Source organism: Subsaximicrobium wynnwilliamsii (genome assembly GCF_007997225.1).
GTDB lineage: Bacteria > Bacteroidota > Bacteroidia > Flavobacteriales > Flavobacteriaceae > Psychroserpens > Psychroserpens wynnwilliamsii.
Genome location: NZ_VORM01000026.1, coordinates 1 through 57,671 on the forward strand (window position 1 = coordinate 1; position 57,671 = coordinate 57,671).

A 57,671-nucleotide genomic window follows, 5' to 3' on the forward strand; every position below is an offset into this window, starting at 1 on the left:
TAAAAATACGAAAACTCTTTTAGGAATTACCGCATTGCGAACTCTAAGGCTCCTCAGAAAGGATTGTTCCCAATAAATTTCAACTCAGCGAGAAGATGTTGGTGGAAAACACCAACATCGGCAGCTCGACCATGAACAAAACCAGCACGCAGGTTTACGGTTTCAAAACATACTGTTTAGAGAATAAATAAGCTTTTTTTAATTCGAAATTCCGGTTCCAGCAAAGCCATTGTTGGTGTTTTCCACCAACAATCACAGCAGAGTGAGACGAATGCTCACATAAAAAACTAAATCCAATTTCAACCGCAATGCCATCTTTGATGTTTCCCACCAACAGCACCGACCGAGTGAAGCCAAGGATGAATTGAATCGAAATCATGAATTCAGCGAAGCCATTGTTGGTGTTTTCCACCAACAATCCCAGCAGAGTAAGACCAGGGTTAACTTAAATCGAAATTATCTATTTATTTGAAGGAAGTTAAATGACAGGTTTCACTGAACCACTATAATTCAAACAGATTTTTGCAAACCATTTTATCCTTTGCATGATCCATAATCCCAGTGAACGAGAAGATGTTGGTGGAAAACACCAACATCGGCAGCTCGACCATAAACGAAACCAGCACGCAGGTTTACGGTTTCAAAACATACTGTTTAGAGAATAAATAAGCTTTTTTTAATTCGAAATTCCGGTTCCAGCGAAGCCATTGTTGGTGTTTTCCACCAACAATCCCAACCGAGTGATCCCACCGCAAATAAAAAAACTAAAAATAGACTATTTTACAGATTTCCTTACCTCTTTGACGGAAGTTGAAATGCCAGATTGAACCACAATCCCGGTTAACGAGAAGATGTTGGTGGAAAACACCAACATCGGCAGCTCAACCACGAACGAAACCAGCACGCAGGTTTATGGTTTCAAAACAAACCATTTCTAGAATAAACAAGCTCGTTTTAGCGAGAATCTGATTCCGGCAAAGCAATTGTTGGTGTTTTCCACCAACAATCACAACCGAGTGAGACCAAGGATGACTTAAATCGAAATTATCTATTTATTTGAAGGAAGTTAAATGACAGGTTTCACTGAACCACTATAATTCAAACAGATTTTTGCAAACCATTTTATCCTTTGCATGATCCACAATCCCAGTGAACGAGAAGATGTTGGTGGAAAACACCAACATCGGCAACTCGACCATAAACAAAACCAGCACGCAGGTTTACGGCTTTGAGACATACTGTTTAGAGAATAACAGGTTTTTTTCAATTCGAAATTCCATATCCAGCGAAGCCATTGTTGGTGTTTTCCACCAACAATCACAGCAGAGTGAGACCAAGGATGACTTAAATCAAAATTATCTATTTATTTGAAGGAAGTTATATGACAGGTTTCACTGAAACACTATAATTCGAACAGATTTTTGGAAACCATTTTATCCTTTGCATGATCCACAATCCCGGTTAACGAGAAGATGTTGGTGGAAAACACCAACATCGGCAGCTCAACCACGAACAAATCAGCACGCAGGTTTACGGTTTTAAAACATACTGTTTAGAGAATAAATAAGCTTTTTTTAATTCGAAATTCCGGTTCCAGCAAAGCCATTGTTGGTGTTTTCCACCAACAATCACAGCAGAGTGAGGCGATTGCCCGTAAAAAGCAACCTTCACCCCTTAACCATCCCATACACCTTCTTAGCGCCCATCATCAAAACCAAAGCCACAGCACCAACTGCCAAGCCCACAATGAAATCACGGATGAAAGAGGGGATGCTCTCCAAAAAGTGATGCATAAACTCCAAGTTGTGCACAAAAATTCCTCCGGACACCAAGAGCAAAGCGATGGTACCAATCACGCTAAGGCTTTTGACTATTTTGGGCAATGCCATAACCAAGAAGTTACCAATACTATAGAAAAATCCTTTTTTGTCTTGATTGAGTTTCATGAGCTTGTAGCCCAAATCGTCCATACGCACAATGAGCGCCACAATGCCATAGACCCCAACGGTGGCGATGATGGCCACTATGGAAACCACAATGATTTGAAACAACAATTCCCTACCTACCACCGTGCCAAGCGCAATGATCACGATTTCAACCGAAAGGATGAAATCGGTAAGAATGGCCGATTTGATCTTGTCTTCCTCAATGGCAAGAATTTCTTCTTTAGGCAGTTCCGCTTGTTCCAACCTTGAGGTCTCTTCGCCTTTGGGATGGTGTGGCACAAAATACTCATAAATTTTTTCCGCACCTTCATAAGCGAGATAGACCCCGCCTAATATGAGAATAACGGTCACGCCTGTTGGTAAAAAGGCACTCAGCAAAAACGCAATGGGGAGGATGATAAGCTTGTTCAAAAACGAGCCTTTGGTTATGGCCCATAAAACCGGTATCTCGCGTGAGGATACAAAGCCCGACGCTTTTTCAGCATTTACGGCCAAGTCATCGCCCAGAATACCCGCGGTTTTCTTGGTAGTGATCTTGCTCATGGCCGCCACATCGTCCATAAGAGCACCAATATCATCAAAAAGCGCAAAAAATCCTGAAGCCATGTTGTTGTTTATTGTTAAGTTGTGAATCTGTTATTTTGAACTTTGAACCTGCCTGCCGTTAGGTAAGTAGGTCTTGAACTTTGAATTTTGAACCTTGAATTTTAAACCTTGAATCCTGAACCTTGAATTTCAAAACCCTTCATTCCGCAGTAAGCGATTTAAATAGCATGGAGGTTAAGAAATAGCCCAAGATCACAATGGGAATTGCAATAAATTGAAACAGTACCACCATGACTAAAGTGAACATGATAAAACCATAACGCACCACATTCCGTTTGAAACTATAGTCTTTAAATTTCAGGGCGAATAATTTAATGTCGGCGTTGAGCAAATAGCAGCTCAGTAAGGTCAGTATGATCAGAAACCACGGATTGATGATAATTTCGGTAATGAGATTGCTATTCTGAAACTCCAAAATGAGTGGCAAAGACAAGATAAGCAGGGCATTTGCCGGTGTTGGTAGGCCTTTGAAATAGGTCTGTTGGTCTTCATCAATATTGAACTTGGCCAAACGGTAGGCGGAAGCGAGTGTGATAAAGAGTCCGCTGAGTGCTAAAACTGGCATGTGCACACTGCTAAATTCAAAGTCGCTGCTCCACTCCTTGGCAGTTGATAGTTCTTCGGTATCCAAGCTAATGGCTAGCAATTTGAACATCACAATGCCGGGCACCAAACCGCTGGTCACCATATCGGCGAGTGAATCCAATTGAATCCCCAAATCGCTCTGCACGTTCAACTTTCTGGCTAACAATCCGTCGAAGAAATCAAAGAAAATACCTAGAAAAACGAAGATGGCTGCCGCCACAAAATTGTTGTAAACTGCAAATAACACTGCAATACTTCCGCTGAAGAGATTGAGCAAGGTCACAAAATTGGGTATGAATTTTTTCACAGACGTATGTTTAGTGGGTGTAAAAATAGCAAACTATTTGTGACTAACAGCTTACATGTGCAATAATGGCCTTCCTTTACAGTTAAATAGATGAAAATTATTGTGCATCTTTGTAAAAAATTTTAGCTATTGAAATATTACGCTATCATTGTATTATCCATGATCTCGTTGCTAAGTACCGCTCAAACCACCCGTAAATACTCCAATGAGTTTTTAAACATTGGTGTGGATGCAGCGGCTTTGGGCATGAGCAATGCAGTGTCCTCCCATACTTCCGATGTGAATGCGGGCTATTGGAATCCTGCCGGCCTGGTCAATTTGGAAGACAACCAATTGGCACTTTTTCACTCCAGTTACTTCGCCAATATTGCCAATTACAACTACATCGCCTTTGCAAAACCTTTAGACGATAAAAGTGCGGTGGGCTTCTCCTTGATTCGTTTTGGGGTGGATGACATTCTGGATACCACACAATTGATTGACGACCAAGGGAACATCAATTACGACAGGGTAAGCCTCTTTTCAACTGCCGATTATGCACTTACTTTTTCTTACGCCAGACGCTTGCCGCTGGACGGTTTCAGCTATGGTGTGAATGCCAAGGTGGTGCGACGCATTATTGGCGACTTCGCCTCGTCTTGGGGCTTTGGTCTGGATGCTGGCATTCAGTTTCAGTCTAAAAACGACTGGAAATTTGGCATCATGGCCCGTGACATTACCACCACCTTCAATGCCTGGAGCTTTGATGATGAAAAATTAGCCGACATCCAAAACGCGGTGGAAGGCCAAAATCAAACGGTGCCAGAAAGTACCGAGCTCACGCTTCCGAAATTACAAATCGGACTCTCAAAAAAATTCGTCTTCCATTACGATTACTCCTTACTAACCTCCTTTGACCTCAACGTGCGGTTTGCCGAAACCAATGACATCATTTCCACCTCCGTGGCCAGTATCAATCCGGCCCTGGGCTTTGAATTTGGCTATACCGATTTGGTGTTTCTAAGAGCCGGCGCAGGGAATTTTCAGAACGAACTCCAATTGGACAATACAGAGAGTCTAAGCTTTCAGCCTAGTCTGGGCTTAGGTTTCAAATATAGAGGCATTCAAATTGACTATGCCTTTACCGATATTGGCGACCAAAGTGCCGCCTTATATTCCAATGTATTCTCATTAAAACTTGACTTTAGCATCTTTAGATAGTGAACAAATTTCTACTCGCCCTCATATCCGGATTACTACTTGCCCTAGCTTGGCCAACCTACGGGTTTCCGCTCTTGCTCTTTTTTGCCTTCGTGCCCTTATTGTTGGCCGAACAGCAATGGCGACACAGTGACAGCAAACGCAAAGGCTTAAAAATATTTGCAGCCTCCTACCTCACATTTTTCATCTGGAACCTCGTGACCACAAGTTGGCTAAGGCATGCCGATTTGTTTGGCGCCAGTTTTGCGGTTTTGGTAAATTCAGCATTGATGGCGGCACTCATCCTGCTCTACCACTATTACTCGCGACGCCAATCGCTAAACCGATCGCTCTTGTTTTTGGTTGCCCTTTGGATAAGCTTTGAGAAAATGCACCTCGCTTGGGAATTTTCATGGCCCTGGCTCAATCTGGGCAATGGGTTTTCAGAGTACATCTCTTGGATCCAATGGTACGAATACACCGGCACTTTTGGCGGAACGCTTTGGGTGTGGCTGGTAAATGTACTCGTCTTCAAAGGCGTATTGGCCTATAGGAAAGCAGGCTCAAAAACGCTTTTAAAATCGGTTTTGCTGAAGACGGCCGCATTCATCATCGTACCTATAGCCATTTCATTGGTCATCTATTACAACTATGAGGAAGAAGGCGAAACCGTAAACATCATCGCGCTACAACCGAATATTGATCCCTATTCGGAAAAATACAAGGTCTCCAACCTCAAGTTTGCCGAACTGTTCAAAGACTTATCCGACTCCAAAATCAGCGATTCCACCGATTTTGTCATTGCGCCCGAAACCTATTTTGCACAGAGCATCCGTTTGCCTCAATTTGACAAATCCCTATTAAAAAATAAGTTACAGCAGTATGTTTCCGCGCACCCGCAAATCAATTTGCTTACCGGCATTTCCTTTATAGACGATTTTCACGACCCCGAGCGTGTGGGCCCGCAAACCAATCAGTACGGTGCCAACACTTGGTACAATGATTATAATTCCGCGATATTCATCAATACTTCAGACAGCGTTGCGCAGTACAACAAGTCCAAGTTGGTGGTAGGGGTTGAGAATTTCCCCTACCAAAGCATTCTGAAACCCTTAATTGGCGATGCCATGATTGATTTGGGTGGCACCGTTTCCATGAAAACCACCCAGGATTACCGAGGGGTATTCACATCCTCCAACGGAAAATTCAAGGCAGCACCCATCATTTGTTACGAATCGGTTTATGGCGAATTTGTAACCGGCTACGTAAGAAACGGCGCCAATTTCCTGACCATCATCACCAACGATGCCTGGTGGGGCGAGACCCAAGGTCACAAACAACATTTAAGCCTCGCCCGTTTGCGCGCCATAGAAACCCGTCGTGCCATCGCCAGAAGCGCCAATACCGGAATCAGTGCCATCATCAACGCCAAAGGCCAAATCACAAAACAATTGGCCTACGGACAAAAAGGCGCCCTCTCCGGCAGTCTCATCGTCAACGAAAAAGAAACCTTCTACGTCCTCGCCGGCGACTACATCGCACGCATCGCCATATTCGTGATGATCTTCGTATTGCTGATTGGTTTTTTCCGAAAAGAAAGAGTTTGACGCTACGCGGAAGACGAGAACGAAGATGAAGATGAAGATGAAGATGAAGACGAAAGAGAGGAGACCGGAGACGGGAGACGGAAGATGAAGATGAAGATGAAGATGAAAGAAAGGAGACCGGAGACGGGAGACGGAAGATGAAGATGAAGATGAAGACGAAAGAAAGGAGACCGGAGACGGGAGACGGAGGATGAAGATGAAGACGAAGATGAAGATGAAGATGAAGACGAAGATGAAAGAAAGGAGACCGGAGACGGGAGACGGAGGATGAAGATGAAGATGAAGATGAAAGAAAGGAGACCGGAGACGGGAGACGGAAGACGGAAAACTGCGACTGCGACTGAAGACGAAAGAAAGGAGACCGGAGACGGAAGACCGAAGACGGAAAACTGCGACTGCAAATTGCGACTGAAAACTGAAGACTGCGACTGAAGACGAAAGAAAATAGACCGAAGACTGCAGACTGTAAACTGCAAACTACCCACTACCTACTACCTACTACCTACTCCCCACTACCAACTACCCACTAACAACTAACTACTGTCCCCGATAATAAATAATCGTACTAAACGTCTTGACCACAATATTGAGATCCAGAAACAGACTCCGGTGCTTGATGTAATAGAGGTCGTACTGCAGTTTGGTCAAACTATCATCCACCGAAGCCCCGTAGCGCGTGTTCACTTGTGCCCAGCCTGTGAGTCCGGGTTTTACGATATGTCGGGTTTCGTAGAAGGGGACGACCCCAGCCAATTCCCTCACAAAAAACGGACGCTCGGGTCTGGGACCTATAATACTCATCTCCGCTTTGAGCACGTTCATGAACTGCGGAACCTCATCCAATCTGGAGCGTCTCAAAAACTTACCGAAACGCGTGATGCGCACATCATCTTTCTGTGCCCATTTGGCGCCTGATACTTCCGCATCAGTGACCATAGTGCGCAGTTTATAAATTTTAAAAACCTTCCCATTTTTGCCCACCCGGTCTTGGATATAAAACACAGGCCCTCTATTGCCCATAAGATTGCCAATGAGCACGATCGGCAAAAGACAAAGTCCGAACACTAAACCAATTACCGAAAAAATAAGATCGAACAAGCGGTGGAAAAAAAGATACAAGGTATTTTGATTGCTTCGGCTAAACGGAAAAAACTTATAGAAATCCTTCCCAATAAACTGAATGGGCACCCGGCGGGTCAATTCCTCATAGACCTGGGTATATTCCCTAATGATAAAACCGCGATCCAACAAGTGGATCAAATCACGGTAAATGCTGGTGGTAATGATTTCAGAATTATAGGTGGCAATTAAAATCTCCGATACCTTTTCGCCCTTGATAACCTCCAAAAGGGCATGCCCCTCAAACTCGATGAGCCCGGTAGTATTCACCGAAGCCTCTGTTTTCGTTTCACAATTGATAAAGCCAACGATCTTGTAATTGGGATCCATTTGTCTTAAGGGCTGCACAATATTCTCAATGTTGGAGATTTCGCCTACAAGCAGCACTTTTTTATAAAACCGTGGGGAGGATACAAAATTGATATAGGCAAAGCGCCACACAAACAGGCTAAACACCATGCACAGAAAAAAGAACAGGATCTGAAACCGGTTCATGGGCAAGAACGGTGTCAATACCGGCGTAAGCATATAAAACAGCACCGTAACCGATACCGTCAAAACAATATTTCGAAACACCGTATCCAGCTCACTTGATTTCTGAAGATTATAAATTTCAAAAACCGTCCCAAAAGCCAAAATATAAACCGCCAGCACCGCAAGCGCCAACCAATTATCGGGCCTGATCTGCAGGTAGTCAAAGCTAGAACTCAGCTCCAAGCAATAGAGCCCGAAAAATACCACAAAGAGATCCATAAGCCGCAAAAGGATCTTGCGTTCAGACACTTCAAAATGAATATTTTTCTTTTTACCCATAGTCCCAATTAGGGTCTAAATATATAAAGTTATACATCACCGTCTCACAAAAACAGCTTTAAATCGTCATAATCCCAAATCTTACTTGCAATTGGTAAATTCTTAAACTATTGAGCCTATTTTTCGCGGTCTACATCGATTGCAAAAGATGAAATAGTGTTTTAGCTTTTGGTTTTTAGCTTTTAGCTTCTAGTCTCTAGTCTCTAGACTCTAGCGTCTTAATTCTTCGTTCTAGCTTCTAGTCTCTAGCGTCTTGATTCTTCGTTCTAGCTTCTAGTCTCTAGCGTCTTGATTCTTTGTACTTAATACGCCCTTCTAACTTCTTCATTCCATACCATCATGCCACTAATCCCAAATCCCAAATTCCTAATCCCCAATGCGTCACAATCAAGTCTAGCTTCTAGCTGTCTAGATTCTAGCATCTTAATTCTCAATTCCTAATCCCCAATCAAAAATCGTAAATCGTAAATCAAAAATCCCCAAGTCCTAAGTCTTACGTCCCTTCCAGTCTTATGTCTTATTCAACCTAATCCCAAATTCGTCACAATCAAGTCTAGCCTCTAGCTGTCTAGATTCTAGTCTCTAGCGTCTTGATTCTTTGTACTTAATACGCCCTTCTAACTTCTTCATTCCATACCATCATTCCACTAATCCCAAATCCCTAATTCCTAATCCCCAATACGTCACAATCAAGTCTAGCTTCTAGCTGTCTAGCCTCTAGACTCTAGCTATCTAGATTCTAGCGTCTAGCGTCTAATTCGTGCCGAATAAGCCTTGCCCCAACCCGCCGCGGCGGGTGGCTTATTCTAAAATTAGTTTCTATTTGAGAATTATTACTCCCTCAGGCAGAACGAACAAAAATCCGGATTGCCTTACGAATTTTTTAATTATTTTGACTAAAAGCCGGCAAGCTGGTTCGTGTCAGAGTCAAGTCTAGCCTCTAGACTCTAGACTCTAGCTTCTTAATTCTTTGTACTTAATACTTTGTTCCATACCATCATTCCACTAATCCCAAATCCCTAATTCCTAATACCTAATTCGTCACAATCAAATCTAGCCTCTAGCTGTCTAGATTCTAGCATCTTAAATCTTAATTCCTAATCCCCAATCAAAAATCGTAAATCGTAAATCAAAAATCCCCAAGTCCTAAGTCTTACGTCCCTTCCAGTCTTATGTCTTATTCAACCTAATCCCCAATGCGTTACAATCAAATATAGCCTCTAGCTGTCTAGTTTCTAGCATCTTGGTACTTTGTACTACTATACACTTAATTTCTCCAAACCAAAAAACCTCTTACCGAGTTTGATAATTTAGTATCTTTGATAAAAGTCAATCGAAATGAATTTAGAAACTCGAAAAATAGAATTTGTCCAGGAATTTTTAAAACTTCAAAGCGAAGACGCGATTGCCCGACTCGAAAAACTATTAGAACAACAAAAAATGACCCCCGACCAAAAACGACTTGCCCCTATGACCCAAGCGGAATTGAATAACCGAATCGACCAATCAGAATCAGACTTCCTCAATAATCGCTATAAAAGCAGTGCCGAACTCTTAGCCAAATACGAATAATGGCATTCAAAATCATTTGGTCTGAATTTGCCGAAATTCAATTGGACGAAATCTATGAATACTACGAAAAGAAAGCAAGTTCAAAAATTGCTGCGAAACTCGTTAAAGGAATTATCAGCGCACCTGGAAAATTGATAACATCACCTTACATCGGACAAGCAGAAGACTTACTCAAAGAAAGAAAAATCCAATATCGTTATTTGGTTTTCAAAAACTACAAACTGATTTACGCTGTTGACAAAGAAAACGGATTTATAAAAATTGCCGATGTCTTCGACACACGACAAAATCCGCCAAAAATGAAACCCACAAAATAAACCCCATTCGAAATTTCCATCCGCGCAAATCTGCGAAATCCGCGGGAAAAATAATAGCCGCTTCCAAACATCGATTATAAATCTCAAGTGAAATAAAATATGCAGGCAACATAAGCGTACAAAAGCCAAAATAAAACCCAACCACCACCCCAATTAGTTACAATCAAGTCTAGCTTCTAGTCTCTAGCTTCTTGGTTCTTAATTCTTTGTTCCATACCATCATTCCACTAATCCCAAATCCCTAATTCCTAATCCCCAATACGTCACAATCAAGTCTAGCCTCTAGGTTCTAGCGTCTTGGTTCTAGCGTCTTGGTTCCATACCATCATTCCACTAATCCCAAATCCCTAATTCCTAATCCCCAATGCGTCACAATCAAGTCTAACCTCTAACTGTCTATATTCTAGCATCTTAATTCTCAATTCCTAATCCCCAATCGTAAATCGTAAATCAAAAATCCCCAAGTTCTAAGTCTTACGTCCCTTCCAGTCTTATGTCTTATTCAACCTTATCCCCAATCAGTCACAATCAAGTCTAGCATCTTGGTACTTTGTACTGCTTTACACTTAATTTCTCCAAACCAAAAAACCTCTTACCGAGTTTGATAATTTAGTATCTTTGATAAAAGTCAATCGAAATGAATTTAGAAACTCGAAAAATAGAATTTGTCCAGGAATTTTTAAAACTTCAAAGCGAAGACGCGATTGCCCGACTCGAAAAACTATTAGAACAACAAAAAATGACCCCCGACCAAAAACGAGTTGCCCCTATGACCCAAGCGGAATTGAATAAACGAATCGACCAATCAGAATCAGACTTCCTCAATAATCGCTATAAAAGCAGTGCCGAACTCTTAGCCAAATACGAATAATGGCATTCAAAATCATTTGGTCTGAATTTGCCGAAATTCAATTGGACGAAATCTATGAATACTACGAAAAGAAAGCAAGTTCAAAAATTGCTGCGAAACTCGTTAAAGGAATTATCAGCGCACCTGGAAAATTGATAACATCACCTTACATCGAACAAGCAGAAGACTTACTCAAAGAAAGAAAAATCCAATATCGTTATTTGGTTTTCAAAAACTACAAACGGATTTACGCTGTTGACAAAGAAAACGGATTTATAAAAATTGCCGATGTCTTCGACACACGACAAAATCCGCCAAAAATGAAACGCACAAAATAAACCCCATTCGAAATTTCCATCCGCGCAAATCTGCGAAATCCGCGGGAAAAATAATAACCGCTTCCAAACAAGGATTATAAATCTCAAGTGAAATAAAATATGCAGGCAACATAAGGGTACAAAAGCCAAAATAAAACCCAACCACCACCCCAATTAGTTACAATCAAGTCTAGCTTCTAGCTGTCTAGATTCTAGCATCTTAATTCCTAATCCCCAATCAAAAATCCCCAAGTCCTAAGTCTTACGTCCCTTCCAGTCTTATGTCTTATTCAACCTAATCCCCAATACGTCACAATCAAGTCTAGCTTCTAGGTTCTAGCTTCTAACTCATGCCGAATAAGCCTTGCCCCGGTCCGCCGCGGCGGATGGCTTATTCTAAAATTAGTTTCTATTTGAGAATTATTACTCCCTCAGGCAGAACGAACAAAAATCCGGATTGCCTCGCGAGTTTCTTCATTCTTATAAAAAGCAGGCAAGCTGGTTCGTGTCACAATCAAGTCTAGCTTCTAGCTGTCTAGATTCTAGCATCTTAATTCTCAATTCCTAATCCCCAATCAAAAATCGTAAATCGTAAATCAAAAATCCCCAAGTCCTAAGTCCTAAGTCCCTTCCAGTCTTAAGTCCCTTCAAACATACGTCCCTTCCAGTCTTATGTCTTATTCAACCTAATCCCCAATGCGTCACAATCAAGTCTAGCCTCTAGCTGTCTAGATTCTAGCATCTTAATTCCTAATCCCCAATCAAAAATCCCCAAGTCCTAAGTCTTACGTCCCTTCCAGTCTTATGTCTTATTCAACCTAATCCCCAATGCGTCACAATCAAGTCTAGCCTCTAGCTGTCTAGATTCTAGCATCTTAATTCCTAATCCCCAATCAAAAATCCCCAAGTCCTAAGTCTTACGTCCCTTCCAGTCTTATGTCTTATTCAACCTAATCCCAAATTCGTCACAATCAAATCTAGCCTCTAGCTGTCTAGATTCTAGCATCTTAATTCCCAATCCCCAATCAAAAATCGTAAATCGTAAATCGTAAATCAAAAATCCCCAAGTCCTAAGTCTTACGTCCCTTCCAGTCTTATGTCTTATTCAACCTAAGTCCCTTCAATCACCGACATCCACCGCCCCCTAACCTCAAACCAATCAAACTGCCCAGCAAACGCCCTAGCATTTGCACTAAGCAACTCCAAGCGGCCTTCATCCTCAAACAAGCCCACAATCGCATTGACCATCCCGGCAACATCGCCATTGTCAACCAAAATCCCGTTTTCCCCATCGGCAATCAAATAAGGCATGCCGCCCACATTGGTCGAGACCACCGGAAATCCCAGAGCCATGGCCTCAATAACGCTCACTGGCATATTATCCACGGTACTGGTATTGATGAAAATGTTGTAAGCTTTTGATTTTTCGATCCATTCGGGCTTGGTTAATTTACCGGTAAATGCAACTTCAACCTGCAACTGCGTTGCCAAGTCCTTTGTGTTTTGAAAAGCCCCATCTTTGTCTGGCCCTATCATGCATAGGGAAGCCTCATAGCCTTTCGCTCGCAGACCTGCTAAAACCTGCACCGCCATGTTAGGGTTGTAGAGTGCCGCAAAAGAGCGCACCCATAACAATTTGGGCTGGGCATACTCCTTTTTAATCACAGGGTATTGATCAAGGGCAATGCTATTGGGGATGTAAGAGATGTTGGTATAGCCCTGCGCTTCAAAAGCCGACTTCAAATACAGCGAGGGCGCCACATTCACTTTGGCATTCGCAAAGAGCATTCTAGAGAGTCTTGGGCTGTTTTCAAGCCGAGCTGGCAGATTGCCACCGTGCAAAATGGGCAGGTACCCCAAGCCAAACAGCCGCGCCAATTGGGAGGTTACCAGCGCATAGTAAAAGTTTTGTGTGCTATAGGTATCAATGAGGATAAGATCCACGTGCTTGCGCTTAGAAATCAAAGTCCAAACCATATCCCAAAGCCGCAGCACTTTATTGGATTTGGAAGACGCATAAATCAGCCCAAAGCCTTCCTGTTCCAACAAAGGCCCCAAAGTACCCATGACCGAAACATTGGCATTAGCGCGGTTTAAATTGTTTCCTAGGTAGAGGAGGTTTTTCATGGGTTACATTTAAAAGGGCGAGTGCATAGATAAAAGCAGGCGCTGCAATACGCATCGCCGAGTGGTTAATGGTCGCAAACCAAAACGCCAAAAAGGAATAAAAAAAGATATTGTTACGGTTTCTACTCCTAAAATCCAGCGGTTTGAAAATTAGAATTATCAAGATAAGAACCCCAAAAATACCATGTTCTGAGAGCAAACGGCTAATTTCATTGTGTGAGGCAGTGATTTTACCAGTATCCTCCAAGCGCTCCTGTTTCATGCCATTGGCGCCAACGCCTAAAAAGGGGTGCTCTTTAAAGCCGGCAAATTCATCAACAAAAAGATCTACGCGACCCGTGGAAACATCCTTTTTTTCCCTACCCAATGCATCCTCATTTGAATAGCGATTCCCCACCAAGCCACTGGATTGGTTCAAACTAATGACCCAAGTCAATAATGACACAAAAAGCAAAAGTAAAACAGAAACTATAATTTGTTGTTTCTGTTGGTACTTCGACCTCCCAAAATAAATGACTAGAAAAGCGCCAATAACAAGAACGGCTGCTAAAACACCACCGCGACTCAAGGTCACCAAAGCTCTAAAGGACACTGCCGCCAAGAGCACAAGATTAAACAGCTTTAAAAATAAACTGGGCGATTTCATAAAAAAACGCACGGTCAGGGCGAACATGCCCAATCCTAATAATGTGGATACTTGATTTGGACCAAAGCCACCTGAGGTGGCATAGTTAGAGCCTGTGCTCGTCAGCACCTCTTTCACACTCGGATTGTATAAAAATAAATGGGTGGCCATGGTAATGATGGGATAGCTCATACAAGCCACAATTTGGAGCAAGACCTGCATACTTACTTTTTTTCCGTAACAATACAATGCGGACACTCCCAAGCACACGGGGCCACTCAACACAAAGGCGATACTGGTTCTAAAATTTAGATCGTAACCCAAGGTTGTTGAGGCGACGAGAATAGAAGGCACCAACAAGATCAAATAAATAAAATAAGGATAGCCTTTGCCAGAAAGGCCATCAAAGAACATCCCCATCAGCATCAATAAAATCACAAAGTACTTAGAGAATTCATAAAACAAGCCGCCACCGGTCATTCGAAATAGGGATTCTGCCGCTACAAAATAAGATGCACCAAATAAAACCCAGATGAGCTTTTCATGTTTTCCAGTAACGATGATCTTGAGCACAAAAAAAGCACAGACCAAGGAAAAATACACCGTTGAGAACTGCGGAATCAAATTGATAAACACCCCCATGAGGATGTGCAGCACAACCAAGGCCACATAAGTATCATTGGTAAAACGGTAACGCTTGCGGCGTTTAGCTTGCATAAGTGGAAGAATATTGGTTTGGCAAATTACAGCTTTTTTTAGAGGCTGTCATAAAACGTCATCAGTTTATCCCGAACCGCCAGTGCTGAAAATTCCTTTAAAACATAACCCTTAACTAACTTGGCTATTTGCTGTCGCTTATCGGCGTCCGCAATCAAAACCATCAGTTGCTTCGCCAGAGGCTCGGGACTATTGGCTGGCACTAAAAATTCGTGAAGGGTTTTGGGCAGGACGCTGCTACAATCGCCCACATTGGTGGCCACAATTGGCAAACCGCCCAAGCCATATTCCAAAAGCGCCAAGGGCAAGCCTTCTGAAGCAGAGGCCAATACCCCAATATCAGCTTGATGGATAATCGCGCTGCTGTCTGGACAACTGCCGTAGAAAAACACCTGTTCTTGCAGCTGCAATTGGCTTACAAGTTCGTAAACCGAGTGCGCATAGGCATCCTCAAAATCCTGCCCCACACAATGCAAGCTCCAATCGGGATGGTGGCTATTCACTATTTCAAACGCTTTTAAAAGCGTAGGATGGTCTTTTTGAGGCCTCAAATTAGCCAGGCACAAGATCCGTTTTCCGGGCGTTCCTTTTAATTCAGTCTGTAGAACTTGTGCCGCATCTGCTGTTGCAAAATTGGACAAATAACTGACCCGTTCACATTTCAAATGGTTTTTTGCCCAAGTTTCCAGCACGCTGTTCACGCTCAAAATCAGTGAAAAATACTGCGAGCAAAGTCGAAGCATTTTATATTGGCGGGCTTCCAAATAGTCGCTATTGCCATAATGGTCATGCCAAACGATTTTCAAACCAGGCCTTAACAATTTCATGAGCGTGGCCATAAAAAAAGAAGTGGAATGCGCATGAATGATGCTAATCTGCTCCTGTTTGATATAGCGCTTCAATTTCATGATGGCAGCGCTATCAATCTTAGCGGTTTTATTCAAAAACAGATAAGAAACCTCAGGTTTCAAAGAAGCCTTCAATAAGCCTTCCTGACGCGTGGCACATAAATAAGAGCGCTCAATGCTTTCAGAAAGTGTATTGGCGATACTAACCGCCATCCGTTCCGCCCCACCAGCTTCCAAACTATCTATCAATTGCAATACGCGCATTGGTGCTATTGTTTATGGTTTATTGTTATTTTTTATTGCACATCTAAAGGGCTCGCCTTGCGAGCGAGACTAAGCCTATCGGTTATCTGTTGGCGGTTGTCCGTTCTCAGTCTTCAGTCTTCGGTCACCCTTCACCCGTCAAATTAATAAATCAAATATCCTCAATCAACAAGTCCCCTTCGGGGATTTAGGGGATCAAAACCTCCGCAATATCCGCCTCCAACCGATCAAACGTGTACTGCTGAGACCAGTCCAGAGCCGCTTCAGCCATCGCATCCAAATCAGCCTGTTCTAAAGCCTTAACAATGGCTTCCACCGCAGCATCCAAATCGGGCGCAATCAAAATACCACGAGTGCCATCCCCCAACATCCAGCCGACACAGGAAACAGGGGTGGCTATGGGAATACAGCCAAAAAACATGCCTTCCGCCACTGCCTTGGGCCAGCCTTCACTTTTGGATGGCAAAATATTAAAATGGGCTTCCATTAAAGCCGCTTTCACAACAGATTTATCCTGATTTCCATATAAATTAACAATGGCCTCGAGCTTATGTGATTTAAGGTAAGCTTGCAATTCTGGCATCAAAGGGCCATCGCCATAGAGATGTAGCTTTACAGGAATCCCTTTTTGATCTAAGGCCTCCATGATTTGAATCGTCAACAAGGGCCGTTTCCCCACCACCAAGGCACCGGCAAATACAAAGTGCAAGGTGTCACTATAATTCTTGGGACTAAACGCTACCTTTTCAGATTCGTGATAGGTGGCTGAAATAAAAGGGTGGATGTTGCTGGTTTCGTGCGGCCATTCGCCATAAACCAACACCTGCATGTTTCGGGTTAAGAAAGTATTTCTTAAAATAGCTTGCTGCAAACGGTAGGACCAAGGTTGCTTGCTGTTGGGGTCCCAATTGCCTGCATATTTGGTGGACTTTTTTTTATATGGAAAAAAAATCTGTGCAAAACAAGCGACCAAACTCACATTGGCAGGACATCTTAAATGAATGTGGTCTGCCTGACGCATGACCTGAATGCATTTGAAAAAAATATAAGGGACTTTAAATGAGGTTTTAAAAACATCTAAAAGACCTAAAATATTAAAATTTGGAACTGGAACAAATGTGATCTTTTTATTCTTATACGGAGTATCAATAGCATCCACCTCGTTGTTTGGCTTCTTGATACCAACCACAATTAGCTCGTCCACATACCGCCCCCACAAATTCATTTCATTTACATAAGGGCCGTAACCGTAAAAATGACCATCCTCAAAGCTGTGTTGCACTAAAGTAAATATTGCTAATCTCATAAAATAAATTTAATCTCTAATCTCGGTTTCTAACTATTAGTAAATATTCGAACATTTATTATCATAATTAAAATATCATCTTGATTTTAAACTGTTGCTCGCTTATTGACATCTCCAAAGCCTCTAATAAAGTCTTGTTTAATTTAAATACTAAAAACATTTTGAATTAAATTAAACGATATACTAGTTTTAATAATAGCTTCTAAGTTATTCACTTTGATAAAATATTTTTAGAATATTCAACTCTCGGTTTGATGTAAAAAATCAACCATCTTTTAGTATCTATAGATACATATTTTTCAAAACCTGCTTTTTCAATACCCTTAATTGATCCAGCATTGGATTGATTGACGATCACGAAAACTTCTTTTGCTCCTAAATTCAAGGAATTCTTTGCAATACAATTTATAACATATGGATAAATGGATTTGCCTCTAAACTCTGGGTGGGTAAAACAATTCCCAATAACAGGGCCTCGTTTTTTTATAAGTCGCAGTAAAAATACCTCATTATAAATATAGCTTTGATGAATTAGCAAATCATTTTTTTCTATATAATATTTTGTACATCTACCAGATTGACGATCTATTTTTAAATCAAATTTAAATGGTTCTTTCTCTAAATAGGGAACATAAGTCTCCATCCTATAGACATAAGATTGTATACTTCTAACTTTTAAATTGTTGATAATTTTTTTTATCATTGAAGCTTTGATAATAAACTAGAAATCTTACGCTTATAAGGTTTTATGTATTTTTCGATAGTAATAAATATTCCAAATACTGCCGGCCTAATGACACTGTAAAAATGAGGATTCTCATAGGTGATGGCTTCTGTACCAAAGCGCGCTTTAAAATCTTTTACCCCCTGTGAGCCACCCATGGAAATATTATAGCCAATGAAACCCAGCTCGAAGCTCCTCTTGACAGCCTCCCATTGTAACATATATCCCAATTTTATGTCAGGCTTTTCCTTAGTAACGCCTCCCATGATATTGGTAAGATGTCCTGCTGCAATAATAAAAAAAGCCGATGCCTTTATTACACCATCAACATATATATTAATAAAAAAAGCCTGATGACCCTTGATCAAATTTAAAATAACGTCCTTTAAATCATCAAATGACCGAATGTCATAGCCTGCTTCTTTAGCATTGTCTTCAATTAGAGCATAGCCATTCTTTATTTCTGCTATATGATTGGCATAAGTAACTTGTGTATTTTTTCTATAAGGTAGCCTGATGTTCCGTCGCACTTTTGGAGATAAAGACTCTAAATAGTCATCGGGTTTAAGATAATTAGAAAAATCGACCCAATTGAGACCGTAAGAACAATATACATAGTCAAATAGTTTACCTCTTTTAAATTTATGGTAAGTATTCTGAACTTCAGCACTGGAATAAACATGATTCTTTATTTTAAAATTATTGGAAATTGGTAGACTTACTTGCACATAACAGCAATTAAGCCATTTAGCTCTAGCGCGTATTTGCCCTAAAATAGTTTCTAAATTGGCCTCATAACCTCTCGTTACGATAGGGCCATGCGGAATAATATAAAATTTAAAGAATAACACTTTTGGGATAACGACTCCGAAGCCGCCAATAATAATATCATCTTCAAGCGCAATGCCCACTTCATAATCGAAACCATACGAAAGGTACGATTTCAACCAATCTGATAAAATCAAATGACTCGCTCGCGGATTAACCGCAACATAGGCATCCCATTTGTCTAACCACTCTTTATCTTTAGTAAAAAAAAAATCCATTACACGCTCACTTTTCTGGCGCCAATTGCTGGGTCACCATTCACAAATATCAACCCTTTCTCGTCACAGTCAAAGCTAACTTTTTTATACATATCAATGTAGTTTTGAAATTCTGATAATGTAGGATTCCAAATACTTCGCTCCGCAATTTTTTTAGATAGATACACGAAATTAGCGTTCACATATTTATCTATTGTATTTTGATCCTTTAATAACCTACCATGATGGTACGATAAAGGCACAGAAAAATAGGTATGGGCTATAAATACGCCCTTTTCTTCACATAATAAGTCAATATTGGCTTTACATAAAGACGCTTTAAAATCAACCATTTCCAAAGTTTGAAACACCTTAAACGTATGGCCAGATATATCATGATTAAAGAGTAACGGCGTATAAATTGCCAATGGATAGGTATTGGTCTTTTTTGAATTCCAAAAAAGTAGTACACTAGTAAAGGCAGGTAAAATATTAAAAGCATGCTTCATTAAACTTCCTAGGGCACTTAATTTCTTATTTATAAAGAAAGCCTTCACATCAACCGCCAGTAATTTATAGGATTGTATTTTCTTGTCATCATTAAAATAATGAAAGAACATGTTCTTGACCATCAAACTTATTGATTTTTTTAAGCCAAGACCTTCTACGCCATCCCAAAAGCTTTTTAAAGTAAAATGATTCGGGTTTAATTGATTGATAACGCCTTTGGCAGATGTGCCAGTGTCAATATAATTCCAAAGCGTTTTAATATGTTGAGACGAAAGTTGGTTTGAGAAATCATATTCCTCTAAACCCATTTTTTTATAAAGCGAAAAGTTGTAAGGTTGATACCCGTGGTCAATCCAAACTTTAATTGCGTTTAGCGGCGCTTTGAATTTAAAAAAATCGCTTAAGCTTTCTAAATCCGTTTTAATAGATTGGGATAAGGAGTGGTAAGCTAATTCATGTCCATCCAAAACCCATTTCTCCAACTCTTCTTTATGCAACTCCCATGAAGCATTGTCGGCTCTTGTGGAAAACTGATTTAAGAAAAAGCCTTTGGTAATTTTTATTTGATGGGTTTTAAAGAACTGGCGTTGTATTTTCAAGTTTTCTAAGGTGTCAAAATCACAGTGATCGGTAAAACAGGCAATGGCGGTAAAAGGAAATTTAGATCGACTCAATTCAATGCCCGCATCTGGCGAAAGCAATAAAGCCAACGGTACATCCAAATGCAAATCACTTGCTGCAGATGTTACGAGTTTTGAGTTTTCGGGACCGGTATAATTGACAATAGGTTGTGCTAATTTTGCATTGAAATGCCAGAACAAGCTATTTGGAAATTTTGGAGACACTTCCCATATCCCACACTTATGATTGGCCTGTATGATTTGACCATTAGCCATTTGGAGGATCTTAGGAGAAAGCTCAGTAGCAATACCTCTCGACTCTACTGTTTTCCATTTGCAATCATGATCTCTAAAACGCTTAATTTTTTGGCTAAAAGTAATTTCTAGACTAAAACTTTGTTGCTCAAAGTCACCACTGTAAATCTCATATTTGAAGTCGTGTATTTTATTAAAAGGAATGTCCTTTTGTAACTTTGACGAATGTGTGCTTACTGATGTAATCATATATAGTTCAAATTAAGCTTCAATTTCAGGTTTATCAATCCATAAACTCAACCATCCATCAAAGCGCCCAAAACTTTCTACAATTGCAGCCCTTTTATCTCGGGCAGTAAAACAACCAAACAAAGTCAGACTCATTAGTAGTCCAGCTGTTAAGTGCCATTTTAAGCGTGCTGCAAGATTGGGCTTTGCGTATTTCACTCTCCAAATATACCAACCGTTTCTAACAACCATCTTTCCGTATTTATATTTATTTGGCCGCCCTTCTGCGTCGTGGTAATGTGCCAATTGTGCTGATGTATTGACGTACAATTCACCTTTTTTTGATAATCTCAAACAGAAATCAGTGTCCTCATAAAGGCCATAACCTTCAAAATAGGTCGAAAACTGCATCGTTTTAAAAACAGATGAACGATAGGAGGCAACCCCTCCCATAAATTGCTCTACGGGATAAACCTTCCCGGAAGGTGGTAAAAAACTCACGGAGCGCCCATGGGAAAAGGTCGGCAAGTAACATGGTGGCGTGTCTGGCGCTAAACCAAACCATTTTCTTATTCTAAATCTAAGTGGTTCGCTCCGCATCCAATTATCATAATAAAATCGCTTGAAATCCTTTGAACCGTCAGTTTTATGCCATTGTACTTCATTGGTAATATAACCACCGACACCCAATGCCTTTGGGTATTGGGTGTAAGTCTCTAATAAATGTTTGAAGTAATCTACAGCCAAAATCGTATCATCATCCAAAAAACAAACGACTTCTGAGTGCTGGTCAACTTTTGAAATACCAAAGTTGCGTTGTTTAGTCAAGCCTCTGTGTTGTGCATCCACTTTATTATAGCTTAAGTTTTGGACCCTATGTTTTTCTAAAACTTGTTGCGTTTCACTATCAGTTGACCCATCGATTACTAAAATCTGATTTGGATAAAGCGTTTGGTTTATTACTGAGTTCAATAAGTTTAGTAAGGCTTTTGGGCGCATATAAGTACAGATAATTAGAGTAAACTTCATGTTCTGTTATCTCTTTTCAATTGATTAGCCCAATAGATACTTCGTTCCCATTGCTTATTGAACATTTTAAAATAACGTAGGGGGTTTTTAACTTTTTGAACAAAATAATAGTTGATGCACAGTTGTGTTTTATACCCTAATACTTCCCATTTAGTTTTATTTTTAATAGTATTGAGCATCACTGTAGGCGCCGGTTTAGGTTGAATTGGGTCATCCATCCATAATTGTTTGAATGTACTTCTAAAGCCACCAATTGGTGCTTTTAAATGTAAGATGCTTATATCTGGTAGATAAATAACATCTGCACCCAGATTACGTAATTGCATCCCAAAATCAACATCTTCACCATAACCGAATTCAAGCGACATATTAAATGAAACCTCCTTCAAATATTGGGCTTTCATAATGCTGCAGCCCGCGCCAAAAGTTGCCCATTGTATGGGTTGCTTTCTTGTCTCTACCTCGTTTTTTTGTAAATAAGACATGGAAACCACATCCAAATTGAAAGTAAGCATTTGATGAAGTACCCTTTCAATTAAATTTCCATCAAATTTGTTGTCATCATCGGCTAAATAAACATATTCAGAAACTACCTGTTTTAGAGCCAGGTTTCTCGCATTGCAAGCTCCTGTCTGGTGTATAAAATGATGGTCAATCTTAAAAGGCCAAACTTCTGAATAAATAAAATCCAATGCGCTTAAACTTTCTGGATCTGGATTTTGTTCAACAATGATGACTTGGTGTGGCAGATGCGTTTGTTTTGCCAAATCCATTAAAACATCATGCAAATAGCTGGATCGGCCTATTGTTGGAATAATGACATCAATGGACGGCAATGTTGAAACTGGGTCATCATGGATGCTTTCTAAAGGAATAGAGTCTTTGAAATGACGTCTTTTGTAAAAAAGACTTAGTAAAAGTGGTAAAAACGGCCATTTGCGTTCATGCCACGAAAAATTCAAGGCTAACAAAAACACCCATGGTGTGCGGTAATGTTGTTTTACAAAGCGAAACAAGGTAAAAATACCTACACGTTTTGCTGAAGGTGCTAGGGGCTTTATTAATAATTTTGGTTCTGAATAACAAAACACCCCTTTAGGCATCCCCAACTTTGCAATCGAGTTCAAATCATACTCAAAATCTTCGCTAAAAATACAATTCTTAAATTTTATTAAGGTAGAGCTATAAATAGCACCAACAGCAGAATGCATTTTCCACGTCGGATATTTAACTGAAGTATTAACGTTTATAAAAGGCGAATTTTCAACATAACCAATGGCGTCGGGTAAATAAAACCCATCGCCATAAGAGACCATGATATTCTTTGTTCTAAAAGCATTGGTAATGCCCTCAAGATTCAACAGTGCTTTACAATCTAACCGACACCATACCAAAATTTTATTATCATTTTTAGAAGCAAGATGCATCAACGCTTTTAGAATAGGTTTTTCAATGATTGGTAGTACTGCATTCAGTTTATGATCCACGATAGAATGCACCTGATTATTATGATGATAAATGACAATCATGATCTAGAAATATCTTGGTAGAATTGAATATTCTTTACCGCTTGTTTCCTAATATCAAACCGGTCTTCAACCAACGATCTCGCTGCTTTCCCAATAGTTAAACATTTATCTTTGTTTTGTAGTAAAGAAATAATTCGTTCGGCAAAAAGCACATGATCTTTTGGATGCACCAAAAAACCAGTTTCTCTATCTATAATAAGTTCTTGCGCCCATCCTATACTGCTATTGACAACTGGTTTTTGCAATGCCATAGATTCTATAGTTACCATACCCAAAGTTTCTGCAAAAGAAGGAAAAATACAAACATGCGAAGTTTTAATGGCTTCTTGTACTTCGTGATATGGCTTTTTTCCAAAATAATGAACATCCCGTAAAAGGCTTGTTTCAAAACTGTTTTTTAATAATTCCCATGTAGAAGTGTTACCTGAGACTATATCTGGTGCATCGCTGCCGATTATTAGTAATTTGGCATTAGGTACTTGTTTTTTTACGTGTTTTAAGATTTCAGGCAATTCAAACACCCCTTTTTTTCTAATAAGTGTACCGATATAAAGAACAGTATGTGCCTCGTAAGAAGATGGGTTGGTGTTTATGAAATTTTCAAGTTGTAACCCGTAATGTATAGTTGCAACTGGCTTATCATCTTGAATTTTAAAAAGACGTTTAGAAAGTTGTCCTGCAAAGGAAGTTGGGGCAATAAAAGCTTCTGCTTTATTTACCGCAAGTTGTTCAAACCATCTATTTTTCATTTTTTGTTGACGCTTTTCTAGATGACAAAAATAAGTGTCACTTCCATGAAAACGCATCACGATCGGAACAGAGAATCTCATAAACGCCGAAATACCAGTCCAGTCTGGCACTTCTAAAATTGTTATGTTATGAATATCAATTACAGTTTGCACATATTTTTGAATGTGTTTCCGATATCGAAACCATTTAGCAAAGTTGTAGTTTTTATCTCCAATCAGATATATATTTACACTTTCGTCATTAAAATCAAGAGACTCTTTTTGACCATATACAAAAACATAGATGTTATGCCCTTGTCTAGCTAATTCTTTGGATAAGTTACCAATACTCGTTCCGAGACCGGCCGAATGACCTACTTTAGGATGTGGATATTCTGGCGTAAGGAAAGCGATGTTCATGCTGTGGCGTTTTTAATAAAATCCCAAATGCGTTCAGACGCTTTTTCAGGAGGGAATTGATTGATGGTTTTGAACCATGCATTAGCATTTACAGTGGTGGATAATTTGTTTTCTAAAATATTTCTGATTTTTATTTCTATTTCCGTTACATCATTAAACCAAACCACCGCATCGCGAGAAGGCATAGATCGAAAATGAATGTATTTATAAATCTTTTGGACAGACCAGGTTGATGAAGGATTAGGAATATCATAATTTATATAAACACAAGGTTTTTGATAACAGGCATAATCAAAAACCATAGAAGACCCCAAATTAATCACAAATTCGGTGTGTGCAATCGTATTGGTTTGCAAAGTCATGTCTTCCTGTGTCGGTAAAACAGTGTCCCAAATAGTTCCAAGTTTTTTCCAAAGCGGGGCAATGGGCATAATAACATCCTGATATTCTTTTAAAACAGTATCAAATCGGGTAGAAAAATCTACTGGGCAACGCCTAAAAACAATCCCTAAGTTGAATCCTTTTTGATTGAGGAGTCGAACAGCTTGAGCGGTGTCTTTTAAATAGTGTGGGTCATTGGGGGAGGTGGTAATGTCATCTCCTGAGTAGCAGATATATCGTTTGTTTAAATCGAGACGATGCTTGTTATAGAAGTCCTCTTTACTGTCTTTTAGTCTTGCATTGAAATGATTTTCGAATTGAGGCGTTCCGGTTATTACAATTTGATCAGAAGTGATGTCGGGATAATATTTCAATAATTCCTCTTTCATAAGGGTGCTCCATACAACGTAATAATCGGTATCTACCACCATAGTTGCTTTTGGCAAATTATCCCACGAAAAAATAAATGTAGCAGTAGGAATACCTAGCTTTTTAGCTGCTTGTATTGGCGCTATTGCTAAAATTGATCTTTGGCTTGTACAAAAAACAAAATCAGGCTGCTCTTTTTTTAATGTTTCTAGACATTGTCTGAAATAAAAGGTGCTAGATTCAAAATCAGTAATTTTTTTTACCAAGATTCTATGCCCGCTCTCAGTAGTGTGTTTTGAAATAAGCCTCTTGGTTAAAAATGTTTTTACTTTTTGTTTAAAAGTTTTATTAGAAAATGGAAATCGATAACTATCGTAAGTCCTGTCCTCAAACCGTTTGATAAATAGATTTAATTCAACGTGCTTTCTAGCATTTTTATAAGTTTCAGTTAAGGGATGCGTTTTAGGCTTGGTTATATCAATCGCTTCGAAGCCTAAACTTGCCAAATCAAAAGGAGTATTATTCCAGTAGGTGATTTCAAAGCCCGCCGCTTTCCCTACTTTATTAAAATCGGTGTAAGCAAAGTTCCTTAGACCGACCCCATCTGGCAATAACAAAAATACTTTTTTAGATGTCACCAATATTATTCAGTTTATTTGCAAGTAATTTTTCTGCATTTTCCCAATCTTGCATCATATCAATATTGACATAAGACTCCTCCGAAGATTGAATATGACCAATGGTAGCACCAAATAAAGAATTTTGATTCTTAATAATCTCGGTTTTTATTAAATAAATAGATCCGTCTCTATAAAAACTTTGAGGAAGTTCTTGTCTTCGTGGTATAATTTTGTCATCACCCGTAGCAATTTTAAGGAAATTCTGACCATTTAACTCAAAAACCCAATGCGGATTAAAATGATGTGGAACAGGCAAGACACTAATAAGTGTATCAACTGCGGTTTCTATAAATTTTGCAATTGCTTTATCAATGAATCCACATTCTCTAAAAGGTGTTGTAGGTTGTAGAATGCAAATTGCATCAAAAAAAATAGTTTGACTTTCATAAAAATCAATGGCGTGTTTTAATACATCGATAGTAGGCGTATCATCCTGAGCCAATTCTAATGGTCTCAAAAACGGAACATTAGCTCCGAATTTTTTTCCTATTGCTGCTATTTTTTTTGTTTCAGTAGAAAGAATTACTAAGTCCAACAGCTTGCTTTGATTTGCTTTTTCAATACTATAGGCTACTAAAGGTTTTCCTCCCAGTAATTTAATATTTTTACCAGGTACGCCTTTACTTCCTCCGCGAGCAGGTATGACCGCTAAAATCCTCATCAGTAAGAAATTGTTTTATGAAACTGCAATGTTAATTTCTGGAGCAAATCCGCAATTTGCTCGCCTGCGTTTCCGCCTCCGTAAATACTGGAAGCTGCTGATTTTCCATTGGTTAAATGCGACTGGATCGCCTGTTTAATCTCATTTTGATGATAACCAACATCAATGCTATTATGTCCCCGGTCCCTTCTATGTTGCCGACTGCCAATATTTACCACTGGTACACCCAAATAAGCACATTCTCTAATCCCTACGCTTGAATTGCCTATCAAAGCTTTCGCATTATTGAGAAGTTTAAGAAAGTCAGTTCCTTCCATGTTTTTAAAGAAATGAATGTGCTCTATTTTATGTTGTTCCCTATAGGCTCTGATGCCTGTTGAGGTACCATCAGCACCAGCATCTACATTAGGCCAAAACCAAAGAGTTGGTATCTCTAGTTCCGCAATAGCCTTAAGAGTTTGTTCTATATGTTTTCGGGAGTCACTGTACTCTGTGGTCACAGGATGCTGCATGACCACCAAATAGCCGTTTGACAAGTCTGGTTTGGCACCTACACCTCCATATTTTTGATACGGGTCAAAATCCATGGTGCAATCTTTTACCAAATAAGCCAAATCAATCGAAGGGCATCCTGTATTGAAGACCATTTCTGGATTTTCACCCAATTTGATCACGCGTTCTTTCGCACCTTCTGAAGCTACAAAATGATAGTCTGCGAGTTTTGTAATTGCATGTCTTACTTTCTCATCTATATTTCCAGTCACTTCGCCGCCTTGTAGATGCGCCAATGGAATATTCATATAGGATGCCGATATTGCTGTTGCCATGGTTTCAAATCGATCTGCCACAGTGATCACAATATCCGGTTTTAAATTATCGAACACTGTAGACAACTCTAAAATCCCTATTCCCGTTGTTTTAGCTGCGGCAGTCAGGTTTTCGCCTTCAAGCACATTAAACACTTTTGCTGCGATGTCAAACCCGTCATTTTTGATATAATTGACCGCAGAACCATAGCGATCCAGTAGTGCTGACGCGGCAACGATGAGTTGTAATTCTAAATCTGGATGTGTTTGAATGGCCTGCAAAAGCGTTTTCACACGACTGTATGAGGGGCGTGCCGTAATGACCACGCATATTTTTCTTTTTATCATGTAATATCTCCGATATTTAAAAATTCCCATTGTGCTTTATCACAATTGAGGCTTTTACCAATTACCGATTTAAAATCTGATGCAGAAATCCCTTTATTAGCAGGTTTTTTAGCTTCAAGATCTTCAAACTGCAACAAATGACCTTTTGGCAATGTCTTGTTGACGGATAAGGATTTCTCAAATATAAGCTTCAAGTCTTCAAAACTTGAATTGTTATTTTTGTCGATTGGGTGCGACATTGCCAATTTAATATTTTTGACTGCTGCGACCAATTGCTTTGTTTCAGTGAGTGTCAAGGACGACGACACATCGGGGCCAAACATGGCTTTATCAAAAACGACATGAAATTCTAAAATTTCTGCACCTAAGGCGGAAGCTGCAATACAGGTTTCAATTTTTGCGGAATGATCAGAATAGCCAACTGGTACTTTATACCGTTCCTTAAGTTCTTGAACTACATTGAAACCATACTGCTCAGGACCTGTAGGATATGATGTGGTGCATTGCAAAATGGAAACGGGCACATTTCTGTCTTTCAAAAATGATACAGCTGCATCCAATTCCTCAAAGCAACTCATCCCTGATGATAAAATCACAGGTTTCTTGGTTTGTGCAATTTTTTCAAGCAATAAAAAATTCGTCACTTCTCCAGAGCCAACTTTATAACGTTTTACACCTACTTGCTCTAATAAATCGACAGCCGCATTACTAAATGGTGAACTCATAAATTCAAGTCCGACAGCATCGCAATGCGTTTTAATAGCCTTCCATTGCGCTAAACTAAATTCCATACGCTTCCAATAATCGAATCTTGTGAAGTCTTGACGGGAAAATTTTATTCGGAAAGGTTCGTAAACACTGCTCTCTGCTTCGGCGATATGGGTTTGGAATTTGACGGCGTCTACCCCAGTTGCTGCCAAGGCATCTATATAGGCATGTGCCATCCCTAAACTGCCATCATGGGCTTGGGCGATTTCCGCAATGATAAAAGGAAATTTTTTTATCATATCATTCGTTCTTTAGCAGCCACTATCAAGCCATTCATATTTTTATTCCATTCATTCATTGAATATTTATCTTTTGGTAACTTAGTTTGCTCGTAACTCCCGTTTAAATATTCCAAAATCGCGTCCTTCCATCGATTAGGAAAATGTGGGTCTTCAATTAATTTGCCGTATTTTCCGTAATCAAGCACTTCTAGAACACCTCCTAAAGCTGAAGCAATACAAAAACAGCCACAATGGAGTGCTTCTATTAAACTCATGCCAAATCCTTCTTGACACAAAGTGGGAAACAAGTAAACATCGGCAACTTGATAGTATTTGGGCAAATCATCGTTTGGGATACGGCCTAAAAATTTAACACCCTGAATCGCCTCTACCCGCGACGCTCCTACAACTAATAATTCACAATCATACACGCGTTCTCCAAGAGATTTCCAAACGTTTACAATAAAATCCAATCCTTTTTTTGGACGGTCTTGTGAGCACCAAATAAAAACAGATTTAGCATTGATTCCCAATCTATTCTTTAAGTCTTGTTTTGTCTCTTTAGAAACTTCAAAGAACTGCGATGTATCAATCCCATTGTGTAAAATTGAGAATATAACAGGCAATTCGGTGTAAAAGCTCAAATGGTTGATATAAGAATCACGCGTAAGCAAAACCATTTCATCGATATTATCGTAAAACCATCGACTCTGGAAATTACCATAGAACGGAACGAAACCGTGATAAAAAAATTGAATATAAACTGATTTTCTTAGATTGTGAGATCTTAGAAAATTTACTAATGGTTTTACAAGGCCGAAGTTATCTACAATCTGAACAACATAGTTTTCATTTGGAATTATAATGGATTTTAAATTGGTCAAATACTCTAAATAAGGTTCTTTAGTAAGTTTCTTTTTAATTTTAGATGTAAAATTATTTTTTACAAACTTATATGTGACATCTTCAAAATCATAATTTGGGGGCTCGCAAATAATAATATCAATCAAATGATGGTCTGCTTCTAAATAATTTTTATACAAAGTAGTCCAGCTCCCTATTTTGGAATACGGAAGTGGAAACTGAGATATGAGAATTACTTTCGGCATAAATATAGCATGATAGTTAGCAAAATATAAGACTACTTTAGTATTGAAAATGTTATGGTTTTTAAATCACCACTCACTTTGTAAGAGTAAGGAAAATGATTATAAAAAGAAATAATATGAAGTAATAATTTGTCATTAATCTCTTTTAGACAATAATACAGTGGAACAGTTTTCCCTAGCATTTTTTTTGCATGATATTTTAAGGTTTTCTGGAAAGGATCTTCATAAAACTGAATGCTTAAAACTCCTGTTTGATGCAGGGGCAACTCATAAAACAAAAAATAGTCAACGACACTTTTTATATTTACTAACTCTCTTTGCACAGGAGCACTTGCCAATAGGTCAAATTGCTTTTTTGTAATGATGTTTCCCCAAGGGTTGACATTTACTTTAGAAATCTCGCCTTTATCGTTATTGATTTGATGCTGCATATTAATTCTCAATACATTAGAAAGTTGAATTTCTACTGTTAAAAATTTTTCTAATGTTTTTCGATAAATTAAATGCCATTGGTGCAATATTAAAATTTTATCATCATAAAAAATAGTTTCCATACCTGTATTTCGCAAACGGTTATGAACATCATTATCAGCTCCCCAAAAATGTATAAATTCACTTAATCCATTGACTTCATTTAATGCATGTCTCGGAAACAAGGATAATCCTTGAGCACCATACTTACTCTCAAAACTTATAGCATATTCTCTAAAAGGAATGTTCTTTTTTGATTCTGCTTCTGAAAGAAATCCTACTTTAAAGAAGAAAGATTTATTTGGATGTTTTATTCTATGTAAAATAGAAATGAAGTCATGCCTAAAAATCATATCAATGTCCGCGACAAAGATATAATCTGATTTGCAATGTTTTACTCCTATATTTACAGCTTTAGGCCTTGACCACGGCTGATCTGTGTGATAAGAATAAATCAGTTTCACATTTTTGTATTGTTTCAAAAATTCTGATAATCCATCTTTGTAGTTTCGGGTGGAACCATAATCTACAAAAATTATTTCAAAGTCATTATTAGATTGCTGGCACAAGGAGTTTAAAGAGTTTTCAACTCGATGTAAATCCTTGTTTCTGTAAATATATAAGACACTTAATGCTTTTGACATTTAATTTGAGTTAGATCTCTTAGTGTTAGCCCCGTGCATGGAATTTTAAATTGTCACATTAATTAAAGTATGATTTCAAAAGTCATCAATACCTTTTAATTAATCCGCATTTCTGATTCAAAATAAATTTTCATAGATTTTAGTATAATTTAATGTTTGACTAACTTTATCTAGTAGGCCTTCAAGAATATAAAAATTTTTTCTAACTAGACATGTAATATATTATTTAACCCATAAAAATAGCTTCAAATCTTTAGCATAAAAAAAATCGATTAAAATATCCATTCTATTTCTCTATGCAGAAATTTCTAGTTAATCATCTATACGTTTTTTATTTATTTTTTCTCAAATCATATTTTTTCAAGCTGTAAAAATAATATCCTCTATTAGTTATTAAAGCAACAAATAAAAAAAGATAAATAATATAAAAGTCTGTCCTTTTTGAATAAAACTGGTTTAATCCTCTAAAATACTTCCACCTCCCTAATATACTTTTCTGTTTTGACATTAATATACCAATTTGATTCACGCACCTATACCAAATATAACTTCTAACGACCTCCTTTTTATCAAAATCAATTTCTTTTAAAATAAAGAATACTTTCTTAAAATATATTAAGACAGATTCTTGCGGAACAATGTTATTTGAAGTTGATTCTATACTTTTATGATTCCTCCTAACTTGAAACAAAAAATCTTCATGTATAAGATACTTTGGGTTTTTTGTTAAAATTCTAAAATGGAAATCAGTTTCTTGGCCTCTTTTCAATTTTTCATCAAATAACTCACAATTAATTAAAAAAGATTTCCTCCAAAGAGGGGCATGGGTAAGAAAAACATGTCCCTCTAGAAAATAAGAATAAATAGATTCGTTTTGAGGTTTAAGATTAATATATACTTTTTTTATTTGCCCAACATCATCAAAATACTCCCATTGACAAGCACAAAAATCTAAACTAGGTTTCTCTGATAAGATTAAATATTGTTTACTTATAAAATTAGGATGCATTATATCATCACTATCAAACCATTTCACATACTCTCCTTTGCTAAATTCAAAACCATAATTACGAGCAGCATTACCACCTGGTAAACGGCCTGCTGGTCTATGATGATATTGAAAACGAGAGTCTTTATCGCAGTAGGTCTTCATAAGTACTTCTGTCCCATCCGTACTCCCATCATCCACCACAATACATTCCCAATTAGTATAGGTTTGCGCCAACACAGAATCCAACGTTTCGCCAATTAAATGCGCACGGTTATAGGTAGGAATGATGATGGAAACCAGTAGAGATCGCACCGAAATTGAATGTTTTTTAAATTATAAAACGAATATAATCATAAGAATAAATACAGGAATATTAATAAGCTAATTATTATAAAATAACATGAATAAAAAACTTCAATATTCTTTAATTGCCATTGGATTCTATTTTGAAATCAAGTCTTCATAATAATGGGCTACCATAGTGTCTAAATTAAAATTATCCAATATCCATTTGCGCGCGCTAACACTCATAGTTTCGTAAGTTTTAGGTAAAGAAATTAAAGACGATATTGCATTCGCCAGTGCTTCAAAATCTTTTTGCTTAACTAGGATACCTGTTTCGTCTGAAATAGTAAAAGGAACACCTCCACTCTTGAAGCCTACTATTGGGAGACCCATAGCTTGAGCTTCAGCAGTAACGACTCCTTGACTTTCCTCTCTACCACTGGCATCCATAACAGAAGTCATTAAGAAGAAATGCGATTTAGTATAGGCTTTTCGAATATCCATTTGGCTACCACCTCCAAAAAAATTTACATGATCTTCAACCCCAATCTCGACTGTCAAGGCCTTCAATTTTTGCATTAAAGCACCTTCTCCAATAATAGTATATTTGACGGAAAACCCTCTCTCAATTAAAACTCTAACAGCACGGATACCAAATTCATGTCCTTTGATTTCAACCAACCGCCCAACACTTAGTAGCTGTATCGGCTGCGATATATCTAAAATCTTAGGCAAAAATTCTGGAGAGAATAAATTGACATCAACACCAACAGGCACAACGCGCAATTTGAATTCTGGACAGCCTAGATTTAAAACAAGTTTTTTTAAATAAATTGAGTTGACCGTTATCCTATCTGCATATTTAAAAAGTAAATTATAATTGTGCTTCAATTTACGTTGCTGTTTTGCATTTGCATAAAAAGCATCATGGCCATGGAAAGTAATCAATAATTTTGACTTAATGTAACCAATCTTTTTCAACGCCGGTAGTTCTCCAGCATTATTGGCAAAGTGCACATGACAAATATCAGCCTTACGATAAGGTAAATAATAATAAATTCTGTATAGTGTTTTTAAATGGACAATTCGATAATTCCAGCTATATTTTAAAAAGTAGAAAAATACAAGAGGATTTAACAAGCAATAAACAGCAAACAAAATTCTTTTATAAGACTTGACAGGGGATTTAAAATATTTTGTTTTTTCTAATAACTGATATTGCGTCAATAATTGCGGTTGGGAAGTAGCACATTCTTGAATTTTATTTGGAGCTATTATATTAACTTGGAACCCTCTTTTTATAGCACAAACAATGTTTGAAACAATAAAAGTTTCAGATACTGCAGGAAAAGATCCGGTTTTTATAACAATAGATATAGAATTCTTCATGAATCAATCTGTAATTTTTGAATTGTTTTTTGCACTTTTTGATACTTTTTGCTACTATAAATCATGGCCTTAATTTCTCCTAATTTCCATCGACGCTCTAAAACAGGTTTTTGACCTTCGCTTAATTGGTGCTTGGTTATAATTAAACTTAGTTTAACAATTTCTTTAATTCGTTTTATTAAATAATGGACTTTATTGAGTTGTTTTCTTTTTTGATAAAATTCATTGTAAGGAGATATGATATAATTAGAATAGCCAAAAGAAAACCATAAGCGTTTTAAATAACCCCAAGTAATACGTTTTTTAGGCATAAAATGCTGAAAGGTCATTTTTGACGAATAGTATAGCTTTCCGCCTATCAGTTTTAGGGCATAAGTAAGTTCAGTATCTTCCCCTGCAATAAGGGTGTCGCCAATTCGCCCTTCAAGAGCAGACGCGAATCCTTTGGCATATAATTTATCAAGCCATGCTTTATCCAATATAGTACCTGCTGTATATAAGCAGCCTTTTGAAAATGTCGTATCTCCATCCTCTCGACCTTGAGGGCCTGTACCATAATTTTTTTCGTAATCTTTAATCCAATTTGGCGGCATAAAATTATGCTCGTATTGCATATATCCGCAACCTCCTAATGCCGCAATATTTGGATCCTTAGAAATTATATTATAAGCTGTACTCAAATAATGTTTGCACAACCAGTTATCATCATCACAATATAACAGATAACGATAACTTGAAACCTCTATGCCTTTTTTTCTTGCGAACATAGTTCCTGCTTGCGTTTCTTGAACTATACGCAATGGGAAAGGGATTCCCAATTCGTGCCAAAAACTCTTGGCAATTTCTCTTGTGTTATCAGTACTACAATTATCGACCAGAATAACTTCAACGCAAAAGCCTATACTTTCTTGATTTGCTAAATGTTTAAGGGTGGGTATCAAACGCTCAGCACCATTATAAGAAACAACAACAATAGAAACACCATCCTCCAAAGTCAAAGTAGCTTTATTATTATTTAACTCCATTTAAAAATTGGCTTTCTTTGACAGTAAATACAGTAAGTTCAAAACGAACTGATGTACCTTAATCAATATTTTCGACTGACTTATGCTTTTAAGCTTATTCAGCTTATGCGCTTTTATAAATTTGTGGTCATACCGAAATCTCTCGTAATCGTTCATAAAAGCAGGAAAATATTTTACGTATGTAGTTCTGCGTTCTTTTTTGAAAATAATTTGACTACTTTTTTGACTTGAAACACCAGTCATATCGTAATTGCTAATAATAATATCCAAATAACGATAGCTGCAATTATATTTACAAATGGCACAGGTTAAAAGCTCCCAGTCAGACGCAATTTCATAGGACTCATTAAAATAGCCAATTGTACTAAATAAGCTTCGCTTACTAAAAACTGCTTGATGAGGTAAAGCTGAATCTATAAAAAAACTAAAATCCAATTTGGCAGGATAAATTTTTAATAATGGTTGTTGATGTTTATAATGCCTCAAAACATTCCCGTAATAAATATCCGAATCATCATTCATCCTGTTCGCGGATTCAACTATGACAGAGTCTGAGTATAAAGTATCCCCGCTATTAAGAAACAATAGATATTCTCCAGTAGTTTTTTCAATCCCTTTGTTCATGGCATGAAAAATACCTTTATCAGGTTCACTAATCCAATAAGCTAAATCTTGCTGACAGCTTTCTATATATGCTTTACTACCATCCGTACTGCCGCCATCAATTACAATGTATTCAATATCGGGATAAGTTTGATCCAAGACACTGCGCATTGTCTTCTGCAAGCCTTCTAAATTATTATAGTTTATCGTGATGATGGAAATACGCATTGAATTAAAGTTTTCCACTTAAAAACCGTTTGAAAGTGACTATAGGATATAAAATCATCTTACCTACCTTATAACTAGTCGAGTACTTAATTTGCAAAAATTTGTTATTAAGAGCATTAACATCATTACTAAACAGAAGAAATTTTCCAAAAATTTTAGTTTCGCGTCCTTTATCTAATTTATAATTACCGTACGACTCCATAAATTCGGGAGTCAAATAATGCTTATAACCTATTATGAACTCTTCAAAATCTTTAGATAATTTGGCGGATTTAATGAGTTGCACAGTCTCTTCCGATTTCTCTAGTTTATTTTGAAATGGATCCCCGAACATTCCTTTGTGTTTTTTGTTAGTTTCAGCATTCAATACAGCTTCATGGTAATCTAAACCTAACCAAGAATACAAGTTCCTTATCTCGACAACTTTATTGTTTTGCAAATCTTCATATTTCAATGTAAAAACTTGGGGATTGCTTTGATGCTTGTTAGAAAATAGATGTAAATGTTCTGGTGCTAGAAGTAAATCTCTTTGAAACCTAGAAAGCATAGTCAACTTTTTTATATTCCACGTTTTAATAATCGAAGTCGCCACATCTACTGGATGGCGTTTTAAAATGATGATTTTACTTTTTGGAAACCACTCCACGATTTCATCCATCATTTCCCAGTACCTTGGCGTTTTGTCAATCACATAATCAAAGCCTTCTGCCATGGGTTGATACATATCTAGGATCATTTCTTTTAGTCCTGTAGTAAATTTAATACTAGGATACTTGCCAATAAAATCTTTAAAAGCCTCATTCGCCAATTTATGATTGTATGTAGCTTGTATAAGTTCTGGTTTGATTAAACTCGAAAAATTCAATAATATCCAAGGTTCACTGCACGTATTTACTTGGTTATTATTTGATAGTAGATTCTGAAGGTAAGTAGAACCGCTGCGTGGTTGAGAAATAATAAAAATAAGTTTACTTTCGTCCATAAAATCTATACTTAATCACCTTCAACCTTTTTAGAACCTTAGTCAAGTTGCGTTTTTTAATTTTACTATTCAATAACCAAATGTTTTTCGCTAAAAATGCATCTGCTTTTTTGTTAACTTCAATTCGTTTTGGATGTTTCAAAGGAAAATTAACCGTCTGCGATTCTAAATTTGCGCGCCAATGCCTGCTGTCAAAAGTATGCGTGCCTTCCTTACCAAAACCAGCATTAGATACCAAATTGTAATTTGGAACTACATTTATACCTTTATTCAAAAGCATCAAATAACGCCATTGATAGTCCCAAGTATCTATTTTGCCAATTGCTGTTCTTTCAAAACAATTTAAATGATAATTCTCTTCACTTTTATTGCAAGCAATTTCCTTTAAATTATCTTTCATTTTTAGATAGTCATCGCTCTCTACATCAATTGTGTATTCGTATGAATCCCATCTATCTTTCCAAGTTGCCCATCCCCACACACTTGACATATGTGAGAAATAATAGTCAGCTCTTCCTCGTTTTTTGCCCTTTTGCCAGTTTGAACCAGTAATCTGGAATATCTCGGCATCATCCCTAAAACGATCTAATAATTCTTCACAGAATCGAAAAAAAGAAATATCGGCTATGCAATCATCTTCGATGATAATCCCTTCATGTTCGTTTTCAAAAAACCAATCTATTGCACCAGAAACCGCTTTTCCGCAACCTAAATTAGGTTCTCTAAATAAATAAACCACCTCACATTCCCAATTAATATTATCTTGGATGTATTGTCTTACTTTCAGGCAATTTTGAATATCATGTTCATGATCGCTTCTTGGCCCGTCGGCAGCAACGTATAGCTTTTTTGGAGCGACCTCTTTAATTCTCATGAATGACTTGCGTACGTGGTCTGGTCTATTAAAAACTATATACAAAACAGGTGTTTTAAACATTGAGTTTAGTTGCTATTATATTTTGAAACTTAAAAATCTCATGTATCGGATTATAACTCTTTAAATTTATCATCCCTTTTTCATTCAACCTATAAAAATTAAAGCCGTATGGTTCAAGTATATCATAAAAATCTTTTAAAAAAACACGTGAGATGACATTCATCTCATTAAACTCAAATTGAATCGTTTGTATTCCGTTGTTTTCTATTAATTTTGCAGCCCCTTTCAAAACTTCCAATTCATATCCTTCAGTATCTATTTTCAAGAAGTCGATTTTAACAATTCCATTTTTTGAGCAATAATCATCTATTGTTCTAATATCTATTAATTCATTAGATATTTTTTGGTTCTTATGAATATCGCTAATTACACTTCGATTAATAGAAGCTTTTACACTAGTATCGTCGGTTGAATCAAAAAAGATACTCAACTTCTTTTCTTGCGAACCAAATGCGAAATTATTTACTGTAATATTTTCAAACTTTGAAAGATTTTTCTCAGCCACTGCGAAAGAAGCTTTCAAAGGCTCAAATGAGTATATAGAAACGTTTTTATAAAACTTTGACAACAAACTTGAATATTGACCTTTATTCGCACCTACATCAAAAAAAACGGTATCTTTTCGATCTGGAAATGATTTTATAAGAAAATTTAGTATGAAATCCTCCTCACCTGACAACTTCTCGTTTTGCCATTTTAAAATACCTATTCGATTATATGCAAAAATTAAAGGGTTAGTATTAAATGCACTGAATACTGTATCAATAAAGACATATTGATACTTTTTTGGCACTAAAATCTTCAAGAGTATTTTAAGCCATTTTCTCTTCATGACACCTCAATTTTATTTTCTACTAATACAGTTTTCCCTTCCCAACCTTTAGGATAGCTTTTACCAATCCCATAAAAATCGCCATTTTCGACATGTAGATCTGAAGCATTCTTTATCCAATCTATTATTTCTCTTTCTGATTCCAGAAACAACTCAATCTTGTATAATCCTTTACTTAAAGGAAATTTCTCGAGAATAAAATCAACTTTTTCCGAATTAGTCAAATTCAAATTGTAGTTCAATACTAATTCTGACGAAAGGACTATATAATCTCTTTCGTCTTTTTTAACTGATATACTTATTCTACAATTTTTTAATTGAACTACTTCATGAGCATGAAAATGCACTCTTAGCTTAATATACTCCCCTGACATGGCGGCACTCAAAATTTTATTTTCAATATTCAATATTTCAAATTTTGAAAAGAGGACTTTTCCACTGCCTATTCTATCCGTAAGTTCTAACAATTTCGATTTTATAAGCAATTTCTCGTTATGTAAATAAAAATCTACCGCAGCATCCGTATCCCCCTCAAAAACGCTAACCCCATTTTCCAAAACAATCGCTCGCGTACACAAACTCTTTACCGCAGCCATATTATGACTCACAAACAACACCGTTCGCCCTTCACCTTTAGAAATATCCTGCATCTTCCCAATCGCCTTTTTTTGAAACTCAGCATCACCCACCGCCAAAACCTCATCAATCACTAAAATATCAGGCTCCAAATGTGCTGCCACCGCAAAGGCCAAGCGCACCCGCATCCCCGAGGAGTAGCGTTTCACTGGCGTATCCACATAACGCTGGCAACCTGAGAACTCGATGATCTCTTCCTCTTTGGCCTTGATCTCCGCCTTAGACATGCCTAAAATGGCACCGTTCAAATAAATATTCTCACGCCCCGTCAACTCAGGATGAAAGCCAGTGCCTACTTCCAACAACGAGGCAATCCGCCCCTTGGTCTTGATCTCTCCAGTAGTGGGGCTGGTCACCCGTGATAGAATCTTCAACAAGGTCGATTTCCCGGCCCCATTTTTACCAATAATACCAAGCACCTCGCCGCGTTGCACCTCAAAATTAATATCCCGCAAGGCCCAAGCATAATCAGAGCTACCGGAGGTACTGCGGTCATTAACCTCTCCCACCTTCAAAAACGGGTCTTCCTTGCCACGCACCCGGTGCCACCATCTATTAAGATCATGGCTAAGCGTGCCCGTACCCACCACTCCCAATCGGTATTGTTTGCTGATGTTCTCGGCGACTAGGATGATGTCTTTGTTGTTGTTACTCATATTTCAGTTTTCAGTTGTCAGTTTTCTGTTGTCTGTTTTCTGTTTTCTGTTGTCTGTTTTCTGTTGTGTGTTGTGTGTTGTGTGTTGTGTGTTGTGTGTTGTGTGTTGTGTGTTGTTTGGTAAAGTCAAAATTTGAGAACAAAAGCCAACTTCATCATTCGTTATTCATAATTCGATATTCGACATTCAAAAATCGTTAGACTCATAATAGTGTATCATTTTTTGCATCCCTTCATCCAATGAGGTCAGCTCGCGCTGCAAAATTGTTTTCATTTTAGTAACATCAGGACAACGCCGGCGCATATCGCCTTCAATCAAGGCCGGTAAATGTTCGATTTCAGAACGTGAGCCTGTAATATGGATTATTTTATTGGCAAGCTCCAAAACCGTCATCTCCTTATCATTGCCCACATTTAAAACCGTGTTTTTATAGTCTTGCTCTAGCGTTTTTATACAGGTGTCTATGGTATCGTCAATATAGCAGAACGAACGGGTCTGCATCCCATCACCATGGATTTGCAAGGGCTCTCCCGCTAAAGCAGCCTTTAAGAATTTAGGCACCACAAAGTCCTGACTTTGATGCGGGCCATAGGTATTGAAAAAACGAAAAATAGTATAGGGCATGCCGTATTCCTTTTCATAGGATCTAAAAAAAGCTTCGCCCACATTTTTTACAATGGCGTAAGGCAAACGCGAATTTAAAGGGGTGGTATTTTCGTTCTGCGGAATCTCAAAAGGCTCCCCATATACTTCGGAAGAACTGGAATAAAACACACGTTTCACACCTGAGTTTTTTGAAATCGATAACACGTTCTTAATCCCTTCAATGTCTTCCAACACGGCTACAGGATGTTCTAAAGTGCGTTGGACCCCCACCACAGCAGCAAAATGAAACACATAATCAAAATCAAAACGCCCAAAAACAGGGAGAATATCATTGTAATCGTTGACGTTGGCATTGATAAAGGTCACATTATCAGCCTGTGGTATTTTGCTGCGATGTCCTGTAGACAGGTTGTCAATAATGGTAATCTGGTTATCTTCAGTTTCAGCTAAACGTGAAGCCAAGGCACTTCCAATATTACCAGCACCTCCAGTAATCAAAAAATTGGTCATATTATGTAATCGTTAATCAAAAATCTTTTTTTTTCTTTTCTTTCATCATTGGGCGCAAAGCGGGGTAATTTGTATTCTTCATTAGGAGCAAAGCGACGCAACTTGTTGGTTAGGGGGTTACTTCTTTCATGAGATTGCTTCGTCCTGCGTCCTCGCAATGACGGTGTGTGTTTTAATTCTAACTTCGATATTCGTTATTCAAAAATCGATATTCGACATTTAAAAATCGTAATTCGATCAAACTGTATCAATAAACGTCTTCTCCGTTCTATTAAAAACCACAATCCCTACTAAGAACAAAACCATACTAAACACCAAGGTATAGAAAAAACCGCTCCAACTAAAAGATCCCGTACTCAACAACATGTACCGAAAGCCTTCAATAATCTGGGTTACCGGATTGTATTCCACAAAATCGGCCACCAAAGTTGGGAATTTCTTGCGTGCTTCAGAGAGCGGATAAGGCACCGCCGACATGTACATCAGCAAAGACACCGCAAAGCCAATCACCACCGTCATGTCGCGATACTTGGTGGTCATGGACGACAGAATCATCCCCGCGCCAAGCCCCAACAAGGCCATCATGATCACGTACACCGGGAACAGCAAGACGTTGCTATTGACGGCAACTTCAGCCCCACTGCTATAATAATAGATATAAAATCCAGCGAAAATAAACAGCTGTATAAAGAATTTCAATAAGTTGGAAATCGTAACCGACATGGGCATAATCACTCTCGGGAAATAGACCTTGCCAAAAATACCCGCATTCTGTTTGAAGGTATCGCTAGTCCCTGTTAAACAGGCATTAAAGTAATTCCAAGCCGTAATCCCAGCCAAATTAAAGAGAAACGGGGGCACACCTCCGGTACTGATACTCCCAAGATTATTGAAAACCAAGGTAAAGATCACTGAAGTAAAAAGCGGTTGGATCACATACCACAACGGCCCTAAAATAGTTTGTTTATAAACCGTGACAATATCGCGCTTCACAAACAATAGCAACAAATCCCGATACCTCCAAATCTCTTTGAAGTTGATATCAATCAATTTGTTTTTGGAAGAGATGGTGTATAACCAATCGTCAGAATTAGTGGCACTCAAAATAGCTCATTTTATTGATGGGGCTAATATAGCAATTCCATAGATAATAGGGCGGAAAGAGGAAAGATTAAAAACAAGTCCCTGCGAAAGCAGGGACCTCATGATTAAGAGCAGAATTACTAAACCTAAAAAAATCAAAACGCCCGATGCGTTAGCGAACCTGCCTGCCGGCATAGGCAGGCTTGCCTGCCGTCATTTAGGCAGGCCTGCCTGCCGGCATAGGCAGGCCTGCCTGCCGGCATAGGCAGGCTCGCAATGACGGTTAATAAGGGGCGGCGCGAAAGCCAATAAAAATCCTCATCGCGAGGGAGGCACGACCACCTTTATACCGTCATTGCGAGGGTTACTCGAGTGGAAACACCGTTTCCATAAGGGTACTTAACGCAGTTAACGACTGAAGCAATCTGCCCAACTGTAGTTCTTCCGCTCATGAGATTGCTTCCTCCTGCGTCCCTGCCTGCCGGCATAGGCAGGCCTGCCTGCCGGCATAGGCAGGCCTGCCTGCCGGCATAGGCAGGCTCGCAATGACGGTTAATAAGGGGCGGCGCGAAAGCCAACAAAAATCCTCATTGCAAGGGAGGGATTATTACCTTTATACCGTCATTGCGAAGGCTACGCGAATGGAAACAGCGTTTCCATGAGGGTACTTAACGCAGTTAACGACTGAAGCAATCTGCCCAACTGTAGTTCTTCCTTTCATGAGATTGCTTCGTCCCTCATCCCCACCTGCCGACCAGGCAGGCCTGCCTGCCGGCATAGGCAGGCTCACAACGCCGAACAAACACAAACTACAGCTCCAATCATTCCTCGGCATCACTACCAAACAACTGCTTCACCTCCTCATACAAATCAAGCCATTCAGGATTTGCGCCATTTATCAGCGCCACCTTTTTGGCCCTATTGCCAGCCTTCAATTGCTGCTCGCGACCAACCGCGTCACCAATCATTTGAAAAGCCTCAAAATAGACCAGTTTGTTCAAATTATATTGCGCGCTAAAGGACTTTGGAAAGAATTTTTCTTTGTGTTGCTTAATGCGTTGTACGAGCCTTGATGTAGAACCAACGTAAAGCGTCGTGTTGTTCTTATTGGTAAGTAAGTATGCAAAACCTGGTTTCACAAGTGTTGTTTTTACCGTCATTGCGAGCCAATTCCACCGTCATTGCGAGGATTACTCGAAAGAAAACATCGTTTCTATGAGAGCACCTAACGAATTTAGCAACGTGGCAATCTATCTGCAACCGAGAACCACCAATAATAAATCGGCGAAAACCAGCAAGGATCAGCGTCATCAGCGTTTCCTAGCATCTTAAACCTACAAGGTTAAAAAAACCTTGCAGGTTAGTCATAATCAAAAACTGCGACTGCGACTGAAGACTGAAAACTGTAGACTTAAAACAACTTTGCGCCTCTGCGTCTCTGCGAGAGAAAACCAAGCCCCAGCCCCAAGTCGTGACCCGCAATGATAGCCATGAGAGACGACCGCAACCACAACTGCGACTGCGACTGAAGACTGAAAACAACTTTGCGCCTCTGCGTCTCTGCGTCTCTACGAGAGAAAACCAAGCCCAAGCCCCAAGTCGTGACCCGCAATGATAGCCATGAGAGACGACCGCAACCACAACTGAGACCGAGACTGAAGACCGAAAACTGAGACTGTAAACTAATCTTCGACCCAAGAATCCCAAGTAACCCCCAGCCCTTCCTTAACCGTGAAACTAGGCGCATAGCCCAACAACGTTTCCGCCTTGGAAATATCGGCCAGCGAATCCCGAACATCACCTTGACGCGAAGCACCATAGATGGGTTTGAGGTCTTTACCCGCGGCTTCGCTTAAAAAATCCCAGAGCTTGTTGACACTAATCCGTTCCCCACAAGCAATATTGAAGACTTGGTTCTTGGCAGCTTCCGAAGCAAAGAGTCCGCGTATGTTGGCCTGCACGGCATTGTCCACAAAGGTAAAATCACGGGTTTGCTCGCCATCCCCATTGATCTTGGGCGGGATGCCGTCTTTAAGCGCTTGCATGAATAAAGGAATCACTGCGGCATAGGCGCCTTCCGGACTCTGTCTGGGCCCGAAGATGTTGAAATAGCGCAGCCCGATGGTATCGGTGTTGTAGGTACTTCCGAAGACCTCAGCATACAGCTCATTCACGTATTTAGTGACCGCATAAGGGGACAAGGGTTTCCCGATGTTGTCTTCCACTTTGGGCAATGCTTTGCTGTCGCCATAGGTAGAACTGGAGGCCGCATACACCATCCGCTTCACACGCTTGCTGTCTTTAAGCGCAATCATCATATTGAGAAAGCCGGAAATATTGACCGCATTGGTGGTCGCAGGGTCGTTGATGGAACGCGGTACAGAGCCCAAAGCGGCTTGATGACTCACATAATCCATATCGGCCATGGCGGCTTTACAGGTGTCCAAATCCCGAATATCGCCTGGCATCAATTCGAAAGCAGGATGCTGCTCAAAAGCACTCAGATTCTCGCGGTGACCGTTGGAAAAATCATCCAAGACCCGCACTTTGTTGACCTTGTATTTAAGCAGGTACTCCACAATGTTGGAGCCTATAAATCCTGCCCCGCCGGTGACGAGCACATTCAGTTTTGATAAATCTTCGCTATGGTATTTATGGTCGTACATTAGAGTCGGGCGTCGGTTATATGGTAAGGCAAAAGGCTTTTGACATCGAAAATCACGGCGACATTGGATTTAAGGCTCACAAGATCCATCTCCAGGAATTGATGGTGTGCAACGGCCAAAACAATGGCATCGTATTCGGTTTTTAGTTGGCCTGCTTCGGAAATTAGATCCAAGCCGTATTCTTCTTTTACAGCTTCGGAAGAAGCCCAGGGATCATAAACATCCACATTGATGTTGTACGACTGAAACTCCTCAATGATATCAATGACCCGCGAATTTCTAATGTCGGGACAGTTTTCCTTAAAGGTAATCCCCAGTACCAACACATTGCTGTCTTTGATGCGCGCGCCTTTATGGATCATCATTTTAACGGTTTCCGTAGCCACATAAGGCCCCATACTGTCGTTCATTTTCCGACCTGCCAGAATGATCTCAGGATCGTATCCCGATTCAATCGCTTTCTGTGCCAAATAATAGGGATCCACACCAATGCAATGGCCGCCTACCAAACCTGGGGAGAATTTAATGAAGTTCCATTTGGTACCGGCAGCTTCCAACACCGCCTTGGTATCGATATCCAGCAATCTGAAAATCTTGGACAATTCATTCACGAAGGCAATATTGATGTCCCGCTGTGAATTCTCAATCACTTTGGCAGCTTCGGCCACCTTGATCGAGGCCGCTTTATGGGTGCCTGCGGTTATAATGCTTTTATAGAGTTGGTCCACTTCCTCAGCAATGGCTGGGGTGGAACCTGAAGTCACTTTAAGGATCTTGGTCACGGTATGCACCTTGTCTCCCGGATTGATGCGCTCTGGGGAATAGCCCGCAAAGAAATCGGTGTTGAAAACCATACCAGACTGCGCCTCTAAGATGGGCACGCAAATGTCTTCGGTCACGCCCGGATAGACGGTAGATTCATAAATCACGATATCCCCTTTGGATAAGACCTTCCCAACCGTTTCACTGGATTTGATCAAGGGTGTGAATACCGGCCGTTTCATGGCATCGGTTGGCGTGGGCACAGTCACGATGTAGATTTGCGTATCGGCAATGTCTTCCGCATTATGGGTTACCAGCAAGCCTTTTTGGGCAGAGGCATCGCTTACCAATACGGCTTTGAGTTCTTCGGAAGAGACTTCCAAGGTCTTGTCCACCCCTTGCTGCAACTCTGCAATGCGTTTTTCATTGATGTCGAATCCCACCACCAGAAACTTTTTGGCAAATTCAACTGCCAATGGCAAGCCCACGTAGCCCAACCCGATAACACTTATTTTTTTTCCTAAGGAACCCATTTGAATAGTTTTAGCTGAATATTGATTTTAAAAGAAGACGCAAATCTAAGGAAAAACGATAAGTCTCCACGTATGCTTTATTGATTTTCACTTTATCAGCCCAAATAACCTCCCGATTATAGACCTCGGGCTGCGCCTGTTGCGCCAAAAGCTGCGCTTCGTGTTGGTACTTTAAACTGGCAGGCCCTGTAATGCCTGGCTTTACCTTTAAGATCATACGATCTGCACCCTTAAGCGCATCGGCAAAACCTGGCACATCTGGTCGCGGCCCCACAAAACTCATCTGCCCAAAAAGCACATTGAAAAGCTGTGGCAATTCATCGAGTTTGTACCGTCTTAAAAAACGTCCAAAGCTAGAAGCACTGGCATCCAAATCACCCAAGGCGTGCGGCTCCACCCGAAGCGTCCTGATCTTAAACATGCGAAACAAGCGCCCATGCTGCCCCACCCGTTCCTGCGCAAACCATCCAAAACATCGTGTATCCACAGTCGCCAAAACAACCAGCAACACCACAGGAATCACCAAAAAAGGAAGCAATGCAAAGCCCAGCAGCAAGTCAAACCCGCGCTTAACTAACAACTGTTTGGAATTGATCATCTGGAATCACATGTTTATAATTAAAGCGCTGTTTCAACCAAGCGCAATGGGTAAATGTATTAAAAAAAGAAGATACTTTTCCCTAATGAAGTTAAGCAGTAACTTTTGGAATTTGGAGTAACCAATTCATCAACATGAGTTATTACACAGAGATCCACGGAGATTGCACAGAGATGCACAGAGAACAACGTACTTTATGACGCGTCGAATCAACAACAAACACCCACCAGCTCAAATAAAAGGGAGAAAAGTCCCCTTTGAGAATTTAGGGGACAACAATCAACTTTGCGCCTCCGCGCCCCTACCTACCGGCAGGCAGGTTTGCGAGAGAAATAGCATCATAAAAACGACCACCGCCAATCGCAAGTCACAATCAAGTCTATTTTCTATATTCTATAAGCGCAGCGGTCTATCCTCTATGTTTCTACCCTCTAAACAACTCCCGAGCCATGAGCTTTGAGTCGTGAGCTTTGAGTTGTGAGCTGTTGGAGCGAATTTAATATAACAATCCCAACAAAAAACATCAATCGTAACAAGTCCTGAGTGAGCTGTGAGCTGTGAGACGTGAGCTTTGAGCTGTTGGCTGTTGGCTGTTGGCTGTTGGTGCGAATTTAATATAACAATCCCAGCACAAAAATCAATCGTAACAAGTCCTAAGTCAAACAGTCTTACGTCCTAAGTCTATTTTCTATATTCTATAAGCGCAGCGGTCTATCCTCTATGTTTCTACCCTCTAAACAACTCCCGAGCCATGAGCTTTGAGACGTGAGCTTTGAGCTGTTGGCTGTTGGCCGCTAGAGCGAACCAAAAACAACAATCCCAGCACAAAGATCAATCGTAACAAGTCCTGAGTGAGCTGTGAGCTGTGAGACGTGAGACGTGAGACGTGAGCTTTGAGCTGTTGGCTGTTGGCTGTTGGCTGTTGGCTGTTGGCTGTTGGTGCGAATTTAATATAACAATCCCAGCACAAAAATCAATCGTAACAAGTCCTGAGTGAGCTGTGAGACGTGAGCTTTGAGTTTTGAGCTGTTGGCATTTAGAGCGAACCAAAAACAACAATCTCAACACAAAGATCAATCGTAACAAGTCCTGAGTGAGCTGTGAGCTGTGAGACGTGAGCTTTGAGTTGTGAGCTGTTGGAGCGAATTTGCAATAAACAATCCCAACAAAAAACATCAATCGTAACAAGTCCTAAGTCAAACAGTCTTACGTCCTAAGTCTATTTTCTACCCTCTAACCTCTAGCCTCCAAACTATCCCAACACAAATATCAATCGTAACAAGTCCTAAGTCAAACAGTCTTACGTCTTAGGTCAAACACTCCAAAGCCCAAAAAGACCTACTACCCAAAACCTACCACCTACAACCCACAACCGAGAACAGAGAACAGAGAACCGAAAACCCCTCTCCAGCTCCTCGTTTAGTCACAATCAAGTCTATTTTCTATATTCTATAAGCGCAGCGGTCTATCCTCTATGTTTCTACCCTCTAACAATCCCCGAGCCATGAGCTTTGAGTCGTGAGCTTTGAGTTGTGAGCTGTTGGAGCGAATTTAATATAACAATCCCAACAAAAAACATCAATCGTAACAAGTCCTGAGTGAGCTGTGAGCTGTGAGACGTGAGCTTTGAGCTGTTGGCTGTTGGCTGTTGTCTGTTATCCGTTATCCGTTAAAATTAAGGAAAATTGAGACCATGACTGAGAACTTATGTTAGCTGTGAGACGTGAGTTGTGAGTTGTGAGCTGTTGTCTGTTGTCTGTTGTCTGTTGTCTGTTAAAATTAAGGAAAATTGAGATCATGACTGAGAACTTATGTTAGCTGTGAGAAGTGGCGATGAGCTGTTAGTTTTGAGCTTTGAGTTTTGAGCTGTTGGAGCGAATTTACAATAAACAATCCCAACAAAAAACATCAATCGTAACAAGTCCTAAGTCAAACAGTCTTACGTCCTAAGTCTATTTTCTACCCTCTAACCTCTAGCCTCCAAACTATCCCAACACAAAAATCAATCGTAACAAGTCCTGAGTGAGACGTGAGCTGTGAGACGTGAGCTTTGAGCTGTTGGCTGTTGGCTGTTGGTGCGAATTTAATATAACAATCCCAGCACAAAAATCAATCGTAACAAGTCCTAAGTCAAACAGTCTTACGTCTTAGGTCAAACACTCTAAAGCCCAAAAAGACCTACTACCTACAACCCACAACCAAGAACCGAGAACCGAGAACCGAGAACCGACAACCCCACTTCAGCTCCTCGTTTAGTCACAATCAAGTCTATTTTCTATATTCTATAAGCGCAGCGGTCTATCCTCTATGTTTCCACCCTCTAACAATCCCCGAGCCGTGAGCTTTGAGTCGTGAGCTTTGAGCTGTGAGCTGTTGTCTGTTGTCTGTTATTCGTTATCCGTTAAAATTAAGGAAAATTGAGACCATGACTGAGAACTTATGTTAGCTGTGAGACGTGAGTTGTGAGTTGTGAGCTGTTGTCTGTTGTCTGTTGTCTGTTGTCTGTTAAAATTAAGGAAAATTGAGATCATGACTGAGAACTTATGTTAGCTGTGAGAAGTGGCGATGAGCTGTTAGTTTTGAGCTTTGAGTTTTGAGCTGTTGGAGCGAATTTACAATAAACAATCCCAACAAAAAACATCAATCGTAACAAGTCCTAAGTCAAACAGTCTTACGTCTTACGTCTTAGGTCAAACACTCCAAAGCCCAAAAAGACCTACTACCCAAAACCCACAACAGAGAACAGAGAACCTACCCCCCCGTCTGATTAATAAACTTCCTAAACTTCCCCCACAACGATTTCTTGCGGTTACTTTCGTGATACGCGTTTCCATAGACGCCATATCCATAGCCGTAACCATAGCCATAACCATAGCCATAGCCATAATTATGATTGGTTTTATGCTTGTAGAAGTTGAGCACGAAGCTAATATTTTTGACCTCTCCTATGCGGTATTTGGCGTTGATCAAAGACAACATGCCTTTTTTGGTATAATCCAGGCGCACCATAAAGATGGTGGCATCGGCGTATTGGGTCAGTTCAAGCGCATCGGTCACCAAGCCCATGGGCGGGGTGTCCAATATTATCATATCGTATTGCTGACGCAGCTCTGCAATCAAATGCTTCAGTTGATCAGACATCAATAATTCCGAAGGGTTTGGAGGTACCGGCCCTGAGGGAATCACATCCAGATTCGCAATTTGCGAGTCGCTTCTAATCTCTTCAAATGTGCTCTCACCAATGAGATAATTAACCATCCCACGATCGTTTGTCATCCCGAAATCGCCAAAGATCTTGGGCTTACGTAAATCCAAGCCCAGCAGAATGGTTTTTTTGCCAGACAGCGCGTACACCGTGGCAATATTGATGGAGGTAAAGGTTTTTCCCTCGCCACTAACCGAAGAGGTCACCATAAGCGTTTTTCCAACGCCTTCCTTGCCTTGCTTCTTATAGAGAAATTGCAGGCTCGAACGGATGGACCGGAAGGATTCTGCCACTGCCGACTTCGGCTTTTCAAACACCACCAGGTTATTCTTGTAATTGTACTTACCAATCAGCCCGAGTATGGGGATGTTGGATAAGCGCTGGATCTCATCAGAGCCATGAATGGTATTGTCTAACAGGAACACTACAAAAATGAGAAACATGGGACTGAAGAACCCCAGCATGAGTGCCATCATGTAATTGAGACTGTGGTTGGGGCCAATACGACCGCCACCAATATCCTTGGCCTCGTCTATGGTACTGATGTCTGATACGTTAGCAGCCTTTACAATGGCGGCCTCGCCACGTTTGGTCAAATAAATATTATAGGCCTCTTGGCTAATATCCATCTTGCGTTGGATCTTGAGGAACTGCTGCTGGTCTTCGGGCATCTCACCAAGTTCGGACTCTAACCTGGCGATATTATTGTTGATGGTATTGAGATTGATCCCAATGGTTTGTTGGGTGGTACTGATGGTCTCCAACAATACATTTTTCTCGGCATCGATTTGCCTGTCAATATCCTTGAATATCAAATTGCCTTCTTGCACCGTATATTCCTTGGATTGGCGCTCAATGGACAAGGCCGTGATCTTCATAACACTGGATAGAATGTTGGTCTCTTCAATCCCTACGGAAGAAGGGGCAGCAATCTTGGTGTAATCGGTTTTGGTACGTAAGTAGTTTTCCAGCGAATTGAGATAGCTGAGTTTGGCTTTTTCGGCTTCCTTACTCAAATCGAAGGCACGCAACTTGTCGGAAATCATGCCCATTTCCGCAGTAATATCGAAGAGCTTATTTTCAGTACGAAATTGGTTCATTTCCGTGGTCACATCCTTGAGGTTATCATTGACCGCATTCAAACTACTATCAATAAACTTGATGGTGTTGGTGGCATAGAGGTTTTTGCGTTCCAGTTCTGTCCTGCTCAAGATCGCCGAGGTGGCATTGAGATAATCCACGATCTTGGCCTTATTGCTTCCCGCCAGACTCAGTACTAAAACCGCAGAGGCATTTCCCGCAGAAGCAGCAATGGCAACATCATTTTGATATTTATTGACGACGGAATCATAATTGAGAAAGTTTACGTAATACACCTCACCCTTAGCAACCGAACTGCCTTCGCGAGCCTTTATGGTCGCGTTAAAGAACGGAAGATTGATGGTTTCACCAAAGGAAAAACGCTTGCTGAAAGGCCCTAGCGCCACCTTCCCGCTCATCTTTTCCTTAGAGCCATAAGATTGCAACTGAATGCCTTCAGATTCAAACTCCATAAAGACCTCAAATTGATTCTCCCCCAAAAACCGAATCCCAATAGGCTGGCCCAAGAGCTGCCCTTTGGTTTGATCCAAACTAACCACAAAAGGCGCATTTTTATAGATGTCCTCCAAGCGGTATTTGCCTTCCTTGAGATAGTTCATGTAATATTGAAGCGAATCCACCACCAGCTCATTATGCGTTCTCGTTTTAACCGTGGTCATGACTTTCCCCGTCTTTCCAGAAACGCCTCCCCAGTTGAAGGAAATACTGGTATTGGCGGTAAAGAATGGGTTTTGCTCGCTTTCTACGGAAATAAGGGAACTCAGCTTATAAACATTGGGCTTTCGCACATTGATGAGGTAAGCGATAATCAAAGCCACCCCAATGCAAACCAAAACGAACTTCCATAAGTTCAACACCTTGAACAAATAGCCCCTAAAATCGAAGGTGGTGCCACTTGGTTCAGATTGTTCCCTGTCTTGATAATCGAATTCTGACATGCTAATTGATTTCTATTTAAATACGATCGATGAGTAATATGGTGGTGGTTACCAAAGACAAAATACCTACAATGGTAGCCAGCGATTCACGACCTGTGGTGCCCGTACCGTAGGTTTTCTGCTTTAGGGGCATCACGTAAATCATATCATTGGGTTGTATGTAATAATAAGGCGACTGCATCACATTGACATCGGTAAGATCCAGTTCATGAATCTTCTGCCCTTGCGGATACTGCCTAATGATCTTCACTTCTTTTCGGTTTCCCGTTATTGGAATTTCGCCCACATTGGCGATGGCCTCATAGATGTTGACCCGCTCCATAAACAAGACCGTACTCCCAGGACTGCCAACTTCTCCAAATGCCGTGTAGCGCAAGCCTGCCAATTTTACCGTGATAAAAATATTGGCGGTTTCCTTAAACTGTTCTTCCAGCAATTTGTCCTTGATTCTGGTCTCAATGGCTTCCGTAGTAAAGCCCAAAACGTTCATATCACCAAGCTCAGGGATTCTAATGTTGCCGTGCACATCTACTGTAAAGCCATCAAAATAAGCGCGTTCCGAAGCACTGGCATTCATACTGCCCTCACCAATAGGGTTAAATATGGTCACATCATCCTGATCCAACACTTTGATACGTATGTTCAAAATGTCATTGATTTGAATGCGATATGGCTTTTGTTGCTCCACCATAACTTGCATCGAATCTGTGGCAGTGGATTTATTTTGGAGATATACAATATCTTTATGAGGAATACAGGACGTGGATAGCACACACAGTACCAGCCCCGTAAGCAATAATAATCTTTTCATAGCAAAAATGCTTGTTGCGCCACAAATATAGCCTATCACCACCAATATCAAAATTATTCGCCGCTTTTTTGGAACAGGCGGGTGTGAGTTGTGAGTTTGGGATTAGGTTGTAGGTAGTAGGTTGTGGGATTAGGGATTAGGGATTAGGGATTAGGGATTAGGTAGTAGGTTGTGGATTTGGAGTTTGGGGTTTGGGGTTTGGGGTTTGGGGTAGTGGGTAGTTGGTAGTGGGCAGTGGGTTTGGGATTTGGGGTTAGGGATTAGGTAGTAGGTTGTGGGTAGTGGGTTTTGGGATTAGGGATTTGGGATTTGCCCTTTGGTTCAAAAGCCCTCAGCAGTACTTGAATTACTTTTGTCTAGACTCTAGACTCTAGCCTCTAGCTTCTATTTTTCTTTCATCTTGGCTCATCACTCAGCGCTCATCACTCACAGCTCATGGCAGTACTTGGTCTAGCCTCTAGCCTCTAGCTTCTATTTTGCTTTCATCTTGGCTCATGGCTCATCGCTCTTAGTTGGTAGTGAGTTTGGAATTTGGAATTTGGCTCAAAAGCCATCAGCAGTACTTGCATCGCCCTTTTGTCTAGATTCTAGACTCTAGCCTCTAGCTTCTATTTTGCTTTCATCTTGGCTCATCGCTCATAACTCACAGCTCATGGCAGTACTTGGTCTAGCCTCTAGACTCTAGCCTCTAGCTTCTATTTTGCTTTCATCTTGGCTCATGGCTCATCACTCATCACTCATGACTCATCGCTCATCACTCACAGCTCATGGCAGTACTTGAATTACTTTTGTCTAGCCTCTAGACTCTAGCCTCTAGCTTCTATTTTGCTTTCATCTTAATACTTTGTACTTGGTACTTAGTACTAAATTCTCAACGCTCCTAGCAAAAATATACCGACATTTGCAAAAAATTTAGCACCTTGAACTACATCAACGTTGAGAGCATCTCAAAATCATACGGAGAACTGGAATTGTTTTCCAATCTTTCCTTTAGCATCCATAAAGACGATAAAATAGCCTTTGTCGCAAAAAACGGGAGCGGAAAAACATCCATCTTAAACATCCTCTCTGGAGCAGATGTGCCAGATGATGGGCAAATCGTGATCCGTAATGGCATCCGGTTGGCATTTTTGTCCCAAAATCCGGAGTTTGAACCCGAATTGACCATTGAACAAGCCATTTTCAATTCAGACTTACCGGTCTTGAAGATTATTGAGAACTACGAAAAGGCACTGCAAAACCCCGAAAATGCCGACGCCTATCAAAAGGCATTCGAGCAAATGGACATGAACAATGCCTGGGAATTCGAGACACAGATTAAGCAAATCCTGTTTCAACTGAAACTGGATGACCTCAGCCAAACAATCAAGACCATGTCTGGCGGACAAGTAAAACGACTCGCTTTGGCACACGCACTCATTATCAATCCCGATGTGTTGATTCTCGATGAGCCTACCAACCACTTGGATCTTGAGATGATCGAGTGGCTAGAGCAATACTTCGCCAAAGCCCAGTTTACCTTATTCATGGTGACGCACGACCGTTACTTTTTGGAGCGGGTTTGCAATGAAATCATTGAATTGGACCATGGCCAATTGTACACCTACAAAGGCAACTACACCTATTATTTAGAAAATAAGGAAACCCGTATCGCCCAAGAAGAGGTGGAAACCGGGAAAGCCAAACAGCTCTTCAAAAAAGAATTGGACTGGATGCGCCGCCAACCCAAAGCGCGTACCACCAAATCGAAATCCCGTATCGATGATTTTTCCGATATCAAGAAACGCGCCCACCAACGCAGAAAAGACCACAACATCGAACTCGAAATCAACATGGAGCGCTTGGGCAGCAAGATTGTGGAGTTCCATAAAGTGTCTAAATCCTTTGAGGATAAAGTGATATTAGACAATTTTGAATACACCTTCAAACGCGGCGAGCGCATTGGCATCATCGGTAAAAACGGAACCGGGAAATCCACCTTCCTCAATATGTTGACCAACAGCGTGCAACCCGATGGTGGCAAAATAGTGATTGGCGAGACGGTAAAGTTTGGGTATTACACCCAAGGAGGCATCAAGATCAAACCGGGTCAAAAGGTCATTGAGGTCATCAAGGAATTTGGCGAGTTCATCCCATTGACCAAAGGCCGACAAATTAGTGCCAAGCAACTTTTGGAGCGCTTCCTTTTCGACGGAAAAAAACAGCACGACTTTGTTGAAAAACTGAGTGGTGGCGAGCAGAAACGCTTGTATTTGTGTACTGTGCTCATCCAAAACCCCAATTTCCTGATTCTCGATGAGCCAACCAACGATTTGGACATCGTGACCCTGAATGTGCTCGAGGATTTTCTATTGGATTTCCCAGGCTGTTTGTTGGTGGTCTCCCACGACCGTTACTTTATGGATAAAATCGTGGATCACTTGTTTGTATTCAAAGGTGAAGGTAAAGTCAAGGATTTCCCGGGCAACTATTCCGATTACCGCGAGTATGAGGATTCAAATGCTTCGGAAGCGCTTTCAGAAACCCAGAACGAATCGGTTTCCGAAGAAAAAGAAGAGCAGAATAAAGCTGAAAAACTATCCTATAACGAACAAAAGGAATACAAGAATCTGGAAAGCAAAATCCGCGCTTTGGAATTGGACAAAAAAGAACTGGAAGCGAAGTTTTTAGACAGCAGTCTATCCCAAGACAAGATCAACGAGCTCTCCAAAAAACTACAGCGCATCATAGACGACATGGCCAAAAAAGAAAAACGCTGGTTTGAATTGGCGGAACGTTTGGGGATTTGAAAGGGTTGAGTTGAAGACGATCCCGATCCCGATAGCAATCGGGATCAAGTTCAAGTTCAAGTTCAAGTTCAAGTTCGCACGTGTTTCAAATGCTCATCAAAGCACTAGATTATTTCAATCCTGTCTGCTTTTATTTCAACGGAAGGTTTCAAGTGCATTGGCTTAAAGACGTCAAGAATTAAAGTTGCCCGAATAATTTTAAAAGGAACATCAGTACACCAAGATTTGATACCTGCCTCCTTTTCTATTTTCTTTCTAATTTTCTATTGGTTCAAAAAAACCTAAGTTCGAAGTTAAAATTTGAGTACTTTTCAAGTTCTCCCGATAGCAATCGGGATCAAGTTCAAGTTCAATTTCAATTTCAAGTTCAATTTCGCACATGTAGGTATGATTTTCAAATGCTTATCGAAGCACTAGATCATTTCAATCCTGAGACGAAGACGATCCCGATAGTTATCGGGAGAAGATGAAGATGAAATGAAATGAAATGAATATGCAGTTCTTACAGACCTACCATCCAGACAGGCGAGTACGATAAAGTTAACGCCAACGACATTTAAAATGGAAATAAAACCGATTAGAAACGAAGCAGATTACCAAGATGTGCTCAAGCGCTTGGAGCTTATTTTTGATGCTAAAAGAGGAACTGAAGAAGGCGATGAATTAGAGATTTTGGCAATGGTAATAAATAATTACGAAAACGACAATTTCCCGATTGAAATGCCAGACCCTATTTCCGCAATCAAATTCCGAATGGAACAATTGGGCTTAAAACAAAAGGACTTGGTAGAAATGATAGGATTTAAAAGTCGAGTCAGCGAAATAATGAATAAAAAGCGAAAACTGACCTTAGATATGATTAGAAAATTGAATGCCAATTTGCATATCCCGACCGAAGTGTTAATCCAAGAGTATTGAGATCTAGGGGAAGGCGAAGACGATCCCGATAGCAATCGGGATCAAGTTCAAGTTCAAGTTCAAGTTCAAATTCAAGTTCAATTTCAATTTCAATTTCAATTTCACACGTGTAGGTATGATTTTTAAATGCTCATCAAAGCACTAGATTATTTCAATCCTGTCTGCTTTTTTTTCAACGGAAGGTTTCAAGTGCATTGGCTTAAAGACGTCAAGAATTAAAGTTGCCCGAATAATTTTGAAAGGAACTTCAGTACACCAAGATTTGACGCCTGCCTATTTTTTCTATTTTCTTTCTAATTTTCTATTGGTTTAAAAAAACTTAAGTTCGAAGTTAAAATTTGAGTACTTTTCAAGTTCTCCCGATAGCAATCGGGATCAATTTCAAGTTCAATTTCAATTTCGCACGTGTAGGTATGATTTTTAAATGCTCATCGAAGCACTAGATCATTTCAATCCTGTCTGCTTTTTTTCAACGGAAGGTTTCAAGTGCATTGGCTTAAAGACATCAAGAATTAAAGTTGCCCGAATAATCTTAAAAGGAACATCAGTACACCAAGATTTGATACCTGCCTCCTTTTCTATTTTCTTTCTAGTTTTCTATTGGTTTAAAAAAACCTAAGTTCGAAGTTAAAATTTGAGTACTTTTCAAGTTCTCCCGATAGCAATCGGGATCAAGTTCAAGTTCAAGTTCAAGTTCAAGTTCAAGTTCAAGTTCAAGTTCGCACGTGTTTCAAATACTTATCGAAGCACTAGATCATTTCAATCCTGTCTGCTTTTTTTTCAACGGAAGGTTTCAAGTGCATTGGCTTAAAGACATCAAGAATTAAAGTTGCCCGAATAATTTTGAAAGGAACTTCAGTACACCAACATTTGATGTCTGCTTCTTTTTTTTCTATTTTCTTTCTAGTTTTCTATTGGTTTAAAAAAACCTAAGTTCGAAGTTAAAATTTGAGTACTTTTCAAGTTCTCCCGATAGCAATCGGGATCAAGTTCAAGTTCAAGTTCAATTTCAATTTCAATTTCAATTTCAAGTTCAAGTTCAAGTTCAGTTTCAATTTCAAGTTCAATTTCAAGTTCAAGTTCAAGTTCAAGTTCAGTTTCAAGTTCATTATCAATATGTTTCAATATTTTCAATACCTTAAATTCCTATCAGCATCCACCAACCAACACGGGGTCCACTCCCCTTTTGTGTATGATTTGGTTACGAAGTGCTTTTACGACAGTAGCAATTACGGGGCCTACGAGCAACTTTCAGCTTACCGAAACGCTTTATTAAGCGATCAAAAGTCAATTGCAATAAACGATTTTGGGGCTGGCTCCAAAGTGTTCAAATCAGATACGCGTGTGGTTTCGCAAATGGCTAAACATTCAGGCAGCACTTTAAAACGGGCAAAACTAGTATTCCGATTGGTCAAGTACCTTCAGCCCAAAACCACTTTGGAGCTGGGCACACACTTGGGCATTGCCACGCAGGCCTTGGCACTTGGGGCTTCAGGAAATCAAGTGGTTTCTGTGGAAGGCTGTGCACAAACTTCAGAAATGGCCAAAACCCAATTGAAACACTTCGGAATTGATAATGTGAGCCTCAAAACAGGGCGCTTTGAAGACCTGCTTCCGCAGTTAAAACAGCAAAATTACGACCTCATCTTTTTTGACGGCAACCATTCTAAGTCCGCCACCTTGCACTACTTTGAGGAATTATTAGAAACAACACACAACGAATCGGTATTTATTTTTGACGACATCCATTGGTCCAAAGGCATGAACGAAGCTTGGGAACTCATTAAAAGGCATCCAAAAGTTTCGGTAAGCATTGACACTTTTTTTTGGGGCTTGGTGTTTTTCCGAAGCGAGCAAGAAAAGCAACATTTTAAGATTAGAGTGTAACAAGATGTTCAAACACACGTCATATCTTCAAGAATCTGTATCTTGCAGAGCACTTGGATGGTGCGGTAA

46 protein-coding genes are annotated in these 57,671 nt (G+C 39.8%); 10 read left to right on the forward strand and 36 right to left on the reverse strand.

The annotated features are described in order from the left end of the window. Positions 1-1,149 precede the first annotated feature (1,149 nt). Complete coding sequence (locus ESY88_RS21180; RefSeq protein WP_189702642.1) at positions 1,150-1,371, forward strand: hypothetical protein; 222 nt, start codon at positions 1,150-1,152, stop codon at positions 1,369-1,371. A 296-nt stretch (positions 1,372-1,667) separates the two neighbouring features. Here ESY88_RS21180 and ESY88_RS16990 read toward each other — a convergent pair whose 3' ends face one another. After that, positions 1,668-2,552, reverse strand: coding sequence for a DUF808 domain-containing protein (locus ESY88_RS16990; RefSeq protein ID WP_147087818.1), 885 nt, complete (start codon positions 2,550-2,552; stop codon positions 1,668-1,670). Between the two features lie 139 nt (positions 2,553-2,691). After that, positions 2,692-3,444, reverse strand: a complete 753-nt coding sequence (locus ESY88_RS16995; protein ID WP_147087821.1) for a CDP-alcohol phosphatidyltransferase family protein — start codon at positions 3,442-3,444, stop codon at positions 2,692-2,694. Between the two features lie 159 nt (positions 3,445-3,603). Between ESY88_RS16995 and ESY88_RS17000 the strand changes: the two genes are divergently transcribed. Both ESY88_RS17000 and lnt read left to right on the forward strand, forming a co-directional pair. Beyond that, a complete protein-coding gene (locus ESY88_RS17000) occupies positions 3,604-4,644 on the forward strand; it encodes a putative type IX sorting system protein PorV2 (protein ID WP_147087924.1) in 1,041 nt (346 codons plus the stop codon). Continuing rightward, on the forward strand, positions 4,644-6,230 hold the full coding sequence (gene lnt, locus ESY88_RS17005; protein WP_147087824.1) for an apolipoprotein N-acyltransferase: 1,587 nt from the start codon (positions 4,644-4,646) through the stop codon (positions 6,228-6,230). The genes ESY88_RS17000 and lnt overlap by 1 nt, the downstream gene beginning before the upstream one ends. Before the next feature lie 537 nt (positions 6,231-6,767). Here lnt and ESY88_RS17010 read toward each other — a convergent pair. Further along, entirely contained in the window at positions 6,768-8,162 is a 1,395-nt protein-coding gene (locus ESY88_RS17010; RefSeq protein ID WP_147087826.1) for a sugar transferase, read from the reverse strand. Between the two features lie 1,338 nt (positions 8,163-9,500). Between ESY88_RS17010 and ESY88_RS17015 the strand changes: the two genes are divergently transcribed. The 4 genes from ESY88_RS17015 (at position 9,501) to ESY88_RS17030 (ending at position 11,239) form a co-directional block, all read left to right on the forward strand. Further along, positions 9,501-9,734, forward strand: coding sequence for a hypothetical protein (locus tag ESY88_RS17015; protein WP_147087829.1), 234 nt, complete (start codon positions 9,501-9,503; stop codon positions 9,732-9,734). Next, on the forward strand, positions 9,734-10,051 hold the full coding sequence (locus ESY88_RS17020) for a type II toxin-antitoxin system RelE/ParE family toxin (RefSeq protein WP_147087832.1): 318 nt from the start codon (positions 9,734-9,736) through the stop codon (positions 10,049-10,051). The genes ESY88_RS17015 and ESY88_RS17020 overlap by 1 nt, the downstream gene beginning before the upstream one ends. Before the next feature lie 637 nt (positions 10,052-10,688). Continuing rightward, the gene (locus ESY88_RS17025) at positions 10,689-10,922 is read left to right on the forward strand and encodes a hypothetical protein (RefSeq protein ID WP_147087833.1); all 234 of its coding nucleotides are present in this window, start codon (positions 10,689-10,691) and stop codon (positions 10,920-10,922) included. Further along, positions 10,922-11,239, forward strand: a complete 318-nt coding sequence (locus ESY88_RS17030; RefSeq protein WP_147087836.1) for a type II toxin-antitoxin system RelE/ParE family toxin — start codon at positions 10,922-10,924, stop codon at positions 11,237-11,239. Before ESY88_RS17025 ends, ESY88_RS17030 begins: the two co-directional genes overlap by 1 nt. Before the next feature lie 1,089 nt (positions 11,240-12,328). On the opposite strand, the gene ESY88_RS17035 is transcribed toward ESY88_RS17030, so the two are convergent. The 32 genes from ESY88_RS17035 to ESY88_RS17195 all read right to left on the reverse strand — a co-directional run bounded on the left by ESY88_RS17035 (position 12,329) and on the right by ESY88_RS17195 (position 52,008). Continuing rightward, the gene (locus ESY88_RS17035) at positions 12,329-13,345 is read right to left on the reverse strand and encodes a glycosyltransferase family 4 protein (RefSeq protein WP_147087839.1); all 1,017 of its coding nucleotides are present in this window, start codon (positions 13,343-13,345) and stop codon (positions 12,329-12,331) included. Beyond that, a complete protein-coding gene (locus ESY88_RS17040; RefSeq protein ID WP_147087841.1) occupies positions 13,302-14,687 on the reverse strand; it encodes an O-antigen ligase family protein in 1,386 nt (461 codons plus the stop codon). The genes ESY88_RS17035 and ESY88_RS17040 overlap by 44 nt, the downstream gene beginning before the upstream one ends. A 38-nt stretch (positions 14,688-14,725) precedes the next feature. Next, positions 14,726-15,799: a glycosyltransferase gene (locus ESY88_RS17045; RefSeq protein ID WP_147087844.1), complete on the reverse strand. Its 1,074-nt coding sequence runs from the start codon at positions 15,797-15,799 to the stop codon at positions 14,726-14,728. Between the two features lie 187 nt (positions 15,800-15,986). Further along, complete coding sequence (locus ESY88_RS17050; RefSeq protein WP_147087847.1) at positions 15,987-17,105, reverse strand: glycosyltransferase family 4 protein; 1,119 nt, start codon at positions 17,103-17,105, stop codon at positions 15,987-15,989. Positions 17,106-17,316: 211 nt separating this feature from the next. Then, positions 17,317-17,808, reverse strand: coding sequence for a GNAT family N-acetyltransferase (locus ESY88_RS17055; protein ID WP_147087849.1), 492 nt, complete (start codon positions 17,806-17,808; stop codon positions 17,317-17,319). Continuing rightward, positions 17,805-18,875: a lipid II:glycine glycyltransferase FemX gene (locus ESY88_RS17060; protein ID WP_147087852.1), complete on the reverse strand. Its 1,071-nt coding sequence runs from the start codon at positions 18,873-18,875 to the stop codon at positions 17,805-17,807. Before ESY88_RS17060 ends, ESY88_RS17055 begins: the two co-directional genes overlap by 4 nt. After that, entirely contained in the window at positions 18,875-20,488 is a 1,614-nt protein-coding gene (locus tag ESY88_RS17065) for a hypothetical protein (protein ID WP_147087855.1), read from the reverse strand. The genes ESY88_RS17060 and ESY88_RS17065 overlap by 1 nt, the downstream gene beginning before the upstream one ends. A 12-nt stretch (positions 20,489-20,500) precedes the next feature. Beyond that, positions 20,501-21,496: a glycosyltransferase family 2 protein gene (locus ESY88_RS17070; protein WP_147087858.1), complete on the reverse strand. Its 996-nt coding sequence runs from the start codon at positions 21,494-21,496 to the stop codon at positions 20,501-20,503. Then, the gene (locus ESY88_RS17075; RefSeq protein ID WP_147087861.1) at positions 21,493-23,025 is read right to left on the reverse strand and encodes a glycosyltransferase family 2 protein; all 1,533 of its coding nucleotides are present in this window, start codon (positions 23,023-23,025) and stop codon (positions 21,493-21,495) included. Before ESY88_RS17075 ends, ESY88_RS17070 begins: the two co-directional genes overlap by 4 nt. Further along, positions 23,022-24,173 carry a glycosyltransferase family 4 protein gene (locus ESY88_RS17080; RefSeq protein ID WP_147087863.1) on the reverse strand — a complete coding sequence of 384 codons (1,152 nt, stop codon included), beginning with the start codon at positions 24,171-24,173 and terminating at the stop codon, positions 23,022-23,024. The genes ESY88_RS17075 and ESY88_RS17080 overlap by 4 nt, the downstream gene beginning before the upstream one ends. After that, the gene (locus tag ESY88_RS17085) at positions 24,170-25,561 is read right to left on the reverse strand and encodes a glycosyltransferase family protein (RefSeq protein ID WP_147087925.1); all 1,392 of its coding nucleotides are present in this window, start codon (positions 25,559-25,561) and stop codon (positions 24,170-24,172) included. Before ESY88_RS17085 ends, ESY88_RS17080 begins: the two co-directional genes overlap by 4 nt. Then, positions 25,551-26,264, reverse strand: a complete 714-nt coding sequence (locus tag ESY88_RS17090; protein WP_147087866.1) for an acylneuraminate cytidylyltransferase family protein — start codon at positions 26,262-26,264, stop codon at positions 25,551-25,553. Before ESY88_RS17090 ends, ESY88_RS17085 begins: the two co-directional genes overlap by 11 nt. After that, on the reverse strand, positions 26,264-27,418 hold the full coding sequence (neuC, locus tag ESY88_RS17095; protein WP_147087883.1) for a UDP-N-acetylglucosamine 2-epimerase: 1,155 nt from the start codon (positions 27,416-27,418) through the stop codon (positions 26,264-26,266). Before neuC ends, ESY88_RS17090 begins: the two co-directional genes overlap by 1 nt. Further along, positions 27,415-28,425, reverse strand: a complete 1,011-nt coding sequence (locus ESY88_RS17100) for an N-acetylneuraminate synthase family protein (protein WP_147087886.1) — start codon at positions 28,423-28,425, stop codon at positions 27,415-27,417. Before ESY88_RS17100 ends, neuC begins: the two co-directional genes overlap by 4 nt. Next, on the reverse strand, positions 28,422-29,450 hold the full coding sequence (locus tag ESY88_RS17105) for a glycosyltransferase family 4 protein (RefSeq protein WP_223270873.1): 1,029 nt from the start codon (positions 29,448-29,450) through the stop codon (positions 28,422-28,424). The genes ESY88_RS17100 and ESY88_RS17105 overlap by 4 nt, the downstream gene beginning before the upstream one ends. A 98-nt stretch (positions 29,451-29,548) precedes the next feature. Further along, complete coding sequence (locus ESY88_RS17110) at positions 29,549-30,631, reverse strand: glycosyltransferase family 2 protein (protein WP_147087890.1); 1,083 nt, start codon at positions 30,629-30,631, stop codon at positions 29,549-29,551. A gap of 331 nt (positions 30,632-30,962) precedes the next feature. After that, a complete protein-coding gene (locus tag ESY88_RS17115; RefSeq protein WP_189702643.1) occupies positions 30,963-31,934 on the reverse strand; it encodes a glycosyltransferase family 2 protein in 972 nt (323 codons plus the stop codon). A 129-nt stretch (positions 31,935-32,063) separates the two neighbouring features. Continuing rightward, positions 32,064-33,296 carry a glycosyltransferase gene (locus ESY88_RS17120; RefSeq protein WP_147087896.1) on the reverse strand — a complete coding sequence of 411 codons (1,233 nt, stop codon included), beginning with the start codon at positions 33,294-33,296 and terminating at the stop codon, positions 32,064-32,066. Beyond that, entirely contained in the window at positions 33,293-34,321 is a 1,029-nt protein-coding gene (locus ESY88_RS17125; protein WP_147087898.1) for a glycosyltransferase, read from the reverse strand. The genes ESY88_RS17120 and ESY88_RS17125 overlap by 4 nt, the downstream gene beginning before the upstream one ends. Further along, positions 34,322-35,152 carry a glycosyltransferase family 2 protein gene (locus ESY88_RS17130; protein ID WP_147087899.1) on the reverse strand — a complete coding sequence of 277 codons (831 nt, stop codon included), beginning with the start codon at positions 35,150-35,152 and terminating at the stop codon, positions 34,322-34,324. A 4-nt stretch (positions 35,153-35,156) separates the two neighbouring features. Next, positions 35,157-36,134 carry a sulfotransferase family protein gene (locus ESY88_RS17135; protein WP_147087902.1) on the reverse strand — a complete coding sequence of 326 codons (978 nt, stop codon included), beginning with the start codon at positions 36,132-36,134 and terminating at the stop codon, positions 35,157-35,159. Next, positions 36,121-37,071, reverse strand: coding sequence for a nucleotide-diphospho-sugar transferase (locus ESY88_RS17140; protein ID WP_147087903.1), 951 nt, complete (start codon positions 37,069-37,071; stop codon positions 36,121-36,123). Before ESY88_RS17140 ends, ESY88_RS17135 begins: the two co-directional genes overlap by 14 nt. Continuing rightward, the gene (locus ESY88_RS17145; RefSeq protein WP_147087905.1) at positions 37,064-37,903 is read right to left on the reverse strand and encodes an FkbM family methyltransferase; all 840 of its coding nucleotides are present in this window, start codon (positions 37,901-37,903) and stop codon (positions 37,064-37,066) included. The genes ESY88_RS17140 and ESY88_RS17145 overlap by 8 nt, the downstream gene beginning before the upstream one ends. Beyond that, positions 37,900-39,195, reverse strand: a complete 1,296-nt coding sequence (locus ESY88_RS17150; RefSeq protein ID WP_147087907.1) for an ABC transporter ATP-binding protein — start codon at positions 39,193-39,195, stop codon at positions 37,900-37,902. Before ESY88_RS17150 ends, ESY88_RS17145 begins: the two co-directional genes overlap by 4 nt. Before the next feature lie 186 nt (positions 39,196-39,381). Continuing rightward, entirely contained in the window at positions 39,382-40,311 is a 930-nt protein-coding gene (locus ESY88_RS17160) for an NAD-dependent epimerase/dehydratase family protein (protein ID WP_147087910.1), read from the reverse strand. A 237-nt stretch (positions 40,312-40,548) separates the two neighbouring features. After that, complete coding sequence (locus ESY88_RS17165) at positions 40,549-41,415, reverse strand: ABC transporter permease (RefSeq protein ID WP_147087911.1); 867 nt, start codon at positions 41,413-41,415, stop codon at positions 40,549-40,551. Positions 41,416-42,215: 800 nt separating this feature from the next. Next, complete coding sequence (locus ESY88_RS17170) at positions 42,216-42,533, reverse strand: GIY-YIG nuclease family protein (protein ID WP_147087912.1); 318 nt, start codon at positions 42,531-42,533, stop codon at positions 42,216-42,218. A gap of 543 nt (positions 42,534-43,076) precedes the next feature. Beyond that, positions 43,077-44,060, reverse strand: a complete 984-nt coding sequence (locus ESY88_RS17175) for an SDR family oxidoreductase (protein WP_147087913.1) — start codon at positions 44,058-44,060, stop codon at positions 43,077-43,079. Further along, positions 44,060-45,355, reverse strand: a complete 1,296-nt coding sequence (locus ESY88_RS17180) for a nucleotide sugar dehydrogenase (RefSeq protein WP_147087914.1) — start codon at positions 45,353-45,355, stop codon at positions 44,060-44,062. The genes ESY88_RS17175 and ESY88_RS17180 overlap by 1 nt, the downstream gene beginning before the upstream one ends. A gap of 10 nt (positions 45,356-45,365) precedes the next feature. Next, complete coding sequence (locus tag ESY88_RS17185) at positions 45,366-45,953, reverse strand: sugar transferase (protein ID WP_147087915.1); 588 nt, start codon at positions 45,951-45,953, stop codon at positions 45,366-45,368. A 2,751-nt stretch (positions 45,954-48,704) separates the two neighbouring features. Next, the gene (locus ESY88_RS17190) at positions 48,705-51,197 is read right to left on the reverse strand and encodes a polysaccharide biosynthesis tyrosine autokinase (protein WP_147087916.1); all 2,493 of its coding nucleotides are present in this window, start codon (positions 51,195-51,197) and stop codon (positions 48,705-48,707) included. 16 nt (positions 51,198-51,213) lie between these two features. Beyond that, complete coding sequence (locus ESY88_RS17195; RefSeq protein WP_147087917.1) at positions 51,214-52,008, reverse strand: polysaccharide biosynthesis/export family protein; 795 nt, start codon at positions 52,006-52,008, stop codon at positions 51,214-51,216. 920 nt (positions 52,009-52,928) lie between these two features. Between ESY88_RS17195 and ESY88_RS17200 the strand changes: the two genes are divergently transcribed. Together ESY88_RS17200 and ESY88_RS17205 are read left to right on the forward strand one after the other, a co-directional pair. Next, positions 52,929-54,797 carry an ABC-F family ATP-binding cassette domain-containing protein gene (locus ESY88_RS17200; RefSeq protein ID WP_147087918.1) on the forward strand — a complete coding sequence of 623 codons (1,869 nt, stop codon included), beginning with the start codon at positions 52,929-52,931 and terminating at the stop codon, positions 54,795-54,797. A 561-nt stretch (positions 54,798-55,358) separates the two neighbouring features. Next, on the forward strand, positions 55,359-55,715 hold the full coding sequence (locus tag ESY88_RS17205) for a helix-turn-helix domain-containing protein (RefSeq protein ID WP_147087919.1): 357 nt from the start codon (positions 55,359-55,361) through the stop codon (positions 55,713-55,715). 903 nt (positions 55,716-56,618) lie between these two features. On the opposite strand, the gene ESY88_RS21185 is transcribed toward ESY88_RS17205, so the two are convergent. Next, positions 56,619-56,840, reverse strand: a complete 222-nt coding sequence (locus tag ESY88_RS21185) for a hypothetical protein (protein WP_189702644.1) — start codon at positions 56,838-56,840, stop codon at positions 56,619-56,621. Between ESY88_RS21185 and ESY88_RS17215 the strand changes: the two genes are divergently transcribed. Further along, positions 56,832-57,602 carry an O-methyltransferase gene (locus tag ESY88_RS17215; protein ID WP_147087920.1) on the forward strand — a complete coding sequence of 257 codons (771 nt, stop codon included), beginning with the start codon at positions 56,832-56,834 and terminating at the stop codon, positions 57,600-57,602. The two genes, ESY88_RS21185 and ESY88_RS17215, sit on opposite strands and share 9 nt — an antisense overlap. Positions 57,603-57,671: the final 69 nt, after the last annotated feature.

Coding starts and splice junctions, on each gene's coding strand:
- neuC (WP_147087883.1), bottom strand. CDS start 27,418: ATGATAAAAAGAAAAATATGCGTGGTCATTACGGCACGCCCCTCATAC.
- ESY88_RS17015 (WP_147087829.1), top strand. CDS start 9,501: ATGAATTTAGAAACTCGAAAAATAGAATTTGTCCAGGAATTTTTAAAA.
- ESY88_RS17050 (WP_147087847.1), bottom strand. CDS start 17,105: ATGAGATTAGCAATATTTACTTTAGTGCAACACAGCTTTGAGGATGGT.
- ESY88_RS17125 (WP_147087898.1), bottom strand. CDS start 34,321: ATGGAGTTAAATAATAATAAAGCTACTTTGACTTTGGAGGATGGTGTT.
- ESY88_RS17145 (WP_147087905.1), bottom strand. CDS start 37,903: ATGAAGAGAAAATGGCTTAAAATACTCTTGAAGATTTTAGTGCCAAAA.
- ESY88_RS17000 (WP_147087924.1), top strand. CDS start 3,604: ATGATCTCGTTGCTAAGTACCGCTCAAACCACCCGTAAATACTCCAAT.
- ESY88_RS17180 (WP_147087914.1), bottom strand. CDS start 45,355: ATGGGTTCCTTAGGAAAAAAAATAAGTGTTATCGGGTTGGGCTACGTG.
- ESY88_RS17030 (WP_147087836.1), top strand. CDS start 10,922: ATGGCATTCAAAATCATTTGGTCTGAATTTGCCGAAATTCAATTGGAC.
- ESY88_RS17160 (WP_147087910.1), bottom strand. CDS start 40,311: ATGACCAATTTTTTGATTACTGGAGGTGCTGGTAATATTGGAAGTGCC.
- ESY88_RS17110 (WP_147087890.1), bottom strand. CDS start 30,631: ATGTCAAAAGCATTAAGTGTCTTATATATTTACAGAAACAAGGATTTA.
- ESY88_RS17055 (WP_147087849.1), bottom strand. CDS start 17,808: ATGATAAAAAAAATTATCAACAATTTAAAAGTTAGAAGTATACAATCT.
- ESY88_RS17215 (WP_147087920.1), top strand. CDS start 56,832: ATGTTTCAATATTTTCAATACCTTAAATTCCTATCAGCATCCACCAAC.
- ESY88_RS17150 (WP_147087907.1), bottom strand. CDS start 39,195: ATGAGTAACAACAACAAAGACATCATCCTAGTCGCCGAGAACATCAGC.
- ESY88_RS17120 (WP_147087896.1), bottom strand. CDS start 33,296: ATGAAGAATTCTATATCTATTGTTATAAAAACCGGATCTTTTCCTGCA.
- ESY88_RS17140 (WP_147087903.1), bottom strand. CDS start 37,071: ATGTTTAAAACACCTGTTTTGTATATAGTTTTTAATAGACCAGACCAC.
- ESY88_RS17175 (WP_147087913.1), bottom strand. CDS start 44,060: ATGTACGACCATAAATACCATAGCGAAGATTTATCAAAACTGAATGTG.
- ESY88_RS16990 (WP_147087818.1), bottom strand. CDS start 2,552: ATGGCTTCAGGATTTTTTGCGCTTTTTGATGATATTGGTGCTCTTATG.
- ESY88_RS17205 (WP_147087919.1), top strand. CDS start 55,359: ATGGAAATAAAACCGATTAGAAACGAAGCAGATTACCAAGATGTGCTC.
- ESY88_RS17135 (WP_147087902.1), bottom strand. CDS start 36,134: ATGGACGAAAGTAAACTTATTTTTATTATTTCTCAACCACGCAGCGGT.
- ESY88_RS17035 (WP_147087839.1), bottom strand. CDS start 13,345: ATGAAAAACCTCCTCTACCTAGGAAACAATTTAAACCGCGCTAATGCC.
- ESY88_RS17020 (WP_147087832.1), top strand. CDS start 9,734: ATGGCATTCAAAATCATTTGGTCTGAATTTGCCGAAATTCAATTGGAC.
- ESY88_RS17070 (WP_147087858.1), bottom strand. CDS start 21,496: ATGAAGTTTACTCTAATTATCTGTACTTATATGCGCCCAAAAGCCTTA.
- ESY88_RS17190 (WP_147087916.1), bottom strand. CDS start 51,197: ATGTCAGAATTCGATTATCAAGACAGGGAACAATCTGAACCAAGTGGC.
- ESY88_RS17075 (WP_147087861.1), bottom strand. CDS start 23,025: ATGATTGTCATTTATCATCATAATAATCAGGTGCATTCTATCGTGGAT.
- ESY88_RS17025 (WP_147087833.1), top strand. CDS start 10,689: ATGAATTTAGAAACTCGAAAAATAGAATTTGTCCAGGAATTTTTAAAA.
- ESY88_RS17010 (WP_147087826.1), bottom strand. CDS start 8,162: ATGGGTAAAAAGAAAAATATTCATTTTGAAGTGTCTGAACGCAAGATC.
- ESY88_RS17100 (WP_147087886.1), bottom strand. CDS start 28,425: ATGATAAAAAAATTTCCTTTTATCATTGCGGAAATCGCCCAAGCCCAT.
- ESY88_RS17045 (WP_147087844.1), bottom strand. CDS start 15,799: ATGCGCGTATTGCAATTGATAGATAGTTTGGAAGCTGGTGGGGCGGAA.
- ESY88_RS17040 (WP_147087841.1), bottom strand. CDS start 14,687: ATGCAAGCTAAACGCCGCAAGCGTTACCGTTTTACCAATGATACTTAT.
- ESY88_RS17080 (WP_147087863.1), bottom strand. CDS start 24,173: ATGAACATCGCTTTCCTTACGCCAGAATATCCACATCCTAAAGTAGGT.
- ESY88_RS17195 (WP_147087917.1), bottom strand. CDS start 52,008: ATGAAAAGATTATTATTGCTTACGGGGCTGGTACTGTGTGTGCTATCC.
- ESY88_RS17130 (WP_147087899.1), bottom strand. CDS start 35,152: ATGCGTATTTCCATCATCACGATAAACTATAATAATTTAGAAGGCTTG.
- ESY88_RS17185 (WP_147087915.1), bottom strand. CDS start 45,953: ATGATCAATTCCAAACAGTTGTTAGTTAAGCGCGGGTTTGACTTGCTG.
- ESY88_RS17090 (WP_147087866.1), bottom strand. CDS start 26,264: ATGAGGATTTTAGCGGTCATACCTGCTCGCGGAGGAAGTAAAGGCGTA.
- ESY88_RS17065 (WP_147087855.1), bottom strand. CDS start 20,488: ATGATTACATCAGTAAGCACACATTCGTCAAAGTTACAAAAGGACATT.
- ESY88_RS17060 (WP_147087852.1), bottom strand. CDS start 18,875: ATGGATTTTTTTTTTACTAAAGATAAAGAGTGGTTAGACAAATGGGAT.